Here is a 57671-nt window from a genome sequence, read left to right on the forward strand (position 1 = left end):
GTGGCCTCGCCGCCGGCGGCAAGCCGCGCTGCTACAGGGATGTGCCGAATGCGTGTGACTCAACGCGCCTTGCGAAATGTGAAATTGATCCGCTGCTCCCCCAGCTGCGGGTGCTCGGCCTGTTTGATCGGCATCACGCCGTGATAACGCAGTCGGTCCTCGCCACCCCAGACCACCACATCGCCATGAAACAACGGCACTCGCCGGGTCGCGTCGCTACGGGCGTGGCCGCCGAAGAGAAACATCGCCGGGATGCCCAGCGACACTGAAACCACCGGCCACTGGTAGCCGCGCTCATCCTTGTCCTGATGCAGCGACATTTTCGCGCCAGGGATATAGCGGTTGATGAGACAGGCATCGGGAATGAAGTCCGCAAAGCCTGCCGCTTCGGCCGCTGCTCGCGCAAGCGCCAGAAACACTTCAGGCATCTCTGGCCATGACTGTCCGGTCTGTGGATCGGTGCGCGTATATTTGTAGCCCTGGCTGTCGGTGGTCCAGCCAAATTCGCCGCAGCTGCTCAATGCAACCGACATGGTGTAACCGCCAGGGGTCACCATGTTGCGGAAAGGGGCCTGGGTGAGAATGGCTTCCAGAGCGGGCAGCAGTTGTTCAACGAAAGGCAGCGCAAAGCCGCGAAAGACGAATGACTGAGGGCCGATCTGCTCGTCGATCGCCGGTTGAGGCGTTTCGTCGGCAAACAGGTCCAGAGTAACGGGGGTCGTGCCCTTGCGTTGCATCATCGCGGCATTTCCGGTTAGAGCGCTTTGCTGACCTTCACATCGCTGATCACATCATCGCTGCCGCTGTGCATTTTCTGCAGGGCGGCCAGCGCTTCTTCAGCGGAAGGGGATTGCAGCAGGGCAAACTCGAAGCGGCGTTCGCCGTTGAGTTTGTAGCTGATGGCGTATTTGACCACTGGAGCGGACGTACTCACGATTGATTCCTTAAAAAAGGGCGGGGTGCCTGCGTAAATATACAAAGCTTTCACGCGGCCCATGATTGACTGAACCGATCAGCTCAGGCGCGATGAGGTGCGTCGCACGATCTTGATCGAGTGGGTGAACGCAGTCTTGCGGCCACCATGGGTGTCCATCTTGCGTCCGGCGGTATCGATGGTGATGTTCCAGAAACCGGTGCTGGGCACGGCGATCTTGGCCGGGAACCGATCGAATGCGCCGCCATGGTAAGTGTGGCGTCCGCCATTCTTGAAGCTGCGGAAATTCGCATCGCTCATCAGGCGTATGTTGCAGAGCTGGGAGCACTCGATGACGACCAGGTCGTCTTCGTTGAGGTGCTCGCGCTGGTGTACGAATTTCATGGATGTCTCCGGAAACAGGGTATTCTCGAAAACCCGAAACGATAGCACGGCGTGCCCCTGCGTTGATTGCCGTTCACGTTTTTATTGCCGCGAATGCGACGAAAAAGTCCGATAGCCTGGGATTTAATCAGAGCCTGGCTTGTCGTAGAGCCTTTACTGGAGGGATTGTATGAAACTGGCTGTTGTAGTTTTGGCTCTGGCGATGACGGGGTGCGCCAGCGTCACTGACATCGAGCACACGCCCGCCACCATGAGTGTGATGTCAGGGAAGAACCCGCAGGAGTATGCCGAATGCTTCGTAGCCAAGATCAGTGACAGTCGCAAGCCGCCGCAGATCGAACCTCACAAGGAGGGTTTGCGGGTGATCGTCCCGCAGAAATTTTCCAGCGGTACGCCTACTGCCATCGTCGATATTGAACGCCGCTCCGGCGGCAGTTCGATCAAACTCTTCGAGGACGGCGGCAACAACCCATTGCGACCCAAGGACATCCAACACGCCGTTAACGCCTGTATTTCGGGTGAGTAGTCCAACGGCGGCCTGCGTTTATTTGCACATCACCAGTACGTTGCGGGTCTTGTAGTTGCCGACATCGACGCCCAGGGTTTTGTCGGCTTCCTTGGGTTGTGGCGTGCCGTCAGTGCTGACGATGTTGTAGCCGGTGCCTGCGCAGGAGGCGTCGGCTTTCTCGTAACAGGCTGCCCATGACATGGCTTCGCCCGAGCAGTCGATGCTCAGCGCCTGCCCGCCATTTTTCAGATAAGTATTTTGCGCGGTCGCGCAACCGGTCAGGCCCAGTACAGCAATGACGGTCAGAATTTTGATCATTTTCGAATGCTTCACGATGAGGGCCGGGTTGAATAATCAGCCTTTCTGAGACTGATCGGCCGTGCCATCGTTCCGGCATCATGGAAAGATTTTTTCGCGCCAGCGCATGCCTGCTGGAACGGTTCAGGCCTCGCCTGGGCGGGCCTGAACCGTTAAGGGGAATCAGGACTTCTTGTCAGCGCGGCGGCGCGGGGCGGGGGTGTCCTGAAACACCGCGGCGACTTCAATGGCGCTGCTTTCGCTGGCGAACGGGCCGGCTACCGCTTCTTCATCGTGACCTATCAGCCACCACTGGCCATCTTGCAGCTTTTTGATCTGGTAACCGTTTACGCTTTTGACTTCCGACATCGATCCGTCTCGATAAGTGATTCAGGCGGCCATGATAAGGCGTATTGTCATTATTTTCCTACGCAAACGAGTGAATCCGGCTACGCTTGTCTCTGTCATTCCACGGTCGTTTCGCGGGATTGGATGCCCTCTTACGGATGATGCGACGTACATCGAGCCTGCAGCGTTCGAGTGAATGTCCGCGTGGCGTCTGCAATCGCCCACAGGTGTTCGGTGGTCGCAATATCGGATAATGTGCAGAGCTATCTGCGGAATTTTCTGCGGAACTATCTGCGCGACAGTTCCTCTACCAAGACATCGAATCGGCCAGTGGCGGGGCATTGTAAGGTGATCGCCTCCTCATTAGACTGCGCCGCAACACCTCTAGCCCTATCAAGGACTTATATGATCAAGAAATGCTTGTTCCCTGCAGCCGGTTACGGCACTCGCTTCTTGCCAGCGACCAAAGCCATGCCCAAAGAGATGCTGGCAGTTGTCAACAAGCCGTTGATCCAGTACGGCGTGGAAGAAGCACTTGCTGCGGGCTTGAAGGAGATCTCCATCGTCACCGGCCGTGGCAAGCGCGCGCTGGAAGACCACTTCGATATCAGCTACGAGCTGGAACACCAGATCAAGGGCACTGATAAAGAGAAGTACCTGGTCGGTATCCGTAAGCTGATCGACGAGTGCAGCTTCTCCTACACCCGTCAGACCGAAATGAAAGGCCTGGGTCATGCGATCCTCAGCGGTCGTCCGCTGATCGGCAACGAAGCGTTTGCCGTAGTACTGGCGGACGACCTTTGTGTGAACACGGAAGGCGACGGCGTGCTGGCGCAAATGGTCAAACTGCACCAGCAATACAAGTGCTCGATCGTGGCGATCCAGGAAGTCGATCCGAACGAAACCAACAAGTATGGCGTGATCGCGGGCGAAGAGATCAAGACAGGGCTGTTCCGTGTCACTGACATGGTCGAGAAGCCGAAGCCGGAAGATGCGCCATCGAATCTGGCGATCATAGGCCGATACATCTTGACTCCGGACATCTTCGATAAGATCGAACAGACCGAGCCAGGCAAGGGCGGCGAAATCCAGATCACCGACGCGCTGATGAAGCAGGCAGAGGAAGGCAACGTGCTGGCCTACAAATTCCAAGGCCAGCGGTTTGACTGCGGTGGTGCCGAAGGCTACATCGAGGCGACCAACTTCTGCTTTGAGCACTTCTACAAAACGGGTAAGTCCACCCAGTGACAGGGTGTGTGCCGGTAACTCACCGGTAACTGTGTTGCAGCACAAAGCCACCTTCGGGTGGCTTTGTCGTTTCTGTCTCCGGGGCCTTGCCGAGCGCGCTGGAGCGGTTATGCTAGCCACCCTGCCAGGAGAAAAAAATGATCTACGACTTCGACCTTTTCGTCATCGGCGCCGGATCCGGTGGTGTTCGCGCCGCGCGGTTTTCAGCCGGTTTCGGCGCGCGCGTGGCGGTTGCCGAAAGCCGCTATCTGGGGGGCACGTGCGTCAACGTCGGCTGCGTACCAAAAAAGCTCATGGTGTATGGGGCGCATTTTTCTGAAGACTTCGAACAGGCCAAAAGCTTCGGCTGGAGCAGCGGCGAGCCGAGCTTCGATTGGCCGACCCTGATCGCCAACAAGAACCGCGAGATCAGTCGCCTCAACGGTGTCTATCGCAATCTGCTGGTCAACAGTGGTGTGACCTTGATGGAAGGCCATGCTCGCCTGTGCGGCCCGCATGAGGTAGAAATCAACGGCAAGGTGTACACCGCCGAGCACATCATGATCGCCACCGGCGGGTGGCCACTGATCCCGGCAATACCCGGGCGTGAACACGCTATTACTTCCAACGAGGTGTTTTTCCTCGAACAGATGCCCAAGCGCGTGGTGATCGTTGGTGGCGGCTACATTGCTGTCGAGTTCGCCTCGATCTTCGATGGTCTGGGCGCAGACGTGACCTTGATGTATCGCGGCGAGCTGTTCCTGCGCGGTTTCGATTTGGGTGTGCGTGAACACCTGCATGAAGAGCTGAACAAACGCGGCATGGACATCCGTTTCAAGACCGAAATCGAAAGCATCGAGAAGCTTGCCGACGGCACGCTTGAACTCAAGCTCAACGATGGCAGTACCTTCAATACCGACTGCGTGTTCTACGCCACAGGACGCCGTCCAATGCTGGATGAGCTGGGGATGGAAACGGTCAATGTCGCTTTGGACGATAAAGGCTTCATCAAGGTCGATGAGCATTACCAGTCCAGTGAGCCTTCGATCATCGCGGTGGGCGACGTCATCGGTCGCATACAACTGACGCCTGTGGCACTGGCCGAAGGCATGGCCGTCGCCCGGCGTTTATTCAAACCCGAGCAATACCGCGCGGTGGACTACAATCACATTCCGACGGCCGTCTTCAGCTTGCCTAACATCGGGACCGTGGGTCTGACCGAAGAGCAAGCGAAGAAAGCTGGGCACCAGGTGCAGATTTTCGAAAGCCGCTTCCGGCCGATGAAACTGTCCCTGACCGACAACCAGGAGCGCACCCTGATGAAGCTGGTGGTGGATGCCAAGACCGACCGCGTGCTGGGCTGCCACATGGTGGGTCCCGAAGCCGGCGAGATCATCCAGAGCCTGGCCATTGCGGTGAAGGCAGGAGCCACGAAGCAGATTTTCGATGACACCATCGGCGTGCACCCGACGGCCGCGGAAGAGTTCGTCACCATGCGTACCGCAACGCGTTGATGTCTGAATCCCGGCCTCATGGATGAGTGCCGGGCCTGCAATCGTTAAAGGATGGAACCGCTTTTGACCAGCACGAGTTTTCCGGCATCCATGCCCTTGAATCCCATTGCACCTGAAGAACGGGAACCTGACGATCAGGGGGCTGCCCAAGCCGACGCCCTGCACGAAAGCGAGCGTCAGTTTCGCACCTTGGCCGACAACATGAGCCAACTGGCCTGGATCGCCGATCCGGCCGGGAAAATCTATTGGTACAACGCACGCTGGTACAGCTACACCGGCACTTCCCATGAAGCGATGATGGCTTTGGGCTGGCGCTCGCTGCACCATCCCGATCATCTGGAGCGCGTGGATTCACGCATGCGGCGCTGTTTCGCCACCGGTTCGATCTGGGAAGATACCTTCCCGCTGCGCGGCAAGGATGGGCTTTACCGCTGGTTTCTCTGTCGCGCGCTGCCCATTCGCGACGACCAGGGCAACATCACCTATTGGCTCGGCACCAGTACCGATATCACCGCGCAGGTCAGCGCTGAAGATGCCCTGCGTGAACTGAACGAAAGCCTTGAGCGGCGGGTAGCCGAGCGTACCCGTGAACTGGCCGAGATCAACGAACGCCTGCAAGTGGAAATCAGCGAGCGCGCCCAGGCCGAAGAGGCGCTGCGGCACGCGCAGAAAATGGATGCCATTGGCCAGTTGACCGGAGGCATCGCACATGACTTCAACAACATGCTGACCGGGGTGCTAGGTGCTCTGGATTTGATCCAGCGGCGAGTGGCGGCGGGTCGGGTGTCCGAGATCGATCGTTACATCGAAGCGGCCATGACTTCGGCCAACCGGGCTGCGGCTTTGACCCACCGGCTGCTGGCTTTCGCGCGACGTCAGTCGCTTGATCCGCGGCCGGTGGACGTCAACCAGATGGTGACGTCCATGGAAGAGTTGGTGCGCCGGACCATTGGCGAGAGCATCGAGCTGGAAATCGATCTGAACAGCGCGTTGAGTCTGACCAATACCGATGAGCATCAACTGGAAAATGCCCTGCTGAATCTGGTGATCAATGCCCGTGACGCCATGGCGGACGGCGGGCGGTTGCTGATTCAGACCGAGGTCATTCACATCGCGGTGCTGCATGACGCGTTGTCGCCGGGTGACTACGTACGGCTCAGTGTGCAGGACACCGGTACCGGCATGTCCACAGAAGTGATCGCCCGGGCCTTCGATCCGTTCTTCACCACCAAGCCAATCGGACAGGGCACGGGTCTGGGGCTGTCGATGGTTTATGGTTTCATCAACCAGACTGGCGGGCAGGTGCAGATCGACAGTGTTGAAGGGCGTGGTACGCGCATAGATCTGTATCTGCCATGCCACTTCGAATCCAGCCACCGCCCTCAAGCGACCGACGAAGACGGCACGACCCCAAGGGCCGGGCAGGGCGAGCGCGTGTTGGTGGTCGAGGACGAGCCGGACGTGAGGATGCTGGTGGTCGATGTGTTGCGCGAGTTGGGGTACTCGGTGGAGGTGGCTGCCGATGGCGCGTCTGCCTTGCCGTTCTTGCACGACACTGCGCGAATCGATCTGCTGGTCACCGATGTCGGCCTGCCGGGCATGAACGGACGGCAACTGGCGGAGATTGCCCGTCAGCAGCGCCCGGATTTGCGCGTGTTGTTCATGACCGGATATGCCCGTAATGCGCAGGTGCGCGGTGACTTTCTGGAGAAGGGCATGGACATGCTGACCAAACCATTCAGCATCGACGACCTGGCCCAGCGCGTTCGCGGCTTGATCGAGGCGCCATAGCACACTGGTCCTTATAGCAGCCGGCGATAACGATTTCAGGCGCGCTGCCGGTAAGCCGTGCTGCCAAAGATCATCTTGTGTCCGTATCGGGTCGCCCCGCCCGCAGGTTCTCCAGCGCCACTTCAGTCTTGATCAGGATCAGCTCCAGTACGCGATTCTGCTGGTCGCGCTCAGTCAGGCGCGCCTGCAGTTTCTCAGTTTCAGTCTGGGCATTGTGCAAGCGTTCCTGCAGCAGCGCGCACTGGGTGTGCGACTGCAGATGCTGCTCTTTGAGTGAGCGGATTTGCTCGTCCTTGTCCTCCAACCGCGACGCGGTGTCCTGTGCGGCCTGCGTCAGTCGTGCATTGTTTTTCTGCTCGACCTGCAAGGCCTCTTGAGTGCTGAGCAAGGTAGCGGTCTGGGTCCCCAATTTGGTGGTTTGGCGGGCGTGGCGCTCGATAAGGTCGGCGAGTCGACGTTCGACGCCATTCAACGTGTCTTGTATTTCTTTCTTTTCGACGTCCAGCCTGGCTTGAGCCTCGTCGAAGCGTTCTTGCGCCTGCTCCCTCAAGCGATCCGCCAACCGTGCAACGAGACGTGTCAGTTCGGCGTCGATCTGCGGTGCAGTCGTATTGTCTTCTGTCGCATCGAGCTCCCGCATGAGCCGGTGAATGGTGCTTTTTGATCCGGTATTTCCCAATTCGATACGTACCGCATCGATGCTGGGATTTTCGCCTCGAGCCACCAGCGCAAGGCGCGCAGCCTGCACGTTAGACCTGTTTACGCCGCTACGGGCCATCTCGACTCCTGAATACTGTGCGAGATACGTATCGATATTACGTACCGTCAAAGACGCATATCTTGCTGCATTTTTGAGGCGATGTCTGCTGTGGGTTGAACTTGGACGAATGAAGTAGGTAGGCTGTCCGGCGTGGTGTCTGCGCTATCGATTTTAAGTTGTCGGCACGGTCGTCAAAACCCAGTGCCTTAATTCTTCTATATATAGAGCTGCTACATAGCGAAAACCAATCGCCAGCATCAGGTTTGCCAATGAGCCGTAGCTGTCGATTATGCGTAAGATCCTCTCCATCGCTTTCACAACGCACTTTTCTACAAACCCTAAGGAGATCCACCCGATGCCTATCATTAACAGCCAAGTAAAACCGTTCAAAGCTACCGCTTTCAAAAACGGCGCTTTCGTTGAAGTTTCGGATGCTGACCTCAAAGGCAAATGGTCCGTGGTGTTCTTTTACCCGGCCGACTTCACCTTCGTCTGCCCAACCGAGCTGGAAGACCTGGCTGATAACTATGAAGCGTTCCAGAAACTGGGCGTTGAAATCTACTCCGTGTCGACCGACACCCACTTTGCTCACGCTGCCTGGCACAACACTTCGCCAGCCATCGGCAAAATCCAGTACACCATGATCGGTGACCCAACCCTGACCATCTCCCGCAACTTCGACGTTCTGATTGAAGAAGCCGGTCTGGCTGACCGCGGTACTTTCGTGATCAACCCGGAAGGCGAAATCAAAATCGTCGAGCTGAACGACGGCGGTGTAGGGCGTGACGCTTCCGAGTTGCTGCGCAAGATCAAGGCTGCCCAGTATGTTGCTGCTCACCCGGGCGAAGTTTGCCCAGCCAAGTGGCAAGAAGGCGAAGCGACCCTCGCGCCTTCCCTGGATCTGGTCGGCAAGATCTAAGTCCTCATGACAGGACCGGGGGCGTTCAGCCCATAAGTCAGTAAGCCGCATCGCCCCCAAAAACGCCCGGGCGGTTATCGCCTGGGCGTTTTTATTTCAAAAAAAGCTGCATTTCCAGACCCTGAAATTGAAGAAAAGGAAAGCCCATCATGTTGGACGCCAATCTTAAAGCTCAACTGAAATCGTACCTGGAGCGGATCACTCGCCCGATCGAGATCGTCGCGTCCCTTGATGACGGCGCAAAATCCCAGGAAATGCTGGCTTTGCTCAACGACATCGTCAGCAGCTCCAATCAGATCACCCTGGACACTAGCGGCACCGATGCACGCACGCCATCCTTTGCCCTGAACAGCCCGGGCCAGGACATCAAGCTGCGATTCGCCGGTCTGCCGATGGGTCATGAATTCACCTCTCTGGTGCTGGCGCTGCTGCAAGTCGGCGGCTATCCCTCCAAAGCCACTGAGGAAACCATCGAGCAGGCGCGTTCCCTGACCGGTGAGTTCAAGTTTGAAACCTACTTTTCCCTGACCTGCCAGAACTGTCCTGACGTGGTTCAGGCGCTGAACCTGCTGGCCGTGCTCAACCCGAATGTGCAGCACGTCGCCATTGAAGGCGGCCTGTTCCAGCAGGAAGTGAGCGACCGCCAGATCATGTCGGTGCCGAGCATCTACCTCAACGGCGAATTGTTCGCCCAGGGCCGGATGAACCTGGAAGAGATTCTGGCCAAGATCGACACCAGTGCCGGCGATCGTCAGGCAGAGAAGCTCAATGCGAAAGAAGCGTTCGACGTGCTTGTGGTCGGCGGTGGCCCCGCCGGTTCCGCTGCGGCGATTTATGCAGCGCGCAAAGGTATTCGCACTGGCGTCGCGGCTGAGCGCTTCGGCGGTCAGGTGCTGGACACCATGGCCATCGAAAACTTCATCTCGGTGCAACACACCGAAGGTCCGAAACTGGCCGTGGCCCTTGAAGAGCATGTAAAAGAATATGAAGTCGACATCATGAACCTGCAGCGCGGCGATCAGCTGATTGCAGGCAAGGATGGCGAGCTGCATCAGGTCAAATTCGCCAGCGGCGGCGTACTGAAATCCAAGACCGTGATTCTGGCGACCGGCGCCCGCTGGCGCGAAATGAACGTGCCGGGTGAGCAGCAATACCGAAACAAGGGCGTAGCGTACTGCCCGCACTGTGACGGACCGCTGTTCAAGGGCAAGCGCGTGGCGGTGATCGGTGGTGGCAACTCTGGTGTGGAAGCGGCCATCGACCTGGCCGGTATCGTGTCTCACGTGACCCTGCTCGAATTCGACAGCGCACTGCGTGCTGACGCGGTTCTGCAGCGCAAGCTGCACAGCCTGCCCAACGTCACCGTTCTGACCAGTGCTCTGACCAGTGAAGTGACCGGCGACGGCCAAAAGGTCAATGGCCTGCGCTACAAGAACCGTATCACCGGCGAAGAGATCAATGTCGAGCTGGAAGGGATTTTCGTGCAGATCGGTCTTCTGCCTAACACCGAGTGGCTCAAAGGCACCATCGAGCTGTCGCCGCGTGGCGAGATCGTTGTCGACAACCGTGGCGAGACCTCGATCCCTGGCATCTTCGCCGCTGGCGACGTGACCACCGTGCCGTACAAGCAGATCGTAATTGCCGTGGGCGAGGGGGCCAAGGCTTCTCTCAGCGCTTTCGATCACCTGATCCGCACCAGCGCTCCGGCCTGATACTTGGCGCAGCTGGCGTAAAAACAAAAACCTCATGAGCGATCGTGAGGTTTTTTTATGTGTAGTCCTTTGTAGGAGCCGGGCTTGCTGGCGAATACTGCGCGTCAGTTAAGACTTAGTCGCCTGCCCCCCGCGTTCACCAGCAAGCCGGCACCTACAGCTCCGGCTCGTATGACGATTCCATCCAATGCAGCGGACCAGGCTGCGTGTTACTCAACAACAGGCGTCGGCTGAATGATCTCCACCCAATACCCGTCCGGGTCCTTGATGAAGGCCAGGCTCTTCATGCGGCCGTCGGTCAGGCGTTTCTGGAAGTCCACGCCCAACTCTTCAAAACGTGCGCAGGCGACGTGTACGTCCGGCACCGACACACAGATGTGGCCAAAGCCGCGCGGATCGCTGTTGCCGTTGTGGTAGGCGAATGCCGGGTCTTTTTCGGTGCCGTGGTTGTGGGTCAGTTCGAGGATGCCGGGAATGCCTTTCATCCAGACCGTACGTGCTGCGTCGTCAGCCGGGATTTGCGACTTGTCGACCAGCGCCAGGAAGTACAGGCTGAATTCGGCTTCCGGGAAATCACGCTTTTCTACCAGGCTGAAACCGAGTACGCGGGTGTAGAAATCCAGCGAAGCCGTGATGTCCTTGACCCGCAGCATGGTGTGGTTGAACACGAATTGGGTAGTGGCGGCATCAGGCTGGGCAGTGACGCCGGGGAGGGTGTTGAGTTCATGCAAGCTCATGGTGACTCCGGGTAATCCTGTAAATGTTGCGCAATGATACGGGACACCGCGCCCGAGCCAAACTCGAAAGTGCAGAACCTGCGAGGCGGGCCTTGTGGGCGGGGGCCGGGTAACTCACACTTTGCGGCCCGACGTTCAGGTATCGGACATGCTTTTTACGTTACGTACTTTTTCTGCAGCAACCCTCGGCCTGGCGCTTGGCTTGAACCAGGGTCTGGCTGCGGACGCAATGATCGTCTGGCCCAGTGACTGGGAAGTCGAGGCGTTGCCGCAGTCTCAATCGCAGGCTGGTGCTGACCGCCCTTCGGTGCAGATCCGCCAACGGGCGGTTAAAAAAGATGACAATGGCGACCCGGCCATGGTCGTGGAGCTGACCCAGACACGCTTGCAGCCCGGACACGAAGTCAATGTGCAGAGCGTCCTGCTGGAAATGCGCAAGGCGGTGCAGGTAAATTTCGTACACAGCGGATTTCAGAGCGTCTGCACGAAAATGAAGGAGAGTACGCTGAGCGAGGTTCCGGCAATGGAGACCACCTGTACGATCACGCAGAATGGAGCGCATGTGATGACCCAGACGCTGGTCGCGGCGGCGAACAAGGAGATGGCCTGGGCGCTGTCTTATGCAGGGTCGGCCGACGGATATGCAGCCAACAAAGATGAAGTCCTGCGCATCAGAGACAGCCTGCGTCTGAATGTAACGCCTTGAGCATTAGACGACAGGCATAAAGAAGCCCGCCGAAGCGGGCATGGGGCGCTAATCCTTTAGCAGCCTTCATCCTGTAGAAGTGCATGTGAAAAAAATGTGAAGAACTTCCCGTCGGGCCGATATTCCACATCCTTTTATCGGCTGCCACTCAGTTCAATGAGCCAGACGCGGTTAGTTCGGTGTGCTTTCAATACGACCAAATAACATGAACTCATTATCGCTTTGTATTGAGCTGCAAGCGCTTTTGACGGCTAGTTGCAGGGCGCGAGTATTCAGGATGTCGGTGGTTGCGCACTGACACGAACTTGAGTCCTTCGGTATTCATCAGGCAACGACGACATCAATTTTTCGCTCAGCTCAGCGAGCTTAACCATCGCGCTGATTATGCTTATAAAAAAAGCCCCTCAAGAAGGGGCTTTTTTATAAGACTCCGGTATTGCGATGCGAGCGATCAGCCGCGCAGCCAGGAATCAACGGTTTCGGCACCGTATTGCTCTTTCCACGATTTCAGGCCGCGATGATTGCCGCCCTTGGTCTCGATCAATTCGCCGGTGTGCGGGTTGTGATAAACCTTGACCACCCGCGCCCGACGGCGTTTGGGGCCTGCAGGGGCCGCGGTTGCGGCTGAAGTGTTCGGGTCGAGGATGGCGATGATGTCACGCAGACTCTTGTCGTAGGTACTCATCAGGGCCTGGAGCTTCTGTTCGAATTCGATCTCCTTTTTCAGTCCGGCATCATTCTTCAGATTCTCCAGCTGGGCCAGCTGTTCCTGAAGGGCTTTTTCTGCTGCGCGAAATTCGGCAAGTCTGGACAAATATTGTACTCCGGCGGTGAATGGCTGTTGTCAGCCCAACGCAAGCAACATAGGCGAAAATAAGGGCCTTGTGCTCATTTTGTCACTACCCCTCTGCGCCTTGACATTGACGACGTATGAAGAACTAACGTTGAGCTGTCAGCTTCACGTCGATGGCGAGGTAGTTGTGATTCGCTACGGGCAAATGATGCACGTTTTTTGCGAGTTGGAAAATAGGGTAAGGGCATTTGTTATATGAAACATGCAGCGGGAGATAAACATGTCTGACAAAAAAATCGGTATCAGGTGCAAACCCTTGTAAGTAATTTCTCGAACTATGCTGCATACGGAAACTATCGATCTTTGCTGCACGCCGCTGTTTCCGGTGTCTACAGCCCTTGTTGCAATGCAGGGTCATCCGGGTTCAACTGCTCCAGCTCCGCAAGCAATACCTGCACTTTCTGCAGTTGTCCTGCTTCCTTCCAGTAATTGATGAGCAGGATACGCGCACGGCGATCGGCGGGCTGTCTTTGCAGGATATCTTCCAGTTGCCGCTGCGCCGGCTCCAGTTGCTGAAGGTCGTGCAGGGCGACGGCCAGATCATAACGGTACGCAGTATTCTCGGGCTCCAGCTCCACGGCCTTGGCCAGCGCCAACAAGGCATATTCATTCTGCTGGTGATGCAGCAACCACATACCCAATGCGTGTTGCAGCAATGAAGACTGGGGGTGTTTATTCAGCAACTGGGCCAATTGTTGCCGGGAACGATCAGTCTGCCCTTGCTGATCCAACAGTTGCACCTGGGCGAGGCCGGCCTCGATATTATTGGGTTCCAGTTTCAGCGCCAGATCCAGGGCATCGGAAGCCTTGCGGTTGTCGGCGCGATTGACGAAGAGCTTGGCCAACTGCAGTTGGCTTTGGCCACTGGGGGGCTGAGATGACAGCGTGCTTTCGTATTGTGCAGCGGCTTCCTGCAGAGGGCCGTAATACAGCCCGACATCATCCGGCGTCAGGCCCAACAATGCGCGGACAGCCGTGAAGCGCACGCCTTGATCGGGATCGTCGAGCAGAGGCCCGATCAGCACGCTGCGCTGCGCATCCGGGACCATGGCGGCTACGGTGTCGATTGCGGCTTGTTGAACCAGGGGAGCAGGGCGCTTGAGGTCGCCGTCGAGGATTTTCAGCGCCTGGGCGCTCGGGTAGTTGATCAGCTCCGCAAGCAGACCGGCGCGACGGATATCCGAAAGGTCGGTGCGACTGAATTGTTGGTAAAGCACGCGCGCGGCACCAGGCTTGCCGTTATGGGCCTGCTCCAGTGCCTCGGCGTAGCTGTGATTGACCACTGGCGCCGCGGGCGGGGCATGCCAGGCGCGCACGAGTAATCCCAGCGCGAGCAATGCCAGCATCGCAACTGCTGCAATCGCGATTTTCCAGCGACGACGAGCCTTCAGTTGCTCTGTGGAGTCCTGCGAAGGCGCTTTTGACATACTGATTTCCATTTCTGCGTGGGCAGCAGCTTCGGGGAGTGATGGCCGAGTGTCAAACGGCAATCACCGCCGGTCGGCGCTGCAGTTGCCAATAAAAAGCCCCGAACCTTGTGAGTCCGGGGCTTGGAGAGGGCGTCAGGTAAACCGCCCGGCAGCAGATCGCCAGGGATCAGGCGTTAGGTTGCCAGCCGCCGCCGAGCGCTTTGTAGATCGCCACGATTCCGCGATACAGCTCGATTTCAGCCTGCGCCTGAGTGTCTTCAGCGGCCAGACGCTCACGCTCGGCATCCAGCAACACCAAAAAGTCAGCTGTGCCTTCCTTGTACTGAATGCTTGCCAGATTGGCGGCCGAGCGGCTCGCTTCACTTTGGCGTACCAGCGAGACCAGCCGTTGCTGCCGTTTGTCGTAGTCGCTAAACGCGTTTTCGGTCTCTTCCAGTGCCAGCAAGACCTGCTGCTCGTAGTTGGCCAGCGCGCCCTCGGCGTCGGCGTTGGCGCCACGGATCCGCGCCCTCACACTGCCCAGGTCGAACGCCGCCCAAGTGATGCTGGGCCCAAGGCCCCAGGCTTGCGCCGCCCCGGAGCCAATCTGCGATCCACGGCTGGCGGTGAAGCCCAGGAAGCCGCTGAGGCTGACCCGGGGGAACAAGTCGGCGGTCTGCACACCGATGCGAGCGGTCTGCGCCGCCAATTGTCGCTCGGCACTGCGCACATCAGGACGGTTTTCCAGCAGCTTGGTCGGGTCGCCGATAGGCAGCGCCTTGGAGATGGCCGGCAGCCGGGCAGGCGCCAGACTCACCGTCATGGCATCCGGGCGTTCGCCCAGCAGGGTCGCGATGCGATTGCGCTCACGCGTCTGCTCGGCTTGCAACTGCGGTATGGTTGCCTCAACGGCAGCCAGACGTGCATCGGCGCGCACCACGTCGATCTCGTTGCCGACACCTTCATCGCGCAGTTGCACGGTGACGTCGCGCGAGTTCTGCTGGTTTTTCAGGTTGTCGCGGGCAATGTTTTCGCGCAATTGCGCACCGCGCAGTTGCCCGTAGGCATCCACCAGTTCGGCGATCATGGTCACTTGAAGCTGATACAGATTGGCCTCGGCCACCTGCTGATCGGCTTCGCTGGCTTCCAGTTCGCGTTGAATGCGACCGAACAGGTCGATCTCCCAGGCCATGTCCAGCCCCAGGTCGTAGCGTTCCTGGTTGACCCGGTGGTCGGTTTCACCCGGCACCTGTGCACGGCCTATTTCGCTGCTGGCGCGGCTGGTGACCACTGGCATGGCATCGTTGCTGATGTCGTCGCGAATGGCGCGAGCAGCTTTCAGGCGGGCGAAAGCCACGCGCAATTCGCGGTTGCCTTGCAGCGACTGGGCCACCAACTGATTCAGGGTCGGGTCATCGAACTGCTGCCACCAGATGGTCTCCGTGCAACTGCGATCGTAAGCACCTTGAGCGGTGGCCTGGATATTGGCCGCCGCGGTGTCCGGCGTCTTGTAGTCGGGGCCGACGGCGCAGGCCGCCAACGCCAGCACCAACAGGCTCGGCAGGAAGAGTTTTGCAGCCTTCATCAATGAGCCTCCGGAGCGATGGTCTGAACGCGTTGAGCCTTGGCCGCCTTGCGAGCCTCGTTGCGTTCCACGAAGTTACGAATCAGCACATAGAACACGGGGGTCAGCAGCAGACCGAAGAAGGTCACGCCGAGCATCCCGGAGAACACCGCCACACCCATGGCGTGACGCATCTCGGCACCGGCACCGCTGGACAGCACCAGTGGCACGACCCCCATGATGAACGCGAACGAGGTCATCAGGATCGGACGCAGACGCAGGCGGCAGGCTTCCAGAACAGCCTCCAGCGGGGTCTTGCCTTTTTCCTGTTCGTCCTTGGCGAATTCAACGATGAGAATCGCGTTCTTGCACGCCAGACCCACCAATACGATCAGGCCGATCTGGGTGAAGATGTTGTTGTCGCTGCCGGCGATGATCACACCGGCAATAGCCGACAGCAGGGTCATCGGCACGATCAGGATGACCGCCAGCGGCAGGCTCCAGCTTTCGTACAACGCTGCCAGCACCAGGAACGCCAACAGTACGCATAGCGGGAAGACCAGCAGGGCGGTGTTACCCGACAGGATCTGTTGGTAGGTCAGGTCAGTCCACTCGTAGGTCATGCCATTGGGCAGTTCCTGTTGGAGCAGTTTTTCCATCGCCGCCTGGGCCTGGCCCGAGCTGTAGCCTGGGTCTGCGGCACCGTTGATCTCAGCGGTGATGAAACCGTTGTAGTGCATCACGCGGTCCGGCCCCGAGGTGTTGGTGACTTTAAGCAGCGTCGCCAGCGGAATCATTTCGCCCAGGTTGTTGCGCACCTTCAATTGACCGATCTGCTCGGCATCCTGGCGGAACTGCTGTTCAGCCTGGACGTTGACCTGATAGGTACGACCGAAGCGGTTGAAGTCGTTGGCGTACAGCGAGCCCAGGTACACCTGCAGGGTGTCGAAAATGTCGCTGATGGCCACGCCGTGGGTCTTGGCTTTTTCACGGTCGATCGCGGCGTCGACCTGTGGAACGTTCACGGTGTAGCTGGTGAACAGTGCAGCCAGTTCCGGCACGCTTCGGCTCTTGCCGATGATATTCATCGTCTCTTTGTAGAGTTCGTCGTAACCCAGGTTGCCGCGGTCCTCGATCTGCAGGCGGAAGCCGCCAATCGTTCCCAGGCCCTGTACCGGCGGTGGTGGGAAGATCGCCATGTAGGCTTCCTGAATCGACGCGTACTTGCCGTTCAGCGCACCGGCGATGGCGCCTGCGGATTCGCTGGCCAGCTTGCGCTCATCGAATGGCTTGAGCGTGACGAACACGATGCCGGAGTTGGGGCTGTTGGTGAACCCGTTGATCGACAGACCCGGGAACGCCACCGCACTCTCGACGCCCGGCTGCTGCAGCGCGATATCGGACATGCGCTTGATCACGTCTTCGGTACGGTCCAGGCTGGCGGCATCCGGCAGTTGCGCGAAGGCGACCAGATACTGCTTGTCCTGCTGTGGCACAAAACCGGTCGGCGTGGTCGAGAAGCCCAGCCAGGTCATGACGATCAGGCCCGCATAGACCACCAGTGCCACGCCGCTGACGCGTATCACACGGCCCACTGCACCGACATAGCCATTGCTGGCCTTGACGAAGAAGCGGTTGAACGGGCGAAACAGCCAGCCACCGAGCAGCCTGTCCAGAAAGCGCGAGAAACCGTCTTTCGGGGCATCGTGGGCGCGCAGCAGTACCGCCGCCAAGGCCGGCGACAGGGTCAGGGAGTTGAAGGCCGAGATCACCGTCGAAATGGCGATGGTCAAGGCGAACTGCTTATAGAACTGTCCCGTCAGACCGGAGATGAACGCCGCCGGTACGAACACCGCACACAGCACCAGCGCGGTCGCGATGATCGGACCGGTCACTTCGCGCATGGCGATCTGGGTAGCTTCCATTGGCGGGTGGCCGAGCTCAATGTTTCGCTCGACGTTTTCCACCACCACAATGGCGTCGTCCACCACGATACCGATGGCCAGTACCAGGCCGAACAGCGACAGCGCGTTGAGCGAGAAACCGAACAGGTGCATGACCGCGAACGTACCGATCAGCGACACCGGCACGGCGGCCAGCGGGATGATCGACGCGCGCCAGGTCTGCAGGAACAGGATCACCACCAGCACGACGAGAATCAGCGCTTCGAACAGGGTGTGAACCACTGCCTCGATGGAGCCGCGCACGAAGATCGTCGGGTCGTAGACGATGCTGTAGTCCATGCCTTCCGGGAAGCTCTTTTTCAGCAGTTCCATCTCGGCACGCACTTCGTTGGAGATGTCGATGGCGTTGGATCCGGGACGCTGGAAGATCGGCATCGCCGCCGCTGGCTGATTATTCAGCAACGAGCGCAAAGCGTACTGATTGGAGCCCAACTCGACTCGTGCCACGTCTTTGACCCGGGTGATTTCGCCGTCCGGGCCTGAGCGAATGATGATGTTTTCGAACTCTTCCTCGGAGACCAGACGGCCTTGGGTGTTGATCGACATCTGGAAGCTGGTGGCGCTCGGGGAGGGCGGCGCGCCCAGTTGACCGGCAGCGACCTGACGGTTCTGTTCGCGAACGGCGTTGACCACGTCGGTGGCGGTGATATTGCGCGAAGCGGTCTTGTTCGGGTCCAGCCAGATACGCAGCGAGTAGTCACCCATACCAAACAGTTGCACGTCACCGACACCGTTCAGACGCGCCAGCTCATCCTTGATGTTGAGCACCGCATAGTTGGACAGGTACAGCATGTCGTAGCGTTTGTCCGGCGAGGTCAGGTGGACCACCATGGTCAGGTCGGGAGAGGCCTTGTCCACGGTGATACCGATGCGGGTCACTTCTTCCGGCAGTTTTGGCTCGGTCCGGGTGACCCGGTTCTGCACCTGTACCTGCGCGGTGTCCAGATTGGTGCCCAGAGCGAAGGTGATGGTCAGGGTCAGCTTACCGTCGGCGGTTGCCTGGGAGGACATATACAGCATGTTCTCGACACCGGTGATCGCCTGCTCCAGTGGCGCGGCCACGGTTTCGCCGATGACCTTCGGGTTGGCGCCGGGGAAGTTGGCGCGCACGACGACGGTCGGTGGTACCACTTCCGGGTATTCACTGATCGGTAGCTGGAACAGCGAGATGGCGCCGGCAATCAGGATCAACAGCGAGAGAACCGCTGCGAAGATCGGGCGCGTGATAAAGAATTTTGAAAAATTCATCGAGTGGGTCCCTTAACCGCGTGGCGTAGCGACAGCGGCAACCTTGGCGTCCAGCTTGGACTGCGCCTTGGGTTGATTGCTGGCTTCAAGTGCTTGGCGTTGTTGTTGCAGTGCGGCGAGGGTGTCGGCGCTGGCCATCTCGGAGTCTTGCGGGTCGACCGGCGAGCCTGGTCGAACACGCTGCAGACCGCTGACGACAATGCGATCGTCCTTGGCCAGACCGCTGCGCACGATGCGCAGGCCTTCGAGTTTCGGCCCCAGATCGACGCTGCGGTAAACGGCCTTGTTGTCCTTGTCGACAACCAGTACGAATTTCTTGCCAAGGTCGGTCCCGACCGCTTCATCCTTGATCAGCATGGCCGAGTAGGTGCCACTGCCGACCAGCTTCAGACGCGCGTACAGACCCGGTGTGTATTCTCCCTTGCTGTTGTCGAACACGGCGCGGCCCCGGATGGTGCCGGTGCGCGGATTGACCTGGTTGTCGACGAAGTTCATCTGGCCCTGGTGCGAATTATCCGCCTCGTTGGACAGACCCATGTACACCGGGCTGGTGCTACCGCGCTTGCCATCGCGGGCCAGTTGGTTGTACTTGAGGAAGACACGCTCGTCGGCGTCGAAGTAGGCGTAGACCTTGTCGGTGGATACCACGCTGGTGAGGATGCTCTGATCAGCGGTGACGATGTTGCCCGAGGTGATTTCCGCCCGGCTGACACGGCCGGTGATCGGCGCGGTCACGCGGGTAAAACTCAGGTTCAGTCGGGCCAGATCCAGTTGCGCCTGAATGGCGGCGACCGCGGCTTTGGATTCCTGCGCGGTGGTGGTCCGTGAGTCGGCCAGTTCCGCGGAAATCGCATTATTGGTGCGCAGACGCTCGCCGCGTTGGGCTTCATTGTTGCTACGTACCCATGCAGCCCTGGCCTGTTGCAATTGGGCATCCAGACGATGCACTTCAGCTTCGAACGGGCGCGGGTCGATCTGGAACAACAGGTCGCCTTTCTTCACCAGCTCGCCATCGGTGAATGCCACCGAATCGATCTGACCGGAAACGCGAGGACGAACCTGCACGGTTTCCGGAGCCTCCAGACGCGCCGTGACCTCATCCCACTCATTGACCGGCTGCTCGAGCACCTTGGCCACGTTGACCTTTGCCGCCGCTGGAGCTTGAGCGGCCGTTTCCGGGCCTTTCCCGCAAGCACTGATCACCACCAGTGCCAACGCGGCAAGGGGATAGCGAAGAGGAGTAAGTGACTGAACCATGGGAAAATCCGCCGATGTTATTGAGATGGGCGGATTCTGTTCTCGGGGGTTTTATTGCACGAATCGAATAACACGAAGGTAAATATCAGCGGGAATGATGTTTACCTTAGCGAGGGCTCTGGGACGGGGGTTACGCCAGACTGTCCGGATCGCCAAAACAATCTGGCCCATAGACTGCATTCGACGGCGACTCGAATCGACAAAAATCTGAGGTTAATCCATATCCGCCTGGCGCGCGGAAGGTGGCAAGCGCCCTCTACCGGAACTCTTCTTTGAGTCCCAGCAAGACGCAAGCAAGTGCCAGAAACATTACCCCTCAAGGCGCCCGTGAAAGGACCTGGGACCCTATGTCTTCGGCGCTACGTTATATCCCTGATCCTCGTTTCGCAGGCGGCGGGGGCGGGTAGTTGTTATCAACCCACACTCTGCCGCTCGCCCAACCGTTTGTTGTCGGTTGACCGATCCCAGTTTTTGTCTGGCGTTGAGTAAATGGAAGTCCACGGTACGTTCGCCGCAGTCTAAGATACGGCTGATTTCCCAGGTTGTTTTACCAATGCCAGCCCAATGAAGACATTCCATTTCTTTCGGGGTGAGCGCGCATGATGGCTGTTCTTGCCTACAAACTTGATGTCGTAACCCGGCGACTATGAAGGGCGCCAGCACGAAAAGTCGGCTCACATTTTCGCTGCAAAATGTCATGTGCTTTTCGTGTTTTTGAGTATCGAAGGCGACGCTCAGCGTGCCCCTCAAAAACTCATGACGCAACGGAATACTGATTCCATTACCCAAACCGTGTGCGGCACGCTGCTGCCAGAATCTTTGTGACCGGCCACGGGCGCGGCGGCGCTCTTGGTCCCAAAGCATTGGCACTAGTTCGCGGCGACAGTGCTTCAGTATTGGATCAATTTCAATCAATCCCTCGCAGCGATAGCGGTCCAACCATTCTTTTGGGAAGTTGGTGATCAAGCCAGTCAGCGGATTTCTGTCAACCGGCGCTGCCCCCAGGCGAACCATGTAACTGTGAAATCCTAATTGCCGCAGCAACTTCGCCAATTGACGCGCCCAGTCCGTGGGATGGGCTTCCTTGCTGAGGTTCATAAGGGCGCTCAGGAGCGCGCTTTGATCAAGCGGTTGAGAGGAGGCGTATTTGTCCATGATAATTGCCCTTGCTGCGATGGCCACGTGCAGGCCGAACTAAAGAAGGGGCAAGGCCCCTCTATCGGCGTCCTAGCGCACATGGCGCGTTATGAAACTGCGGAAAAACTCAATCCCGTCTTCAGTAAGAATACTTTCGGGATGGAATTGAACGCCTTCAATGGCAAATTCCCGGTGTCTGAGCCCCATCACATAGCCGTCGTCGATTGATCTGGACGTGATGTATAAGCATGGGGGCATGTCTTGGTCGCTCACAATAAGTGAGTGATAACGGGTCGCTTTGATGGAATTTCCGTCGGTATGTGCATAGACCCCAGCTCCGTCGTTTTCAACTTCGCTGACCTTTCCGTGCATGACATTTGGCGCGCGGCATACCTGAGCGCCAAATGCCAGGCCAATGGCTTGATGCCCTAGACATACACCGAGCAGGGGGAGTTGCCCTCGGAAATGCTGAATCACCTCCACATAGCCAACGTCTCGCGGATGGCCGGGGCCGGGGCCCAATACACAGAAGTCGGGCGCGTAGGATTCAATGCGCTGAATAAGGTCAGGTGTATCGTTGCGTGCAATGCAAGTCTCCAGTCCCATCTGCTCCAGATATTGACTGATAATAAATACGAAGCTGTCATAGGCATCGATAAGGAAGACTTTCATTGTGTGATCTCTTTTCCAGTGATCGCGTAATAAACCGAGCCCATTTTATAAAAGGTCTCCAACCATTCAGCTTCTGGAATCGAGTCTGCCACCACGCCTGCGGACGCACGCATCTGGTATGTCCCCTGATCATGTACCGTGGAGCGTATGCAAAGCGCGGTATTTACATTTCCGTCAAAACCGATAAGTCCCAACGCGCCTGCGTAAATCCCACGCCTATTACTCTCCAACTCCTCTATCAACTCCATGGCTCTAACCTTAGGGGCGCCGGACATCGTGCCTGCCGGGAACGACGCTTTTATAGCGTCATAAGCGTCCAATCCAGGCCTCAACAACCCGCGGACGTTCGACACCATGTGGAACAGATGGGAGTATTCCTCAACCAACATGAACTCATCCACGTCCAAGGACCCCGGTTGGCAAACTCGGCCAATGTCATTGCGGCAAAGATCGATAAGCATCAGATGTTCGGCCCGCTCTTTTTCAGAGCGTGTGAGCTCTAGTACAAGTGAGGTTGAGTCAGTGCCGGCCTTTTTGCCAATTGTACCTGCTATCGGGCGCATTTCGATCAGGTTGTCTTTGATACGCACAAATAGCTCGGGGCTGGCTCCGATCAGGTCAATGCCGCCTACATGAGCGAGATACATGTAAGGCGAAGGATTACGCTGTCGCAGGGTTTGATAAACTTCAAAAGGCGTTACTGTGGAACGAACGCGAATTTCGTGGCCTAATTGTATCTGATAGACATCACCGCTGCGGATATGCTCCATAGCAGTGGCGACACGGTGAAGGAATTGCTCTTTCGACACCATACGTGACTCTTCGACAGCTTCCGGATAATGGGGTGCTTTGAACGTTTGTTTGTTCATTAAGAAGTTCAAGTCGTCCCGAGCGCGCCGTTGCCATAGTGCGTTATTGTTGATTAATATTTCAGTTGTTCCATTGTTATGGAAGTAAATAAGCGTTTGGTACATCGAAAGTGAAATGATCGGATACTCATAGCTTTGCGGCGCTAATGTTGGAATGTTCTCAATCATTCTCACGCAGTCGTATGAAAAATAACCGAAAAAAGCCAAGCTGGTCGGCGCATTGGGCGATAGCTTGAAAGCGGATTGTATCGTGCGCAGCATTCTCCACGCGGCTTCAGAGTTCGCGATTTTAACCAGATGATTATCGTCTACAGAATATCCGGCAAGCTTAAGCACATCTGAAATATGAACGCATAGCTGTCCCGCACCAGTAAATTTTGCGTGATCTTCGTTCATGCTGATTTCGAAAATAGGCTCTAAGCCGACGATGGTGGCTTTTCGATCTCTACTCGGGCCAGAGAGCGACTCGAGAATAAAAACTTGCTCTGGGCCAAATCGCTTAGCGGCATTCCAATACACCGATAATGGATCGGGTGTGTCGCGTCTTTCAATACGAAAAACATCTACGTCAATTAGTTGATCCTTCATGTTGCGTCTGTCCTTTTCTATTGTTTTGATTTGAGAGGTTTCAATGGTAGTGATTACGCTCCCAGTGGGTTGGAGGGTCGAGAGGTCTAAACTTTGTAGGATGGTTCTGACGAAATTTTCAGAAGCGTCGACTGACGTCTGGTCCATGGCTCGACAAATATCGAGCAACTATTGGTCAGAATTCGCAGAACATAAAGGTAGCCGATCAGTGTGAATGTCGGGAGCGAACGCTGGATTTGAAGTGTCCACGCAATCAATGCGCCAGATCGACGTAAGACTGTATATTCAGGGAAACGATTGTGCATAAGACATGCTGGTCCTGTCAGATCCTCGAAGTTAAAAATAATAGCTGAAGAATGGATCTTATCACGGAGATTCCTTCTGTCAAACTTAGGGTGTACACCAGGTGTGGGTAGCAGAAGATGCACAAAATGTTTATGCGAAATCGAGTATGAACGTGCGCGTATAACAAAAAAATATTCCGCGCACAACTGTGGAGCAACGCAGCTAGGGCTGATAGCTGATAATGGATAAATTAGGTACGCGGAAGAATCAGTGGGAAATCAGGATCTATATCAATGAATAAGAATTTCGAAGTGTTCAAAGGCTGCTATGACGAGGTGCATAGCGCTTATTGGTCCGACACGCTAAGTGATGCGGAGCTATCTGCGTGGCACCAAAGTCAACTGCGAAAGGTCGTGAGGTATGTAAAGGAGTTGTCGCCTTTTTACCGCAAGCGATTGGCGAGTGTCGATGAACGCACGCTTCGACTTGAAGACTTGAGCAGCTTACCCTTCACGACGAAGGACGACCTGCGCAATGCCGGTATGGATATTCTGTCGGGGCCACTTGAAGACAGTATGTTTTATTACGAAACGACCGGTACAACAGGGCCTGCAACTCCCTGCCCGCGAGATCGAGGAGAAAGTTATGCCTCCAACCGGCAGCTCGCTATGGCCTACCAAGCAGTCTTGGACAGGCACTTCGCTACCGAAAAGACGGTGGTTGGCATCATGGGCCCGACTGAGGTTCACTCGTTTGGCGATACTTTGGGTGAAGTGTGTGCTCAGTTGGGCGTATGCAACGCCAAGCTGTGGCCACACTCACCGGTGATCGGATATCCGAAAGCGCTCCAACTATTGAAAGATCTACGTATCGGAGTGTTGGCTTCGGCGCCAGGGCTGTTACTGGCTCTGGCTAAAGAGGCTGAGCGTAATGGTTTGAATCCCAGAGAAGATTTCGCAGTACGTACGTTCATGATGAGCGGAGAGCTTTGCACACCGGCGCTGAAGAACAATCTTTACAGCCTGTGGGGAGCCCAACCTTACGATAGTCTGTACGGGTCGCAAGAAACGATGATCATTGCCGCATGCAATGCAGACGATCAGCTGGTGCCGCATCGGATGAACTACATTCTGGAGGTGCTTGACCCAAGCACGGGCGAGAGCTTGGGGGATTCAGGTGACGGAGAACTATGCGTAACTATGTTGATACCTGGAAGTAAGCCCCTAATTCGTTACCGAACTGGAGATATGGTATCCATTCAGTCAAGACTTGGTCATCCCCAGGCCATGCGTCAGATCATTAAAGTCGTCGGCCGCGTGAAAGATTCGACATGCCTCAACGGACGCTCGTTTTCTGCGGCACAGATGGAGCAGGCACTCCTTGAGGGTGTAGAGCAATGCCTAGGTTATCAACTTATTATAAACAATAGTAACCAGTCTGATACTGTCATCGCAAAACTCGAAATGTCGAAATTCTACGCTGGCAATGTTGGGCGTATGGTATTGCTGATCAAAGAGCGTCTGAAGGAGCGGCTAGGGGTCGAGTCGACTGTTATGGTAGTGGACGACTTAGCAGAACACGTTAATCTTGGAAGTTGGTTTAGTTGGAAAGAAGCGCGAATAGTTGACCAGCGCCAATCGTGATTCGAGGTCACAGAATGAACATGTCCATTCGGGTTATCAATCCCCATGATCCTCTGTTTGCAGAGGTCAGGTGTTTGAGGTCGCGGTACTTGGGAACCAATCCTGCTCAAGAGACAGATTTTGAACTTCGGGAGCCTGTAAGAGACGCTCTATCCTATCATTTGATTTATTTAGATGGGGCTCAAGTCGTGGGGGCATTACGGATAACTCCGGTTGGTCACGGTTTGAGTTTCGTGGAGCGGGCTATCGACATTCACAAACATTTCAAACAGCCGATGGACACCTTTGATGCCAATCGACTGGTTTTGAACGAGCGATACCGGGGAGGCAGACACTTACGTAACTTTCTGCTCGGGGCCTCCGTGTGGCTCAAGGCTAACACGCATCTGCGGTTTATCTCAGCACTGTGTAGCGATACGTTGCAGGCATTGTACGTTGGGATAGGGGGGCGCGTGGTAGCAGAAAATATAACATGGCAAGGGCAGGTGGATCAGCGGCTATACAGCTTGATCTGTCTTGAGCTCGATAACGTTTATCGCAACATAAAAGGAATTAATTGATATGGGAAAGGAAGTCTTCTTCAAGGAGCTAGATGAGGTTGTTGAGGCAGGTTGGGCTCAAATAAAGCTAGGGAAATATTGGCAGTTTAGCCTGCAGAATCCCACTCCGCCTGAGCTTTATCAGCAAGTCATGCTGCAGGTTTACCACTATACCCGATACAACTCGATCAACCAGGCCGCCTGCGCGGCAAGCGCCGATCCGGAACAGACCTCTCTGCTGAGGTTTGTATATAAGCACGCGCTGGAGGAATTAGGCCACGAGCGTATGGTGCTGCGCGACCTTGGGTCAGTCGGTCTGCTGCCTGAGGCTCTGCCAGCGCCTTTGCCTCCCACCCAGGCATTGATTGCGTATCTCAACGATGTAGCCGTTCGCAAAGGCCCGGTCGCCCGCCTGGGCTACAGCTACTGGGCGGAGGATGTTTATGAGCATATTCAGCCTTTGCTGGGCAGATTTCGGGCCGACCTTAGGCTCAGCGACGAGCAAATGACTTTTTTTGTAGCCCATTCAACGATCGATGAAAAGCACGCAGACGAAGTACGTAGTGCCATGCGGCGGGCGGTAACCACGAACGAGCAACGTCGGCAGATCATAGAAGTTGCCCGGGTAACGCTCTGGCTAACGGGGCAGCTGCTTGAGGAGGCTTGGCGCACCTATCGGGCTTCGGATATTCACCAATCATTGCGAGCATCTTAAGTCGTGAAACTGACTATTGTTGTTGGGTCTAGCCGACCCTGCGGCGTCAGTGCGCGTGTGGTGGCGTTAGCAAACCACCACTTACGCGGCAAAGCTGAAGTTGACGTCCTTTGGCTCAAGGATTACCGAATCGACTATTGCGACGCCGATAATGCCTGTACCAATCGGGATTGTATGCTTCAGGATGATGTCCCATACCTCGTGACTAAATTAACCGACTCAGATGCCGTTCTCTACTTGCCAGTGATGCACGCTTACGGAGCCAATAGCCGATTTCAAGCGTTTATGGAGCGTGCAGGTTACGGTTTTCTTCGTCCCCGTGGCCGACCGTTACGCGACAAACTTGCTGCAATCGCCGTTGTCGGGCGACGCTACGGACATACCGCTGTTTTTTCCCAAATTGTATTGAACGTTCTTCTTAACAAGATGATCTTGGTGGGTTCAGGCTTTCCCGCTTGTTTTCAAACTCAACTTGCTCACGACCCCGAGGCTGAACAGGCGTTACGCGAAACCCTTGACCGTTTGCTTGAACATTATTCGCGACTCAGTGATTTAAGGGAATCTAAAAACCAAGGCGATGCTCTGCTACCGGTTTATTACAAAAGAGGCTAATCATGAATGCACGAGATACATTTCTTGCGCTAATAGTCGCAATGCTTTGGGGTGCCCAAGTGACCGCCGTTAAAATAGGTGGTTCCGAATTCCCTCCGATTCTGATGGTCGCGATACGCTTCGCGATCATGTCTATATTTCTCTTTCCATTTATTTTTCGTTTGAGACGACACCAGTTCCGATCTGTATTTTTAATCGCGTCAGTCACGGGGACCGTGCATTTTGGGCTGCTGTATTGCGGGATTTCGTTAGTCGATGCTTCGACTGCAGCGATCATTTACCAGTTGGCGACTCCATTTACATTGCTTTTAGCTGTAGTCGTCTTGCGAGAGGCAATCAACGCGCAAGTGATTTCAGGGATTCTTTTGGCTCTCACTGGTGTAATTATCTTGTTCTTCAACCCAGCCGCGAGTGGCAGTGTTCTGGGTATGGCGCTGGTCGCAATGGCCGCGCTCATGTTCGCCAGCGGTTCTGTGCTTACTAAATACTTCGGGCCGTTGGATCCACTGGCACTAAGCGCATGGACTGCGATCGTCTCGGCACCTGAGCTATTGATATGGTCGCTGATCCAGGAAAGCGGTCAGTGGTCGGGGATGATCGCCGCAAGCTATCGCGCTTGGGCAGCGGTGCTCTATACGGCGGTCAGCGGAGGGTTGGTTGGGTTTGGATTATGGTTTTGGTTGCTAAGTCGCTACTCCGTACAAACATTAAGCCCCTTCCTGTTGCTGGTACCTTTGTTCGCTGTCGTCGTCAGTCAGGTAATGCTTTCCGAAGGATTAAGCGCGCGGTTGTTGTTAGGCACTGTCATGACAATGCTCGGTGTGGCGCTCTGCCAATTACGCTGGCCACTTCGTAGAAAGCAATGCGGGAGCCTTGAAGGGAGGACTGGTGATGCGAATAATTGACCGACTGCTGCTAGCCGGCCTCCGCACGGCCAACCGGTGGCGATTTGGGTTGACGTTACGGCGCTATAGAGATCAACAAGGCTCAATTGCTTTTCTTGAAATCGGTCGCGATCATCCGGGCCCTACGCTGGTATTCCTTCACGGGCTGGGCGCTAGCAAAGATCAGTGGGGTCGACATATCTATGCTCTAGGGCTTCGCCATCATTGTCTGTTTGTTGACCTTCCTGGTCACGGACAGTCTTCCTATGAACCTCTGAATGGTTTCGGTCCAACGAGCTTGCTCGGATGCCTCGGCGGTTTGCTGGACGAAAACTGCCATGCCCAGTTTGTACTGGTAGGCAGTTCACTAGGCGGTTGTGCAGCTGTGCTTTATACGGCTGCCTGTCCGGACCGGGTCAAATATCTCGTCGCGTTAGCTCCCGCAGGTCTGGGGGAGGAAACCTTTGCGTCCGCGGTCAAGCTGAGAATTGAGAGTGGCGTACCGGTATTTGGGTACCGCACCGTTGAAGAAATGTTTAATTTCTGGCGGCTGCTATTCAAGACACCTCCAAAAACTGGAAGGCTTCTGACTAGAGCCCTTGCCGCTAACGGCCGAGCACGATTTAGCATGGTACAGAAGGTGATGAATGACTTCAAAAGGGAAGGCCTAGGCCAACTGATTGGCTATTTACCGATGATTACAGCTCCGTCTCTTTTCATTTGGGGCGAGGACGATCAGGTTTTCAATGTTGAGACATCACAACTGCTGATGAGCCAAGTGCCTGTCTACTCCAGCATTCTCATCTCTGATACCGGACACATCCCCTACTTGGAGCGCGGGCGGGAAGTCGCCGATGCGATAGAGAATTTCATTTCCCAACCCTTGGGTGAGGGCGCTTCGTAGCCCTGGCACCGCATTACGAGCGGACTACCACGACCCTGAAAATGCAACAGACATACGCTTCGACGGCTATGAGGATTATAGTCATGCCAGACTGTCCGGATCGCCGAAAAACATCTGGATCCGCGAACGCAGCCAGCGCTCGCCGGGATCGTTATCCTGGGAGCCGCGCCAGGCCATGTGCAACTCGAACGTGCGCGATTCCACCGGCAGCTCTTCTGCCCGAACGCCGCCTGCTGCGGTAAGCACCGCGGCTGCATAATCGGGCACGGTAGCGACGATGTCGGTTCCGGCGATCAGGGTCGCCAGGCCATTGAACTGCGGTACGGCCAGGACCACATGGCGCTTGCGGCCGATCTTCTCCAGATACTCATCAATGAAACCACCCAGGTCGCCAGCGAACGACACCAGCGCGTGGGGGCGGGCGCAGAAATCGTCCAGGCTGATCGGCCCCGGCATCGAGTCGGCGCGCAGCAATTTGGGTTTGCTGCGACGAAGGACCTTACGCTTGGCGTTGGCGGGCAGGTCGTCGGTGTAGCTCACGCCGATGGAAATCTCGCCGGACGACAGCAGAGCGGGCATCAGGATGTAGTTGGTACGGCGCACCACCAGCACAATGCCGGGGGCCTCGGAGCGCAGACGTTTGAGCAGCGATGGCAGCAGGGCGAATTCGGCGTCATCGGACAGACCGATGCGGAACACTGCGGTGCTGGTCGCCGGGTCGAACTCGGCGGCGCGGCTGACCGCGGTGGAAATGGAATCCAGCGCCGGAGAGAGCAGGCCGAAGATTTCCACGGCCCGAGCGGTCGGCTCCATGCTGCGACCGGTGCGCACGAACAGCGGGTCGTCGAACAGCCCGCGCAGTCGGGAAAGCGCGGCACTGATGGCTGGCTGGCCAAGAAACAGCTTTTCTGCGGCACGGGTGACGCTGCGTTCGTGCATGAGGGTTTCGAACACGATGAGCAGATTCAGGTCGACGCGACGCAGGTCGTTGCGATTCATGACGGAGGTCTCGGAGACATTGGTCGACACGTTGGCTGCCGGAGAGGCGCGCCAGCATGCAGCTCGGGAACGGGATATTAAGGGCAAATGCGGATTTTGCGCATCGTTAGGTTCACGCGCAAGTATACAAACGTGTGATCCATCACGGCCCGTCGATACTCTGCCCTGAACCTTGGGCGCGGAATCGTGACCAATCCGTATGCGCTCACGAAATGGATACGACCCTCCTGGTGGGCAGTTTTCGCGCCAGACGGGCGTACGTTTATCCGGAAAATGGCCTTCGGGTTGCAAAGTGCGGGTGAGGAAAGAACAATGACCGCCTTGAATACGTGAGCATTCGATGGTTATCTAATGGCCGCCGCTCAACAACAGAATCGATGACAGGCATGTCGACTATTAATCGCCACTGATAGTGTTACCGGCATCGCCCGGATAGAGTTCATGGCATCAAGGTTCATAAGGCGAGGTTCGAAATGTCCCGCACGATCCGTTTTCATCAGTTTGGCCCGGCCGAGGTGCTCAAGGTAGAAGAGCTGCCCGTCGCGTTGCCCGCCCCCGGCGAGGTGCAGGTGCGCGTCCAGGCAATTGGCGTTACCTGGTACGACGTGCTGTGGCGGCAAAATCTTGCTTCTTCCCAAGCGCGGTTGCCTGCCGGCCTGGGTTCCGAAATGGCCGGCGTGATTACCGCCGTCGGCGATGGCGTGACTGATCTCAAAGTCGGCGACAAGGTTGCCAGCTTTCCTTCAGCCGACCCTAACGTACATCCGGTATATGGCGAGTTCATTACATTGCCAGCCACCTCCGTGACTCGTTATCCCGATGTGCTCACCCCTAATGAGGCGGCGGTGCACTACACCCCGATGCTGGTGGCGTATTTCGCGTTCGTCGACCTGGCTCGCTGCAAACCCGGGCAGACCGCCCTGGTCACCGATGCCAGTCACTGTGCCGGCCCTGCGTTCCTGCAATTGGGCAAGGCGCTTGGCCTGAAGGTAATCGCCGCGACCAAGACTGACTCGTGCCGTGAATACCTGCTGAAGATGGGCGCGGACAAGGTGGTGGTCACCGAAGAGCAGGACTTGCTCATGGCGATCAACAAATACACCGATAACCGTGGCGTCGATATTGTGCTGGACGGCCTGGGCGGTCCGCAGATGTCCATGCTCGGTGATGTGCTGGCGCCCCGTGGCAGCCTGATCCTTTACGGACTGCAAGGCGGTAACCAGACGCCATTCCCGGCGTGTGCGGCATTTCAGAAAAACATTCAATTCTTCGTTCACTGTGTAGGTAATTTCACTGGCAAGCCCGAGCTGGGCATCAACCAGGATGAAGAAGCCGTTAAACGCGCACTGCGTGATATCAACCAACTGACTGCTGACAGGGTTCTGGTGCCACAGATCACCAAGGTGTTCCCGTTCGATCAGCTCGTTGAAGCTCACCGCTTGATGGATGGCTGCCCGGTCGGTGGTCGTGTGGTAGTAGAAGTCGAGCCTGCCTGAGCGCAATTCACCGCGCTCGTTGATTGATCGACGCCATGGCCAGGTGTCGAGCTAGAGGATTCGGTCACCGGTTCAAGGTGTCCGCCCCGTTTTTCATCGGCCACGTTGCACCCGACAAAGCCTTCCCGAACCATCAGGAAGGCTTTTTTGTTTATTCGTTGAAAATAATTGAACGTGGACGTTTTCGATATAAGCGCCCTATATCGGCTTATTGTCTTCGGTTAGTGAAGTCATCAATAAACACTCATGTTTAACATGGCAATGTTAGTTTAAAACTGGCAGGTAATCCGCTGCAGATCTGTACCTTGTAAATGTTGTCGAGACGCCGATAATACTTGGGTCAATACAACTCAGGGAATGAGTCATGTCGCACTTTTCGTTGCAACCCGGTCATGGGCAATACTGGACGGGCTCGGCTTTCTTCGAGGCATCCGGTTTCCACGGGGCAGAGCTTTCCAGCTCTCGCCGTGCGGCGACAGAGTTAGCCTCCGGCTATTGAGTTCAGTCCGTACGAACGTGCAGTCTGCTGACCGCACCGGTGGGCCATCGACTCTTTGTCCCGACTCCGCAGTAGGAGATTCGATGTTATCGCTTGATCGAGCAATTCAGGTGTAGAAGTTATGAGTTCCATTCACGAACAGGCCATGAAGTATGTCTATCAACAAGTGCTGCAGCGTCTGTTGAGTTATTTCAACCGCGCCGAAAGAACCGCACTGCAGTTATTGATTCAACGTTTGATTGTGGCCGCCGGAGGGATCGAGCGGATTGGCGACTATCGCGTATTGGTGGCGTTCAGTGGGGGTAAGGACAGCGCCTATACCGTGGCGTTATTGCGGGCGGCGCAGTTGAGTATTGCCGGTCGCGCGCCCGCCACATTCAACCTGCGGGTCGCCAACATGCGCCATGCGGGAATGACATCGGCGGTGATGGACAATATCCACCGATGCTATTCGGCGTTATTTCTGCACGATGACCCAAGAGTCCAGTTGCTGGTCGTCGATCACCAGTACGTTCAGACGTTTGAACAGGATCTGCCGTTTTCCAGTCCCGGGCGCGAGCAGAACCGTTCCGACATGCTGCTCGGAGGGCACCTGACTGCGGGTGATGCCCGGACCACTTTTTGCAACGCCTGCTACTTGAGCATGGCCGAATTTCTTGGTCGAGCCGCCAGTTGGGGAGAAGGTGTCGACGCAGTGGTCAGTGGCGATTCACTCAAGGAGCAGAAACAGTACGCCGCCTGGATCACGCGTCTAGCGCGGCATAACGGCCAGACCGTGTCGCAATGGCACAAGCTCGGTTTCCGTACTGCGCTTAATACCATCGACAGTATCGGTCAGATTTATTACCGCGAGCTGTACGGCGAAGAATCCATGCCGGCCGATTTCATGCTGCGGCCGTTAGGATATCCCGGCAAGCCGACGGCTCCGGCCTTCCTGCCGGTTGCCGATCTGATTGGTTTCAGAACCGACGAACACTGGGCATTGCTCACGGACTTTCTCGGGTTCCGCTTCGACGATCTGGCGTTCAGCTTCAGCGAATCGGATTGCGCCAATCCATTGCTCATGGCCCATATGCGCGGGCTCAGGGCGCAATTCGTCCAGGGCCGGGAATACGCAGACGGCATCGCCGAATACCTGGAGCTGGCTGCCGCCATGATGCGTCGCAAACGCATGCCCACGCGGCTTATTCATCAGGCCCTGGCTGCCTACGATCAGGCCGACAAACTCGAAGAACGCCGGGCTCTGGCGGCGGGCTATGCACAGGAAGCGTTCGGGCTCAACGAAACGCAACTGGTCTGCCTGCTGTTCGCGCCTTTCGTCGATGCAGGGGCGCAACTGGAGGCATTCCTGCGCTGCTGCCATCCCGGCATGTTGGTCGCGTCGGCAGATCTGCACAGAGCCCTTTCAGGGCAGCCGGCGCCCGATCAAGTGGTGCAGTGGCTGGTGGATGTCAGCGGACTGAGCCTCAAGGGGCTGCAAAATCTCTACGTCAGGCCGCGGGTGGATTTCAACGACGACAGCTCGATCATCGCCCGCGTACGTGCCAGCGACCCGGACAAGGGGCGCGTGATGACCGTCGATCAACGTACCGGAGAGGCGGTGGCGGAGTTGATTTCCGGTCGCTGAATGTTTCATGGCGCGGCGGATGCAGAGCACGACGGCACCGCTTCCTCGCGCTTTTCCTTTCATTGACCCTGCGCCTTGCGCATGGATGGGGTGTGTCCGATGAATAACAACAAGACCGATTTTGCTTACCAGATGGTGTACCGCTATCTGTCGAGGCTGACCAATGAGCTGCCCGACGGTCCCGCCGTCAAGCTGCCGTCCCTGCGTCTGCTCGCCCGACGCCTGCGGGTGTCCATCTCGACGGTGCAGAACGCCTATTCATTGCTGGAAAAGGAAGGGCGTATCTGCTCGGTGCCCAAATCGGGCTATTACGCGTTGCCGCAGCCTTGCAACGACATTCGCTGTGAGGGTGAAGATCTGCTGGAGCGCTACCAGAGCAGCGCGCGACGTGCCGATATGTTCGTGTTTGGCGCCGATGAACCGACGCTCTTGCAGTCGCTGGACGCCACGCTGTTGAGTCTGGAACGCGACCTCATGCGGCATTATCCCTGTCAGTCGGATCCGCGCTTTCAACCCTTTGGCGACATCGAACTGCGCGCTGCATTGGCGGCGTATTACACCTCTTGCGCCCAACATTGCTGGCATCCGGATAACGTCTTCATCGGTCCGGACAAGACGGGCGTGTTGAAAACCGTGCTCAAGGCCCTGCAGCTGCGTGACTGTGCGGTGCTGGTCGAGTCGCCTTGCGGGTGGAATATTCTGCGCACCCTGCAATCTTTCGGCATTCGTGTGATCGAGCTGTGCACGGATGTCGAGGGGGCGATCGATGCTGATGATCTGGAGGGGCTGTTGCGCCACGGGGATGTGAAAATGGCAATTCTTTCCTCGCGGATGGATACCGTCCGTGGCCGGATCATGGCACCCGATCAGCGCCTGCGCCTGGCGGATGTGCTCAATCGCCATGGGCTGTGGGTGTTGGAAAACGACAGTCAGGGCGAGCTGTGTTTCGACGAGCAATTCACCCCATTGCGCGATCTGATCGACCCCCAACGACTGCTGATTGTCGGCGCATTCGACAAGACCATCGGCCTTGAAGCGCCTTTCGGTTATCTGCTGACGCGACACTCCCGAACCCTTTGGCACCGGCAGCTGCTGTTGCGATCGTTTCGTTTGCCGCCCATTCGGCAGAAAGCCATCGCGCGCCTGTACAGTTCCGGCCAACTGCAGCGGCACCTGCATGGACTGCGCCTCAACCTTCAGCAGCGGGTGGATAATCTGGCGCTGATGATCGATGACTTTCTCGGTGAGGACGTGGCCTTCGAGCGTCCTCAGGGTGGCGCGACAATCTGGCTGAACAGCCGACACCGGGTCGACATGGGGCGTGTGTTCGAGCGGCTGTTGGAGCAGCGCATCGTCATCGCGCCGGGGGAGCTGTTCAGCGTGCGCGGCCTGCATCAGCAAAGCCTGTGCCTCAGCGGCGCGGCCGACTGGAGTCAGAACATCGAGTCGATGCTGGTGATCATCAGGAATGCGTTGCTACAGGAGCGGTTGGTATAGCGTCGGAGCGCACTACGTCGCCACAGCAGCCCACAGGCGATGCAATCGGGCGTCTGTCCGGGGGACAGAAGCCGATTTCATCGCCGCAAAATTGTCATCGCTGGCTAATGGGACTGCTACTGGATATCCGCCGTCGATCCATTTCCGTTTGCCACACACGCTACGCAGCTGTTATCTGTATGCCTGTCCAGTACCCTGACTCAGCGCTTCTTGCCTCCAGTGACTTCACTTTCCTCGATAAAATGCCCCTCCGACACTGCCGAGTTGCCGTGCGCGCCAGCCGCTGCGGCGGTCGAGCCGCAGGTGGGGTATTCGGTCGCTGTGCGGGCGTTGTGCGAATTCACCGCCAAGGTCGGCGATCTCGATCTGCGATTCACGCCGTCTCCCACGGCGCAGGAAGGCATCGTCGGGCACCGCACAGTCGCGTCACGTCGGGGACCGCAGTATCAGTCGGAAGTCTCGCTTTCCGGCACTTACCACGAGTTGAACGTGCGGGGCAGGGCGGACGGTTACGACGTCACCCTCAATCAACTGGAAGAAGTGAAGACCTACCGTGGCGATCTGGACAAGATGCCCGCCAACCATCGGCAACTGCACTGGGCGCAGGCCAAGGTCTACGGCTGGCTGATCAGCCAGCAATTGCGGTTGCCGGAAGTGAACATCGCTCTGGTCTATTTCAACATCGTCAACGAGCAGGAAACCCTGATTCGCGAGCGCTTTTCGGCGTCGCAACTGCAAGCGTTCTTCGAAGCCCAATGCGGCATCTTTCTGCACTGGGCACGTCAGGAACTGGCCCATGTCCAGTCGCGCAATCTGGGACTGACCGATCTCAAGTTTCCCCATGCGCAATTTCGCAGTGGTCAGCGAGTATTGGCAGAATCCGTATACAAGGCCGTTAGCACCGGACGTTGCCTGATGGCCCAGGCGCCTACCGGTATCGGCAAGACCATCGGCACCGTGTTCCCGATGCTAAAAGCCACCCCGAGCCAGAAACTGGACAAGGTGTTCTTTCTGACCGCCAAGACCCCGGGCCGCAAATTGGCGTTGGATGCCTTGAGCGTGATCGGTCGCAGCGCGCCGCGACTAAAGCTGCGGGTGCTGGAAATGGTGGCCCGTGACAAAGCGTGCGAATACCCGACCAATGCCTGCAACGGCGATTCCTGCCCCTTGGCGAAAGGGTTTTACGACAGGCTGCCTGCGGCACGCAGCGAGGCGGTCGACAACCCCTGGCTGGATCAGGCGGGGCTGCGCGAAGTCGCGTTGCGTCATCAGGTATGCCCCTATTACCTGAGCCAGGAAATGGCGCGTTGGTCGGACGTGGTGATCGCGGACTACAACTATTACTTCGACCTCAGCGCGTTGCTGTTCGGGCTGTGTCAGTTCAACCAGTGGCGCGTCGCGGTGTTGGTGGACGAGGCGCACAACATGGTCGAGCGCGCGCGGCAGATGTACAGCGCAAGCCTCGATCAGTACACGCTGAATCAGGTCCGGCAGATCGCGCCGGAGCCGCTGAAGAAGTCACTGCAGCGGCTGAACCGCGAATGGAATGCGCTGCACAAAGAGCAAGTGGCCGCCTATCAGGCGTATGCCGGTACGCCGTCGAAGTTGCTCGCCAGCCTCAACCTGTGCATCGCGGCGTTCGGCGATTACTTCAATGATCATCCCCATGCCGCCAACGGTGAGTTGCAGAGCTTCTATTTCGAAGCGATTCAGTTCGGCCGCATCGCCGAACTGTTTGACGAGCATTACTTGTTCGACATCAGCAAGCGTGAACTGGGCAGCTCAAAAGCGCTGTCCAGGCTAACGCTGCGTAATGTGGTGCCAGCCGGTTTCATCCGCCCACGGTTGACGGCGGCGCGCAGTACCACGCTGTTTTCCGCGACGCTCAACCCTCGGCATTTTTACCGCGATCTGCTGGGTCTGCCCGACAACACGGCCTGGGTCGACGTCGAATCGCCTTTTCAGCGCGAGCAACTGCAGGTGCACATCGTCAGCCGCATCTCCACCCGCTATACCCACCGTCAGGCGTCACTTGCGCCGATCGTCGAACTGATGGCCGAGCAGTTTCGCGCGCGGCCGGGCAATTACCTGGCCTTCTTCAGCAGCTTCGATTACCTGCAACAGGTCGCCGAACTGATGAGCGCGACTCACCCGGATATCCCAATGTGGCGGCAGTCCCGGGGCATGGCCGAGATGGATCGCCAGGCATTCCTCGAGCGCTTTACGTTCCAGAGTCAGGGCATCGGTTTCGCGGTGTTGGGCGGTGCATTCGGCGAGGGCATCGATTTGCCAGGTGCGCGTTTGATCGGAGCCTTCATCGCGACCCTGGGCCTTGCGCAGATCAATCCGGTCAATGAGCAGCTTAAACAGCGCATGAGCCTGTTGTTCGGCGCAGGTTACGACTACACCTATCTGTACCCCGGCATGCAGAAAGTGGTGCAGGCGGCGGGCAGGGTAATCCGTGGCCAGGATGATCGCGGCGTGGTAATGCTGATCGACGATCGTTTTGCCGAACGCAAGATTCAGCAGCTGTTGCCGAGCTGGTGGCAGTTGTAGGATCCGTCCTGCAATTGTCTCAAGGGTTTACGGATCGATAGCCGAGCAAGGCTGTCCAACTGCCAGTAAACTGCCGCGCTACAGGCATTTTTTCTGTTTCGCCGAGCTCATTTTTTCTATTCCAGGTTTTCTATCCACGGAGGTTTCGCATGAGTATCAGTCCATTCGCAGGCAAACAGGCGCCTGCAGAATTGCTGGTCGATCTACCTCGTCTGGTGACGGCGTACTACACCGGTCAGCCGGACGCCTCGGTCGCCACGCAGCGGGTTTCCTTTGGTACTTCCGGCCACCGTGGCAGCTCGTTCGACCTGAGCTTCAACGAATGGCACGTGCTGGCAATCAGTCAGGCCATCTGCCTGTATCGTCAGGCCAACGGCATCGATGGTCCGCTGTTCCTCGGCGCCGACACTCACGCGCTGTCCACACCCGCTGCCGCCTCGGCGCTGGAAGTGCTGGCCGCCAATGGCGTCAACGTGATGATCTCCGAAGGCGACGAGTACACCCCGACACCGGCCGTTTCCCACGCCATCATTTGCTACAACCGGGGCCGCACATCGGGCCTGGCCGACGGTATCGTCATCACCCCGTCGCACAACCCGCCGGAAAGCGGGGGCTTCAAATACAACCCCACCAACGGCGGGCCAGCCGACTCGCACATCACCAAGTGGATCGAGACCAAGGCCAACGAACTGCTCGCCGAGAAAATCATCGGTGTGACCCGCATGAGCCACGAGAAGGCCCTGCGCGCTGACACGACTCATCGCCATGACTACCTCAACACCTACGTCGCCGACTTGAAAAACGTCATTGATATGGACGCGATCCGTGGCGCGAACCTGCGTCTGGGCGTCGATCCGCTGGGTGGTGCTGGCGTGCGTTACTGGTCGGCGATCGGTGAGCACTATGGCCTGAACCTTGAAGTGGTGAACAAATTCGTCGACCCGACCTTTCGCTTCATGAGCGTCGACTGGGACGGCAAGATTCGTATGGACCCGTCATCGAATTTCGCCATGCAGAGCCTGATCGGCCTAAAGGATCGCTTCCAGGTGGCGTTCGCCTGCGACCCGGACCACGACCGCCACGGCATCGTGACGCCAACCGGTGGTCTGCTGGCGCCGAACAACTACCTGGCGGTGTCCATCGATTACCTGTTCCAGAATCGCCCTGAGTGGCGCGCCGATGCGGCAGTGGGCAAGACCGTGGTCAGCAGCGGCATGATCGATCGCGTGGCTCAGCGTCTTGGCCGTCGTCTGTATGAAGTGCCGGTGGGCTTCAAGTTCTTCGCTGAAGGCTTGTATGAAGGCACGTTGGGCTTCGGTGGCGAGGAAAGCGCGGGTGCTTCGTTTTTGCGTCGTGATGGCACGGTATGGACCACCGATAAGGACGGTCTGATTCCAGCGCTGCTGGCTGCGGAAATTCGTGCTCGCAAGGGGCGTGATCCCAGCGAGATGTACAAGGCGCTGACTGATGAGCTGGGCGAGCCGGTATCCACCCGTGTCGAGGCCAAGGCCAATTTCGAGCAGAAGGCGCTGTTGAGCAAGCTGTCGCCGGATCAGGTGACGTCGACCGAGCTGGCCGGCGAGAAGATTGAAAGCATCCTGAGCAAGGCGCCGGGGAACGATCAGGCGATTGGCGGTTTGAAGGTCATTACTGAGAATGGCTGGTTCGCTGCGCGGCCGTCCGGGACTGAGGATATCTACAAGATCTACGCCGAGAGCTTCAAGGGCGAGGATCACCTCAAGCGTCTGGTGGCTGAGGCGCAGGTGTTGGTGGATGGGGCGATCGCGCCTGAGTAAGGCTGGCGGTGTCTGGACCGTCGGGAAAAAGCGTGTAGCAGACCGTTTGCTGGCGTTGACGTACTTCAGATCGCTGCCGCCAGCAAGCCGGACTGCTATAGAGGACGCGGGTGCACGCGCGAATCCCGCTACGCCGACGAACTGCAGGAGAGTCGGAGGTTACGTCGGTATGGCCGCAATCGGACGAACGCGGTGGGTCAGTCACAGATGCGCTGTCGGACATTCCGCGTTCGCCAGCAAGCCGGCTCCTACAATAGATCGAGTTGTAGCGAAGAATTGTCTCAGGCGTTAGAACGCGAAGAAGTTAGCTCCAGCCACTGAGCGTCGCCGGAGAGAGGGAACCCGACAAGTCGGGCCAAACCAGGAGCGAGCGATTATGGTTACTTTTGTCTGGGCCGGCATCCCGGCTTTGCAAAAGTAACTCCCCGAATGCGAAACGCTTCTGCCACCAGGCAGAACCAAGCAAGCGCCACCCAATAACGGGTCTGTACGCAATCGCAAACCAATAAAAAAACCCCGGCTTCTCACGAAACCGGGGGTTTTTAGCGCCTGTATCAAGGGGCAATCAAGCCACGTCCACCAACACGATTTCGCTGTCCTCGATGGCAGTCACGCGCAACACCCGCTCATCCTCCACAGCAACACCATCACGCGCCTCGGCACGCAGGCCGTTGACTTCGATGATCCCCGTCGCCGGCACCAGGTACGCCCGACGCCCTGGTTCCAACGTGTACTCGGCCGTTTCACCGGCCTTGATGTTGGCCGCCACCAGACGCGCGTTCGCCCGGATACGCAGCTCGATATCATCGTCCGCTTTACCGCTGGCCAGAGTTACGAAGCCTTCGCGGTTGCCTTTCGGGAAAGGCTTGGCGCCCCAGGAAGGGGGAGCCCCGACCTCATCCGGCATGATCCAGATCTGGAAAATGCGCGTCTCTTTCGACTCCAGGTTGTACTCGCTGTGGGCCACGCCAGTGCCCGCACTCATCACCTGCACATCACCGGCTTCGGTACGGCCACGATTACCCAGGCTGTCCTCGTGAGTGATCGCGCCCTCGCGAACATAAGTGATGATTTCCATGTCTCGGTGCGGATGACGGGGGAAGCCGGTGCCAGCCTCGATCACGTCATCGTTCCACACTCGCAACTGGCCCCAGCTCATCCGGCTCGGGTCGTAGTAGTCGGCGAACGAAAAATGATGATGGGCGTTCAGCCAACCGTGGTCTGCACCGCCAAGGGATTTGAAAGGACGAAGTTGCAGCATGATCTGTTCCTCCATTAGCGGGGCTGGCCTGAGCAATAGCGCCGCTGGTGATGACTCTTCAGTCGATGGAGCAATGATCTACCCATTTTATATCGATAAAAAGCGTAAGTTTTGCGTTATTTAAATCGAAATATCGAATCTATAGCGAGAAGCTTAGCTACGTATTTACCTGCACTTGATCGGCTAACCCCATGACCGCCAAGCATTTCGCTGGAGCTTGAGAGCGAATGGGGCGACCATAGGCTCTTCTCGTTCAACGCTGATAGACGGAGCCTGCGTGTCGCACGATTTTCCCGCCGAGTCACCTCACGATCCAGCCATTGATCTGCCTCCCGACCTGACTGCTCCCGAGCGTCTGCCATTGTTCAAACGCCTGCTGGCGCGGATCATCGGGCGTGGCCTGTCGCGCATGCAGGCCCAGCACGTGCCATCGTGGAGACAGGGACATGCCGACGGTTTCCTCAACGGTCACGCCGAAGGCATGAACGAGGGCTATGCCGAAGGGCATCTGGATGGCATCGAAGAAGGCCGTCGCGTGCTGGTGATTCGCGATACCCGCCCGCTGGAGCATCGCGGGCCGCGAGTTGACGATCACCTGTTCGATGACTGGCGACTGCCACTCACCAACGAGCTGAAGAAACGCATCAAGGCTGACGTTGCGGAAAAATTGCCCGCCCACGCGCAGCCGACCACCGCGCAATGGAAGATGATTTTCAGCGACACGCCATCGACCTACGTCATCGCCGGCGCCGGGGCAGGGAAGTCGACCTCACTGGTGCTGCGGGTGCTGCTGCTCAACCACTACCTGGGTTTCGAGCTGGATTCCATGACCGTGGTGACCTTCACCCGCGAGTCGCGCAAGGACTTCATCAGCAAGCTGATCGAGATCATGGCGCTGTGGGGGCGCAATTTGTCGCTGCGCGAGGCCCGTGACGTCGTGCGCACCTTCCACTCACGCATCCTGCCGCTGGTTCGCAGCCTGCCGGGTTTCGAGCAGTTGCAGGCGTTCGAGAACCTCAGCAGCCAACATGGCCATCCCAACGGCGGCAGCCTGCTCGATGATGACGCCGACAGCAACCCGTTCGATCTGCGCATCAACGACGCCCAGCGTCAGCAGATGAACCTGTGTTACCGCGATCTCTACGCTGCAAACCCGCGTTTTCGCGAGGTGATGGCGCCGCTGTATCGGCATTCGTTGCAGCTCAAGGAACTGGACCGCGATCATCCGGACGTGCAGAAGCGCATTACCGTGATGGGCCTGTCGTCCAGGCGCGACGAAGAACTGTGCGACGTCATCGAGGATTTGTGGATTCGTGCAGGCGCCTGGCCGATTCAGGGTGTCGAGCCGATGCGGCAGACTATGGAAGTCAGCGGTCTGGCTTTCCACGTGCACGGTTACGCCGCTGAGCTGGATGCGTGGATCATGCTGGGCTTCGACCCCGGTGAGGATCAGCACCTGCGACGTCCGGAGGCCAAGCTGCCGGTCTGGGCCGAATGGGTGATCAAGCGCACGTTGTTCCAGGCGTTCTGCCGCAAGCCGGTGATCTGGTTGGAGAACTACGAAGCGTCGCGGGGCATGATGCAATCGCTGTCCGGGGCCGCCGTGGCCGGGCCGGGTTTCGATTACAAGGTCAAGGGCGAACTGAGCGCGGCGCCGCTATTGGACTGCTTCGTCGCCGCGGCCGGGTTCATCGAAAACCTCGGGCTCGATGTGCCTGCGGCCGTGTCCCGGATGAGCTTCTCCGATCAGGATCCGGACCGGTTCTTCTTCGAAGCCCTGAGCCTGTTCTGGGAAGCTTTCGAGGATCACCTGTTGGAGCAGACGCCGCCGGTGATGACCTACAACCGCATGTTCTCGCTGTTCGGTGAGAAGTCGCCGGAGAACCTCAAGCTGGTCAGCGACGAGGGATTGCGCCCGCTGTCGCACCTGATGATCGATGAATTTCAGGACGTATCGCCGCAGATCGTTTCGTGGATTCGCGCCAGCCTGCGCGAGGTGCGCAGCCGTGGCTCGGCCTTGCATGTGGGACGTGGCGCGCAGCGTTCGTCGCTGCTGTGCGTAGGCGATGACTGGCAATCGATCTATGGCTGGCGTGGCAGCTCGCCGAAGTTCTTCATGGAATTCCCCAAGGAGTTCTCCTCGCCGTCGACCACCAAGGTGATGCTCAGCGAAAACTTCCGCAGCCATCAGCACATCATCGACGCCGCCGAGCACATCGTCCGTGCCGCGCCTGCGATCAGTGGCAAGAAGGCTCGTGCCAGTGGCGCCGAGCAGGAATTGCTGCCCGTCACGGTATTGGATCGTGATGATGATCGACTGGTAACGACGCTGATCGAGCACTACAACGCTGGTGATTCGGTGTTACTGCTCTACCGCAAGGGCAGCGAACGCAGCAAGCTGCCCGCAGCGCTGCAAACGGTGATGCACGCTGACTACGCCTTGCCACCCCAGGAGCGTCGGCTCAAGCAACTGACTTACCACAGCGCCAAGGGCCTGCAAGCCGATGCGGTGTTCTTGCTTGGGGATTGCCAGCATCTGACGCAATCGCCTTACAAAAATCAGGTTTATCAGCTGGCCGGGTTGGGCCGGGAGGGCGATCTGGAAGCGTTCGACACCGCACAGAAGGATGAGGTGCTGCGCCTGGCCTATGTGGCGATCACTCGGGCGGTGCGGCACTGTTACTGGTTCATCGATGCGGTGGGAAATGATGATGCGGCGGTGCCGAAAGCATCGGCGAGGATTGCCGGTGACAAGGCTTTTTTCGAGGATCGACGCGGCGCCGTACTGGAGCAGTGACGAAACCTGTAGCAGCACGGCTTGCCAGCAGCGATCCCGAGGGCATCACTGCCGGCAAGTCATGTTGCTACAGATAGGTGTTTGATTCAGCGCCTAGTATCAAGCCTGATTCAGATACAGCGTCTGCTGCGGAACGAAGGTCTCAAGCTCCAGCTCGATCGCTTCGATGATGCGCTCCACGTCCATGGCGTTCATCACGGTCGAACAGGGAATCCCGGCAATCGCGATCACCGTCTCGCCACTGGCACGGTCGAACAGACGCGCGACCATACTGCTGGGTGCATCCATGTTGGCTTCGAAGCCCACGGGATGGAAATGCCAGCGCATCAGCTGACAGGCGTTTGGGAACGTGACTTTATTCATGGGACCCACCTCGTTCAATCGAGCAATTCCAGAGCTCCGCAGGGCAGGGAAAACGGTGTCTGTCAACCAGCTTCGAGGAACGGCGCAACACGTGTGCCAGAGCACAGCGCAGCTTTGTTCTCGTCCGCGTTGGTCGAAGCATGGGTCCACAGATCACGAGTCAGATAAAGGTAGCACCGACTTCTTACAAAAAAGAGAAAAAAATCCGACGCCAAGAAAAATTTACGCTTTCATGATCCACGTCATATTTCGTTATAACTGAAAAACATCCTGAGCATTTGCTGAATCGATATTTGTTGCTAAGGCAAACAGCCAGCTTTCGGCAAGCTCCTTTGGGCGCTCAGGAAGTCACCAGGGCCTGAATAGCCGACGTCAATACGAACTGAGCAGATTTGGGCGTATCACCAAACTCACATGCAACCGTTTCACCGGTTTATTTAGCGGCCAGGAAAATTCGGAAAAAAATTTTTAAAGTTCATTGAATAAAAACTCCCGTGCTGCCGATAGCCAATCAAGTGCAAGTGAAATGCACTAAGTTGCCTGTCAGGTTGCGGTCGTCATTGTCCCGAGAGACGACGTGAAGTTCAGGCGTTTGATCTTCGCATGGATGCCTTCAGCCCGATCTATCAAGAGAAAAGTGCCATGTCGATAAGAAACATGAAGATCGCGCCCCGCGCGTTTTTGGGATTCGCCTTTATTGCCATTCTGGTGATCGGGCTGGGCTTTTTCTCTCTGAACCGCATGGCCGTCATTCGCCAGGCCACTACTGACATGGAGGCCAACCAACTGCCTAGCGTGGGTTACCTGGGCAACATGCTGGAAAATACCTTACGCCTGCGCATCACCTCTTTCCGCACGCTGGTCAACCGCGAGCCGGAGGCGTTGCGCGAAACCGACGGGCGTATCGCCGAGCTGATCGGCAAGCTGCAGGAGGCGAAGAAGAACTACGCAGCGCTGCCCTGCGAAGGTGAAGAGTTGGCGGTCTTCCAGCAGTTCGAAGCGACGCTGGCGACTTTCCTCGACGTCCAGGCGCAAGTTCTGGATCTGTCGCGTCAGGAAAAAACCGGGGAGATGCGCACCCTGATCAATACGCGCATGAAGAATGCTACCGACCTCATGGGCGTGCAGATCAATCAACTGATCACCATCAATAAAAACGCTGCCACAGCGGCGGCCGTCGTCTCCAAACAACAGTACGACGGTGCCAACATCGGCGTTATTGCCGTGTCGGTCGCCGCGGCGCTGCTGACTATCTTACTGGCCTGGTTACTGACCAAAAGTATCCTGAACCCTCTATCCAGAGCGGTGCGCGCAGCCGAAGAAATTGCCGCTGGCGATCTGACCCGTCCTATCGAAGTTGATGGTAATGACGAAGCGGCGCAGTTGTTGAAAGCCCTGCACACCATGCAACAGAACTTGCGTAAAACCATTGAGTTGATTTCCGGTTCCGCCACGCAGCTGGCGTCTGCTGCCGAAGAGCTGAGCGCGGTGACCGAAGAATCGTCCCGTGGCCTGCAACAGCAAAACAACGAAATCGAGCAGGCGGCGACCGCTGTCAACGAGATGACCGCTGCCGTGGAAGAAGTGGCGCGCAACGCGGTATCGACCTCCGAGGCCTCTCAGCAGTCCAATCAAACCGCTCGGCGGGGTCGTGATCGGGTGGTCGAGACGGTCAAGTCGATTCAGGACATGACCCAGCAGATCCAGGCCACCACCGGTTTGGTGGAGGGGCTGGCTGAGCAGGGCCGCGATATCGGCAAAGTGCTGGACGTGATCCGATCGATCGCTGAGCAGACCAACCTGTTGGCGCTCAACGCCGCGATTGAAGCGGCCCGTGCTGGTGAAGCGGGGCGTGGGTTTGCGGTGGTGGCGGACGAAGTGCGGGCATTGGCTCATCGCACTGCGCAATCGACCACGGAAATCGAGCAGATGGTGGCCGGGATTCAGACCCGTACCGGTGATGCCGTGCAGTCGATGTCGCGCAATACCGACAGCACGCGCAGCAGCTTGAGTCTGGCCAGTTCGGCGGGAGACGCGCTGGAACTCATTACAGAAGCCATCGCCCAGATCAACGAGCGCAACCTGGTGATCGCCAGCGCCTCGGAAGAACAGGCGCAGGTTTCCCGGGAGGTCGATCGTAATCTGGTGAATATCCGGGACCTGGCGGCTCAAACGGCAGCAGGGGCGAACCAGACCAGCGCGGCCAGTCATGAACTGTCACGCCTGGCGGTGGATTTGAAGGCAATGGTGACGCGGTTTGTGGTGTGATGCGGATTACGCGGGAACACCGATTGAAGCTGTAGGAGCCGGCCTGCTGGCGAACGCAGCGGGTCAGTCACATGAATATCGACTGACCCGCCACGTTCACCAGCAAGCCTGCGCCTACAGTAATACGCTGCGTAGTCGAATGTCGGCGTCGTCAGATTGTTGGGGCGCCAGAGCGACCGTTTGCTTTCCAGGCAGCTTTATTCACCAGATCCTTCGGCCGCTCGCCAGCCAGCGCACTGATCATATTCTCTACCGCACAGCGGGCCATGGCCTCGCGGGTTTCGAATGTGGCCGAACCCATATGCGGGGTCGCCACCACGTTATCCAATTGCAGCAGCGGTGAGTCGGTCGCCAACGGCTCGCGCTCGAACACATCCAGCCCGGCCGCGCGAATCTGCCCGTTGCGCAAGGCCGTGATCAGCGCTGGTTCGTCCACCACCTTGCCCCGCGCGATGTTGATGAAGATGGTCTCGGGACGCATCAGCGCGAACTGTTCGGCTCCGATCAGACCTTCTGTTTCAGCGGTTAGCGGTAACGTCAGGCAGACAAAGTCGGCTTCCTGCAACAGCGCGTCCAGGCTGCGATACTGCGCGTCGAAACGGGCTTCCACAGCTGGCTTGGGTGAATGGCTGTGATAGATCACCGGCATGCCAAAACCGAAATGTCCACGTTGCGCCAGCGCCTCGCCAATCCGTCCCATACCGATGATGCCCAGGGTTTTGCCATGGACATCGGTACCGAAGTGCCTGGGTCCGATATTTTCTTTCCATTGCCCGTCGCGAACCATGCGGGCCAGCTCCACCACTCGCCGCGCCGTGGCCATGATCAGCGCAAAGCCGGTATCGGCGGTGGTTTCAGTCAGCACGTCCGGGGTGTTGGTCAGCAGAATGCCGCGTTGGGTCAGGTAGTCGATGTCGTAGTTATCGACCCCCACCGAGACGCTGGATACAGCCTTGAGCTTCGGTGCGAGATCCAGCAACTTCGCGTCCAGTTTGATGCTCGCTCCGAGCAGGCCGTCAGCCTCGGGCAGGGCGTCGCGCAGACGGGCCAGGCCGTCCGCGCTTTTCGGGTCGTCGATCAGCGTCACCTGAGCGGCGCCTTCGAGGCGCTCCATCAGCGGCGCCGAGAGTTTCTTGTATAGAACGACATGCTTTGTCATCAGACGTTTTCCAGATCAGGGGTGCGCGGGAGTGCGACGAACGTTCGGTTCATCGCGCACGGGCTTTACTGTGTTGTCAGGCTTGAGCAGCAGCGTGAGCACCACCGACACCAGCAACGCGCCGCTCATGAACAGGTACGAAGCGCTCAGTGTCCCGGTGATACCGTTCAGGTAACCGACCAGATACGATCCGGCGAACGAACCCAGCGCGCCGAGGCTGTTGATCAGGGCCATGGCACCGCCCGCGACGTTGGACGGGAGGATTTCCGGAACGATGGCGAAGAACGGCCCGTAAGGCGCGTACATGCAGGCCCCGGCGATCACCAGCAGCGAGTAGGACCACCAGAAATGCTCGGTGCCCAGCGCGTAGGAGCCGTAAAACGCGACGGCGGCCAGCAACAGTGGCGGCCAGACGAACAGTTTGCGCTTTTGAGTCTTGTCCGACGCCCAGGACACCACGACCATGGCGATCACCGCGGCCAGATAAGGCAACGCGGACAGCCAGCCGGCTTCGACCATGTCCATCTGCATGCCTTTCTTGATGATGGTTGGCAGCCACAGCACAAAGCCGTAGACGCCAATGCTCCAGCAGAAATATTGAGCGGACAGCAGCAGGACTTTGGGCGAGCGGAAGGCCTCGGCGTAGTTTTTCACCGGCTTGATGCCGACCTGCTCCGCGTCCAGGCGGGTTTGCAGTTCGGTCTTCTCTTCGGTGGTCAGCCACTTGGCCTGAGCGGGGCGCTCGTCTACCAGGCGCCACCAGATAAAGGCCCAGATGATGGCCGGCGCGCCTTCGACGATGAACATCCAGCGCCAGCTGAAATGCGCCACCAGGTAACCGGACACCACCGACATCCAGAGCATGGTCACCGGGTTACCCAGGATCAGCACGGTATTGGCCCGCGAGCGCTCGGCCTTGGTAAACCAGTAGCAGAGGTATACCAGCATGGCCGGCATCACCGCCGCTTCGACCACACCGAGCATGAAGCGAATGCCGATCAGCATGTAGGCGTTGGACACAATCCCGGTCAGGGTCGCCAAAGCGCCCCAGAGAATCAGGCTGACGAAGATCAGCTTCTTCACGCTTTTCTTCTGCGCGTAAATCGCACCCGGCACCTGAAAGAAGAAGTAGCCGAGGAAGAATAGCGCCCCCAGCAATGACGACATGCCGGGGGTGATGTGCAGGTCTTCGGCCATGCCCGATGCAGCGGCGAAGCCATAGTTGGCGCGGTCCAGATAGGCCAGGCTGTAAGTGATGAACACGATCGGCATGATCAGCAGCCAGCGGCGCTTGAGGCCTGCGTGTTTCACGGTTGCGAGTAGCTTTTCCATGTCGGGCTCCCTGAGGATGTTGTTTTTGTCGCAGCAGGTGATGGGAACGGTGTGTGCAGGTTGATAACGGGTCTTGGTTAAAAAGCTCAGGCGGTCTGTCGTTCTGCGCTGGGTTCGGATTCGGCGGCACGCAGGGCGGCGAGAGTCGGCAAGCCCTCCATGTCGCCCCGGCTCTGCACCGCCTGACTGCCGATCCAGTTGCCGCGAGCGGTAGCCTGGGCAAAGCCGAGGTTTTCCAACAGCGCACTGATCACGCCGACCGCGAAGCCATCGCCCGCGCCGACCGTATCGACGACCTTGGCCACCGGCACGCCGGGCACGAAGGCTTCATTCATTTGGGTGCGGTAATACGCGCCTTTCGCGCCGAGCTTGATCACCACGGCTTCAACCCCCAGGTCCAGATAGAACTTTGCGATGTCGGCCGGGGTGTCAAAACCGGTCAGTAATTCGCCTTCGGCCATGCCCGGCATTACCCAGTGGGCGAGGCTGGCGAGGTGGTTGATCTCACGAATCATCGTCGCCTGGCTCGACCACAGCGAAGGCCGCAGGTTGGGGTCGAACGACACGCTGCGACCGGCGTCGCGCATCTGCGTCATCAGCACGTGGGACAACTCGCGACAGGTTTCGGACAGCGCCGCCGGAATGCCCGTGGCGTGCAAGTGTCGTGCTTTCAGCAAATCGGGAACGAGGTCGTTGACCGACAGATGACTGGCCGCCGAACCCCGGCGGAAATACTCGACCACCGGGTCCGCGCCTTCGAGTTCCAGCGATTTGAACTGAAAGCCCGTGGGATGCGCAGGATCGACGGTTACATGGCTGCAATCGACGCCTTCACGTTGCAGACTGTCGGCGACGAAACGGCCCATGGAGTCGTTGCCGACGCGGCTCAGCCAGGCGACCTTGAAGCCCAGGCGCGACAGGCCGATGGCGACGTTGCTGTCGGCCCCCGCAATGCGTTTTTCAAAGTGCCGGACTGCGGCCAGATCGCCGGTCTGTTCGGCGACCAGCATGGTCATGGTCTCGCCGAAGGAGAGGATATCGATCTTAGACATGGCTCAGGGCCTCCGGCGATGTTGCGCTGTGTTCGGGTTGGTCAATGCGCTGTCCGAGACGGGCGAGGGTGTCGACGTGAAACCGGGTTACCTCCAGCAGATCGTCACCTTGCAAGGGGTATTCGACGGCGCGCGGCAGGCCGATCGGCATGTGCTTGAGCAGTTGCTCCCACAGGTGCAGGTCGGTCTGGCGCGGTGGCATGGCAACCAGTTTGCCAGCGGCGTTGCGCGAGACCGCCTTGCAATGCAGGTACTCGACGTAGCGGCCCAGTTGTTGCGCGGCGGCGCTGGCCGACTGTTCCTGCCACATCCAGTTGCCGATATCGAAGGTCATGCCGATAGGCATCTGCAGCGCGTCGATCTGAGCGAAGAAGCGGGTGAAGGGTTCGATGCGTCCGCCCTGTGGCGTCTGGTCGTTTTCCACCAACAGATGCACGTCGTAGCGGGCCAGGCGGTCGGCCAGCGCGGCCACATCGCTGTCTTCGGTCAGATGCCCCAGCGAGACCTTCAACCATGCGGCGCCGCAGGCGCTGGCCCGTTGCAGGGTCGGTTCAAGTTCCGGGTTGGGCAGCTTCTGGTCTTCTAGCCAGAGTTCCAGAGGCGCCGAGTACAGGCATTCCAGGCCTTTAGCGCGGATAGCTTCGGCCAGGGCCGGAAAATCCTGGCGCGCGAGGTCGCCAGTGAACAGTTCTTCACGCAGTTCGATGCGCGTCACGCCAGCGTCAGCCAGCAGCGGAATGAAGCTGGCCTGGCCGCGCTCACGCACGAGGTCGGCACCGAAGGCGCCCAGGCTGATGGCAACGGGGAATCGGTTCATTGTTCTTGTCCTCTGAAACCGGTTTCATTTTTGTTCGAACTGACGAACTCGGGAAAAGTTCGCCGGAAAAATAGAGCTATGGACCAGCGCTGCCGGTCACTGAGTACAGCGGAGCTATCAAGGAATCTTCAGGACCTGTCTCGCGTAGAGCCGCGCACGATCAACCGAGCAGGGAAGTCATACAGCCGCACCGGCTCCTGATCGCCACGCAGGCGGTTGAGCAGGCACTCAAAGGCCGTGACGCCGATGTCGTGGGTAGGTTGGGCGAGGGAGGTGATGCCGCTGCCGACCAGCGGGTACCAGTCCAGTTCGTCGAGAGCGATCAGGCCGATGTCGTCGAACAGCTGACAGCCCAGGTCGTGCAAAAGACGCGTGGTGCTCAAGGTCGCGACACCATTGCCGGTGAACAGGGCTTTGGGGCCATGCCCGCGCTGGTCGAGAAAGGTACGCAACTCATCGCGCAGCGTGGCGCCGGTTTCACACACCTGACCGCGCATGCCGGAGCGTTGGGCGATACCTTTGGCGAACGCTTCGACACGCTCGATCCGCGAACTGGTGCCGTCTTGAGGTTCGGTAACCATGAGGATGTCGCGATAGCCGGCGTCTTGCAGATGGTCCAGCGCCTGCCTGACGGTGGCGACGTTATCCAGTCCGACCAGATCGCTTTCCAGTTGATCGACCTTGCGGTCCACCAGCACCATCGGCAATTCGCTGTGCAACTGGCGCAGCTCGTCAAGGTGACGGTCGAGAGTGTTCACGATCAGGCCTTCGATGTTGTACGAACGCAGCGCCGCCAGATGCAGGCGTTCCTGCTCGTCATCGCAATCGGTGTTGCACACCACCAGGCTGTAACCGTGCTTGCGGCAAGCGGTTTCGACGCCGTGCATGACGGCAATGGAGTAGGGGTTGCGGATGTCGGCCACCAGCATGCCGATCAGGCGGGTACGGCCGCGTTTCAGGCCGCGGGCCATCTGGTTGGGGCGATAATCGAGGGTTTCGATGGCGTGTTCGATGCGTCGGGCTATGGCCTCGGACAGCAATTGACGGTCTTCGCCAATAAAGCGCGAGACGCTGGCTTTCGATACGCCGGCCATATCGGCGACGTCATTCATGGTGACGCGGGCACGCGTCGATGTCGGAATACTGTTCACGGCCTGACCCTTATTGGACTTATCAGCAGGCTTTTTTCGCAGAGCGTGTGTTGCTCTGAAACCGGTTTCAGGAAACACCAAAGCGCGAGCGACGTCAACTCGGGATCGGATAAAAGGCGAGGAGGGGGGAGAGGTTGAGCCTGCGTCGGACACAATCGCTGTGTGAATGAGCTTGCTCACGAAGGGGGTCAGGACAGCCACAGCGAATGCAGGGTCTTAACGGCAGCATTTCGTGAGCAAAGTCACTCCCACAGGTCTTGGGTCGCTCTTGGGGTCACTGATTACCCTTGAACGTATCCCGCCATGCCAGAAACCGTTTCTCCAGCATCGCCAGCACGCCGTCGCTGAGTTTGCCCAGCAGTGCGAGAACGATAATGGCGGCGAGGACGATATCCGGGCGTGACGTCTCGCGGCCATCGCTGAGCAGGTAGCCCAGGCCCTTGGTAGCGGCGATCAGCTCGGCTGCCACCAGAAACATCCACGCCAGGCTCAACCCCGACCGCAGCCCGGTGAACAGGCCGGGCAGGGCCGCCGGCAGGAACAGATGCACAATCATCTGCCGCTGGCTGAAGCGATACATCTTGCCGACTTCCACCAGCTTGCGGTCGATGCCGCGAATGGCCGCGACGCCATTGAGGTAAACCGGGAAGAACGCACCGATGGCGATCAACACGATTTTCGATGTCTCGCCTATGCCCAGCCACAGCAGCAACAACGGCACCCAGGCCAGGCTCGGAATCGAACGCAGGCCCGCGAAGGTCGGTTCCAGATAGGCTTCGGCCTCGCGACTCAGGCCCACCCAGGCGGCGAACAGCAGCGCCAGGCTCGCCCCAATGGCAAAGCCGCTCAGCACCCGTAACAGACTGGCGCTGATGTGTTTCCACAACGCGCCATTGGCAAGGTCTGTCAGCGTTGAAAAAATCTCGCTGGGAGCGGGCATCTGGTAGGACTGCACCCAGCCGATGCGTACGACGACTTCCAGCAACAGCAGCACCGCCACCGGCACCGCCAGACCCTTGAGCCGTACCCGCCAGCGCGCAGGCGACGCAGGCGGAGCGGGCGTTGCGGCCTCTTCGGACTTCAGCGTCTGGGCTCTGGAAATGCTCATGGTTTGCCGATGACGGCTTTGCCGAAGGCCGGATCGATCAACTGGTCGATGACCTGATCGACATTCGTGCCCTTACGCACCAGTTCTTCGGACACCAGAATCGGCGCCGCCGCCTTGGACGCGGTCACATCCTTGTCGGTCAGCTGTGGGTTGCTCAGGTCGGTACGGGTCAGCTGCAATTTGGCGACATCCAGCGGCAGGCCGGATTCAGTGGCCAGCAGTTGGGCGAACTCTTCGGGGTTTTTCAGTGCCCAGTCGCGGGCTTTTTCATAGGCGCCGATCACGGTCTTGATCGCTTCCGGATGCTCCTTGGCATAACGCTCGGTCACGCTGACCACGCCATAGCTGTTGAAGTCCTTGTTGCGATACAGCAGGCGCGAACCGGCCTGGATTTCGCTGGCAGCCATGTGAGGATCGAGTCCCGCCCAGGCGTCGACATCGCCTTTCTCCAGGGCGATGCGGCCGTCCGGGTGCTGCAGATGCAACAGCTCGACATCGTCCTTGGTCAGCTTGGCCTCTTGCAGCGCGCGCAGGGTGAACAGGTAGGGATCGGTGCCTTTGGTGGCGGCGATCTTCTTGCCTTTCAGATCGGCAACGGTTTTCAGTGTCGAATCCTTGCGCACCACCAGAGCGGTCCATTCGGCGCGGCTGTAGACATAGACCGACTTGATCGGACTGCCGTTGGCGCGGGCCAATACCGCAGACAGGCTGGCAGAGGAGGCGAAATCAACGCCGCCGCTGTTGAGGTATTCCAGCGAACGGTTGCTGCCCTGACTGAAGACCCAACTGACTTTCGTGTCGGGCAGGGCTTTTTCCAGCCAGCCGAAATGCTTGAGCACCAGGCTGACCGGCGAGTAATAGGCGTAATCGAGATGGACTTCGGCAGGCGGTGCTTCAGCAGCCTGAGCGAAAGGTTGCAGTGTCAGGGCCAGTGCTCCGGCCAGGAGCTTCAGAACGGTGGGTAGGCGAGGGAACGCGGTCATGATCAATTCCAGTCTAGGGGCGGAAGCTGCGCAAGGCTGCTTATGTCGAAATCAGCAGTCAGCGCGAGTCAGCCTGCGTAAATGGAATAATGCAGGCTCTGTGCCATGCACGGTTTCAAGGGACTGGACGGCAAGTTCCATAGGTAGGGGCAGCATTTCAACAGTTGCCTGCGCAGCACTTTGCTGAGTCGCTGTTGCTGCAGGAACAGCAAGTCGTCTGGCGCAACGATCCAGCCCCATGACGACCGTTTAAATACCCATCAAAACAGTTGTCAGCAGCATCTGCGGTCTTCATGCTGCATTTTTCATTTTTGTTACAGGACTTTTCTGCGAATGTCTGCCTCTGCCCGAGATGCCGATTCAGCCTCCCGCCGTTCGGCGACCGTTCTCAGCCTATGCCTGCCCAGCGATGTCCTGTTGTACCTGCTGTTGCCGATGAACGCCGATGCGTTCGGCATCAGTCTGGCCGAGGCCGGAGTGTTGCTGGCGGCCAACCGTCTTGTGCGAATCTTCGGATACAGCTACGTGGTGCGGTTCTATGCGGATAGAGGCGACCGGGCTGCGGTAATGCTGGCGGCGACTGTCTCGATGCTGTGCGCGCTGGGCAACTCATTCATCTCCGGCTTCTGGTTGTTGCTCATCCTGCGTCTGGGCTGGGGCCTGAGCTACGCCGCGTTGAATCTTTCGACCCAGGCGCTGGCGACCTCTGAGCCGGCAGGCGCTGCACGCAGAGCGGGCACTTCAAGGGCGATCATTGCGATCGGTCCGATGCTCGCGTTGCCGCTTGGGGCATTGGTCAGCATGTACTTTGGCCCGCGAGTCATCTTCCTGATCCTGGCATTCTTCTCCCTGACCGGGCTGATCGTCGCCAAAGGCTTGCCGGCAATCCCTCACGCCATGCCGAGCGCGACAGGACGCCGTTTCAAGGCTCCGGACAGTGTGGCCATGTGGTCCTTCATCGAGGGTGTCGCGCTGGACGGCTTGTTCATTTTCGGTCTGTCGTTGCAAGCGCAGTCGGTGCTCGGCGGCAATGCGGTGTTCATCGCAGGGGTGCTGCTGGCGTTGCGTTACGTCTCGGAAATGCTCCTGAGCCCATTGGGCGGACGTGCTGCCGCCAGTTACGGCGCGGTGCGCATGCTGGTGGTGTTTTCAGCGCTAACCACGCTGGCCCTCACCGCATTCGGCTTCCATTGGCTGATCATCGGCGCAGGCGGGGTATTGATCCTGCGCGCGCTGCAATTGCCGCTGGTAACCACCTTGGTGGCGGAGCGCAATCCGGGAGCGGGGCGGGTTCAGGCGCTGGCGGGGAACGCCGTCTGGCGAGACGTCGGCGCGGGAGTCGGGCCCTTGCTGGCCGGGGTTCTACTGCCCATCGCATCGCCATCCTGGGTCTATAGCCTGGCGGGTCTGGCGGTGGTCATCAGTGCGGTGGTGTGCAGTCGCTATAAAGTGCGCGAAGTCACTGCATAACGGCTCGTCCAGACATCCACTCATACCGTTGGGCGATTAATCTCGAAAATCAGGGGCTTGCGTGCAACCTCTGAGGCAATTTCACATCTGATGGTCATTCTTCATACGGACATAAAACGTCGTTAGCCTGCATCGGCTAGCGAAATGCCAGTTCACAGGGACGTTACAAAGGGCGCTCAGCCCCTCACGCATCACCATCAGAACCCAGGCCATCATGACCTTTTTCAAATCACCTGTTTCTTCTTCTGCGCTGCAGCGTGTCGCCTATTTCCTCCTGCCGTTTCTGCTGATCTGCTCAGCGGTATTCTGGTTCACCGTGGGCAGGGGCGTTCACGCGGAGGCGAAGAACGGCACGCAGACCCTGGTGTTCCTGCGCCATGCGGAAAAGCCTGACATGGGCCTGGGACAACTGAATTGTCAGGGCCTGAACCGCGCCATCGACTTGTCTACAGTGCTGCCCAACACGTTCGGCAAGGCCGATTTCATCTTCGCCGCCAACCCGAGCCGGCATGTGGAGGAGGGGGAAGGCGATCGCTCCTACAGTTATCTAAGGCCTTTGATGACCGTTGGCCCGAGCGCGATCAAGCTCGGGCTGCCGATCAACATCGACTTCGCGGCCAATGACACCAGTGATTTGGCCGATGAGCTGATGAGCGACAAATACCACGACGCGACCATTTACACAGCCTGGTCCCACGGTTACCTGCCAGAGCTGATCAACAAGGTCGCCGAAGAAGCCTCCGGCGAGGATCTCAAGCTGGTCAATGACTGGATGGGCGACGATTTCGACTCGGTGCTGGTCCTGACCCTGAAATGGAACGATGGCAAGGCAACTCTGCAGTACGAGAACTACAAGCAGAATCTGAATGATGGAGCGGTGGGTTGTCCGACGTGATGATGCGCGCGTAAACAGTCCCGCGGGTCTGCCGCAATACTTGTGGGAAACGTCGGAGGTTACGACAGCAGTGAACGCATAGGTCAGCCACCAAGCGTTTGCTGATCCAAGGCGCTCGCCAGCAAGCCGGCTCTTACAATGACGTGATTCTCCTTGAGCTTTGTATTCGGCCTACAACTGCGTTAGCGTTCAGCCGGTCCGAGTTCCTGCGGTTTTCTCTCATGCTCGAAACTTCCCACCTCCAGGCCACACGTCTCTTACCCTTCCAGCCTCCCTTCGACTGGCAGCGCATGCTCAACTTCTTTGCGGCACGCATGACCGTGGGCGTCGAAGCCGTGATCGATGGCGCCTACATGCGCCATATCGAGTTCAAGGGCAGCCTGGGGACGCTGTCGGTGGAGATGGCACCGCAAGGCGATCATCTGATTGCGACAGTGCATGGCGAGGTCAGTCGGTATGTTGATGAGCTGATCGAGCCGATCTCGCACATGTTCGATCTGTATGCGGTCCCTGAGGAAATCGATCGGCGCCTGTCCAGTGATCCGTGGCTGGCGTCGCTGGTGCACCGGCGTCCGGGTTTGCGGGTGCCGGGATCTTTTTCGGGGTTTGAGCTGGTAGTGCGGACCATTGTCGGCCAACAGGTGAGCGTCAAGGGCGCCACCACCATTGTCGGACGGCTGGTGCAGCGGGCGGGGGTTCCGGTTCCCGACAGCCCTTTCGAACAACTGGCCTGGCGCTTTCCAACGCCCGATGCGCTGGCGCGAGTCGATCTGGACAAGATCGGCATGCCCGGCAAGCGAGTAGAAACCCTGCAGCGAGTAGCAGCGGGCGTGGCCAGCGGCGAGATCTCGTTGAATGTCAGTCATGGCGACATCGCTGAGTTGCGTCGTCAATTGCTGGCGATGCCTGGCATCGGGCCCTGGACCGTCGAGTACATCGCCATGCGTGCCTGGCGCGACCCGGACGCCTGGCCGGCTTCGGATCTGGTGCTGATGAACCTGATGACGTTACAGGACCCAAGCCTGACTCGTCTGACCTTGCACAAGGCTCGCGCTGAAGCCTGGAAACCGTGGCGTGCCTACGCCGCCATGCATATCTGGAATTCTGCGGCGGATGTGGCAGGCAAGGCCAAGGGTGGATAAAGGCGAATTTGAGCGCAAGATATGGATGGGGCCTGGAAGTTGGGGCAGTTAGTATGGGCACATCGCGCAGACGAGGAATCCTCCCATGACCTTCACATATCGCTTCATCGACTCTCCGGTCGGCCAGTTGAAACTGATCGCCAAAGGTTCGGCCCTCGCGGCGATTCTCTGGGAAAACGATCGTCCCAATCGCGTGTTGCTCGGCGCCATGAGTGAAGATCAGGGCAGCGAAATCCTCGACCGAGCCGAGCAGCAACTGGCTGAATACTTCGCTGGAACGCGCAATCGTTTCGACCTGGAGCTGGACTTTCAGGGCACCGAGTTCCAGAAAAAAGTCTGGAAGGCATTGCTCTCGATTCCCTTTGGCCAGACCCGTAGCTACCTGGAGATTGCCATCCAGATCGGCCATCCCGCTGCTGTCCG

At 58.1% G+C, this 57671-nt stretch carries 48 protein-coding genes and 2 pseudogenes (1 of these 50 running past the window's edge); 25 read left to right on the plus strand and 25 right to left on the minus strand.

Annotated features, from left to right (window positions below):
• Window positions 1-59: 59 nt before the first annotated feature.
• The 3 genes from alkB to ACRER8_RS19310 form a co-directional block, all read right to left on the minus strand.
• Window positions 60-737, minus strand: coding sequence for a DNA oxidative demethylase AlkB (gene alkB, locus ACRER8_RS19300; RefSeq protein WP_431747855.1), 678 nt, complete (start codon window positions 735-737; stop codon window positions 60-62).
• 17 nt (window positions 738-754) lie between these two features.
• Window positions 755-934, minus strand: coding sequence for a hypothetical protein (locus ACRER8_RS19305; protein ID WP_166597720.1), 180 nt, complete (start codon window positions 932-934; stop codon window positions 755-757).
• A gap of 78 nt (window positions 935-1012) precedes the next feature.
• Window positions 1013-1318 carry a DUF1883 domain-containing protein gene (locus ACRER8_RS19310; RefSeq protein ID WP_431747807.1) on the minus strand — a complete coding sequence of 102 codons (306 nt, stop codon included), beginning with the start codon at window positions 1316-1318 and terminating at the stop codon, window positions 1013-1015.
• Window positions 1319-1487: 169 nt separating this feature from the next.
• On the opposite strand from ACRER8_RS19310, the gene ACRER8_RS19315 reads away from it, so the two are divergent.
• Window positions 1488-1844, plus strand: coding sequence for a hypothetical protein (locus ACRER8_RS19315; protein WP_431747808.1), 357 nt, complete (start codon window positions 1488-1490; stop codon window positions 1842-1844).
• Between the two features lie 18 nt (window positions 1845-1862).
• Here ACRER8_RS19315 and ACRER8_RS19320 read toward each other — a convergent pair whose 3' ends face one another.
• Both ACRER8_RS19320 and ACRER8_RS19325 read right to left on the minus strand, forming a co-directional pair.
• Window positions 1863-2144 carry a hypothetical protein gene (locus ACRER8_RS19320; protein ID WP_431747809.1) on the minus strand — a complete coding sequence of 94 codons (282 nt, stop codon included), beginning with the start codon at window positions 2142-2144 and terminating at the stop codon, window positions 1863-1865.
• A gap of 162 nt (window positions 2145-2306) precedes the next feature.
• A complete protein-coding gene (locus ACRER8_RS19325; protein ID WP_431747810.1) occupies window positions 2307-2492 on the minus strand; it encodes a hypothetical protein in 186 nt (61 codons plus the stop codon).
• Window positions 2493-2876: 384 nt separating this feature from the next.
• Between ACRER8_RS19325 and galU the strand changes: the two genes are divergently transcribed.
• The 3 genes and pseudogenes from galU to ACRER8_RS19340 all read left to right on the plus strand — a co-directional run.
• Window positions 2877-3719 carry a UTP--glucose-1-phosphate uridylyltransferase GalU gene (galU, locus tag ACRER8_RS19330; protein ID WP_431747811.1) on the plus strand — a complete coding sequence of 281 codons (843 nt, stop codon included), beginning with the start codon at window positions 2877-2879 and terminating at the stop codon, window positions 3717-3719.
• Between the two features lie 137 nt (window positions 3720-3856).
• Window positions 3857-5212, plus strand: a complete 1356-nt coding sequence (gene gorA, locus ACRER8_RS19335; RefSeq protein WP_431747812.1) for a glutathione-disulfide reductase — start codon at window positions 3857-3859, stop codon at window positions 5210-5212.
• A 156-nt stretch (window positions 5213-5368) separates the two neighbouring features.
• Window positions 5369-7003: pseudogene (locus ACRER8_RS19340) on the plus strand (response regulator); the annotation flags it as partial.
• A 70-nt stretch (window positions 7004-7073) separates the two neighbouring features.
• On the opposite strand, the gene ACRER8_RS19345 reads toward ACRER8_RS19340, so the two are convergent.
• Window positions 7074-7781: a DNA-binding protein gene (locus tag ACRER8_RS19345; RefSeq protein WP_431747813.1), complete on the minus strand. Its 708-nt coding sequence runs from the start codon at window positions 7779-7781 to the stop codon at window positions 7074-7076.
• A gap of 337 nt (window positions 7782-8118) precedes the next feature.
• Between ACRER8_RS19345 and ahpC the strand changes: the two genes are divergently transcribed.
• Together ahpC and ahpF are read left to right on the plus strand one after the other, a co-directional pair.
• Window positions 8119-8682, plus strand: coding sequence for an alkyl hydroperoxide reductase subunit C (gene ahpC / locus ACRER8_RS19350; RefSeq protein WP_431747814.1), 564 nt, complete (start codon window positions 8119-8121; stop codon window positions 8680-8682).
• A gap of 149 nt (window positions 8683-8831) precedes the next feature.
• Window positions 8832-10394: an alkyl hydroperoxide reductase subunit F gene (gene ahpF / locus ACRER8_RS19355; protein WP_431747815.1), complete on the plus strand. Its 1563-nt coding sequence runs from the start codon at window positions 8832-8834 to the stop codon at window positions 10392-10394.
• A 209-nt stretch (window positions 10395-10603) separates the two neighbouring features.
• On the opposite strand, the gene gloA is transcribed toward ahpF, so the two are convergent.
• Window positions 10604-11131, minus strand: coding sequence for a lactoylglutathione lyase (gloA, locus tag ACRER8_RS19360; RefSeq protein ID WP_431747816.1), 528 nt, complete (start codon window positions 11129-11131; stop codon window positions 10604-10606).
• Window positions 11132-11279: 148 nt separating this feature from the next.
• Here gloA and ACRER8_RS19365 point away from each other — a divergent pair, with 148 nt between their 5' ends.
• Window positions 11280-11837, plus strand: coding sequence for a DUF4946 domain-containing protein (locus ACRER8_RS19365; RefSeq protein ID WP_431747817.1), 558 nt, complete (start codon window positions 11280-11282; stop codon window positions 11835-11837).
• Window positions 11838-12288: 451 nt separating this feature from the next.
• Here the strand turns inward: ACRER8_RS19365 and ACRER8_RS19370 are convergent, their stop codons facing one another.
• From ACRER8_RS19370 to ACRER8_RS19405, 8 genes are all read right to left on the minus strand, one after another.
• Window positions 12289-12651 carry a histone-like nucleoid-structuring protein, MvaT/MvaU family gene (locus ACRER8_RS19370; protein ID WP_431747818.1) on the minus strand — a complete coding sequence of 121 codons (363 nt, stop codon included), beginning with the start codon at window positions 12649-12651 and terminating at the stop codon, window positions 12289-12291.
• Between the two features lie 368 nt (window positions 12652-13019).
• Window positions 13020-14117 carry a hypothetical protein gene (locus tag ACRER8_RS19375; protein ID WP_431747819.1) on the minus strand — a complete coding sequence of 366 codons (1098 nt, stop codon included), beginning with the start codon at window positions 14115-14117 and terminating at the stop codon, window positions 13020-13022.
• Window positions 14118-14286: 169 nt separating this feature from the next.
• Complete coding sequence (locus ACRER8_RS19380; protein ID WP_431747820.1) at window positions 14287-15684, minus strand: efflux transporter outer membrane subunit; 1398 nt, start codon at window positions 15682-15684, stop codon at window positions 14287-14289.
• On the minus strand, window positions 15684-18875 hold the full coding sequence (locus tag ACRER8_RS19385; protein WP_431747821.1) for an efflux RND transporter permease subunit: 3192 nt from the start codon (window positions 18873-18875) through the stop codon (window positions 15684-15686). Before ACRER8_RS19385 ends, ACRER8_RS19380 begins: the two co-directional genes overlap by 1 nt.
• Window positions 18876-18887: 12 nt before the next feature.
• A complete protein-coding gene (gene mexE / locus ACRER8_RS19390; RefSeq protein ID WP_431747822.1) occupies window positions 18888-20132 on the minus strand; it encodes a multidrug efflux RND transporter periplasmic adaptor subunit MexE in 1245 nt (414 codons plus the stop codon).
• Between the two features lie 345 nt (window positions 20133-20477).
• Window positions 20478-21287, minus strand: a complete 810-nt coding sequence (locus ACRER8_RS19395; RefSeq protein ID WP_431747823.1) for a LuxR family transcriptional regulator — start codon at window positions 21285-21287, stop codon at window positions 20478-20480.
• Window positions 21288-21359: 72 nt separating this feature from the next.
• Window positions 21360-21941 (minus strand): anthranilate synthase component II, encoded by a 582-nt coding sequence (locus tag ACRER8_RS19400; protein WP_431747824.1) that lies wholly within the window; start codon window positions 21939-21941, stop codon window positions 21360-21362.
• A complete protein-coding gene (locus tag ACRER8_RS19405) occupies window positions 21938-23398 on the minus strand; it encodes an anthranilate synthase component I family protein (RefSeq protein WP_431747825.1) in 1461 nt (486 codons plus the stop codon). The genes ACRER8_RS19400 and ACRER8_RS19405 overlap by 4 nt, the downstream gene beginning before the upstream one ends.
• A 578-nt stretch (window positions 23399-23976) precedes the next feature.
• On the opposite strand from ACRER8_RS19405, the gene ACRER8_RS19410 reads away from it, so the two are divergent.
• From ACRER8_RS19410 to ACRER8_RS19435, 6 genes are read left to right on the plus strand one after another with little or no spacing between them, the layout of a single operon-like run.
• Window positions 23977-25326 carry a phenylacetate--CoA ligase family protein gene (locus tag ACRER8_RS19410; protein WP_431747826.1) on the plus strand — a complete coding sequence of 450 codons (1350 nt, stop codon included), beginning with the start codon at window positions 23977-23979 and terminating at the stop codon, window positions 25324-25326.
• A 14-nt stretch (window positions 25327-25340) separates the two neighbouring features.
• A complete protein-coding gene (locus ACRER8_RS19415) occupies window positions 25341-25886 on the plus strand; it encodes an acetyltransferase (protein ID WP_431747827.1) in 546 nt (181 codons plus the stop codon).
• 1 nt (window position 25887) lies between these two features.
• The gene (locus tag ACRER8_RS19420; RefSeq protein WP_431747828.1) at window positions 25888-26580 is read left to right on the plus strand and encodes an iron-containing redox enzyme family protein; all 693 of its coding nucleotides are present in this window, start codon (window positions 25888-25890) and stop codon (window positions 26578-26580) included.
• Window positions 26581-26583: 3 nt separating this feature from the next.
• Window positions 26584-27192, plus strand: coding sequence for a flavodoxin family protein (locus ACRER8_RS19425; protein ID WP_431747829.1), 609 nt, complete (start codon window positions 26584-26586; stop codon window positions 27190-27192).
• A 2-nt stretch (window positions 27193-27194) separates the two neighbouring features.
• Window positions 27195-28097 (plus strand): DMT family transporter, encoded by a 903-nt coding sequence (locus ACRER8_RS19430; protein WP_431747830.1) that lies wholly within the window; start codon window positions 27195-27197, stop codon window positions 28095-28097.
• Window positions 28084-28980 carry an alpha/beta fold hydrolase gene (locus ACRER8_RS19435; protein ID WP_431747831.1) on the plus strand — a complete coding sequence of 299 codons (897 nt, stop codon included), beginning with the start codon at window positions 28084-28086 and terminating at the stop codon, window positions 28978-28980. Before ACRER8_RS19430 ends, ACRER8_RS19435 begins: the two co-directional genes overlap by 14 nt.
• Window positions 28981-29061: 81 nt before the next feature.
• Here the strand turns inward: ACRER8_RS19435 and ACRER8_RS19440 are convergent, their stop codons facing one another.
• Window positions 29062-29979 carry a LysR family transcriptional regulator gene (locus ACRER8_RS19440; RefSeq protein ID WP_431747832.1) on the minus strand — a complete coding sequence of 306 codons (918 nt, stop codon included), beginning with the start codon at window positions 29977-29979 and terminating at the stop codon, window positions 29062-29064.
• A 473-nt stretch (window positions 29980-30452) separates the two neighbouring features.
• Between ACRER8_RS19440 and ACRER8_RS19445 the strand changes: the two genes are divergently transcribed.
• From ACRER8_RS19445 to pgm, 5 genes are all read left to right on the plus strand, one after another.
• Window positions 30453-31475 carry a zinc-dependent alcohol dehydrogenase family protein gene (locus ACRER8_RS19445; protein WP_431747833.1) on the plus strand — a complete coding sequence of 341 codons (1023 nt, stop codon included), beginning with the start codon at window positions 30453-30455 and terminating at the stop codon, window positions 31473-31475.
• 620 nt (window positions 31476-32095) lie between these two features.
• Window positions 32096-33601 (plus strand): hypothetical protein, encoded by a 1506-nt coding sequence (locus ACRER8_RS19450; protein WP_431747834.1) that lies wholly within the window; start codon window positions 32096-32098, stop codon window positions 33599-33601.
• 99 nt (window positions 33602-33700) lie between these two features.
• Window positions 33701-35098 carry a PLP-dependent aminotransferase family protein gene (locus ACRER8_RS19455; RefSeq protein ID WP_431747835.1) on the plus strand — a complete coding sequence of 466 codons (1398 nt, stop codon included), beginning with the start codon at window positions 33701-33703 and terminating at the stop codon, window positions 35096-35098.
• A 303-nt stretch (window positions 35099-35401) separates the two neighbouring features.
• The gene (locus ACRER8_RS19460) at window positions 35402-37654 is read left to right on the plus strand and encodes an ATP-dependent DNA helicase (protein ID WP_431747836.1); all 2253 of its coding nucleotides are present in this window, start codon (window positions 35402-35404) and stop codon (window positions 37652-37654) included.
• Window positions 37655-37803: 149 nt separating this feature from the next.
• A complete protein-coding gene (gene pgm / locus ACRER8_RS19465; RefSeq protein WP_431747837.1) occupies window positions 37804-39450 on the plus strand; it encodes a phosphoglucomutase (alpha-D-glucose-1,6-bisphosphate-dependent) in 1647 nt (548 codons plus the stop codon).
• A 565-nt stretch (window positions 39451-40015) separates the two neighbouring features.
• Here the strand turns inward: pgm and ACRER8_RS19470 are convergent.
• A complete protein-coding gene (locus ACRER8_RS19470; RefSeq protein ID WP_431747838.1) occupies window positions 40016-40711 on the minus strand; it encodes a pirin family protein in 696 nt (231 codons plus the stop codon).
• Window positions 40712-41120: 409 nt separating this feature from the next.
• On the opposite strand from ACRER8_RS19470, the gene ACRER8_RS19475 reads away from it, so the two are divergent.
• Window positions 41121-43508 (plus strand): UvrD-helicase domain-containing protein, encoded by a 2388-nt coding sequence (locus tag ACRER8_RS19475; protein ID WP_431747856.1) that lies wholly within the window; start codon window positions 41121-41123, stop codon window positions 43506-43508.
• A gap of 99 nt (window positions 43509-43607) precedes the next feature.
• Here ACRER8_RS19475 and ACRER8_RS19480 read toward each other — a convergent pair whose 3' ends face one another.
• Complete coding sequence (locus ACRER8_RS19480; RefSeq protein WP_431747839.1) at window positions 43608-43889, minus strand: DUF1652 domain-containing protein; 282 nt, start codon at window positions 43887-43889, stop codon at window positions 43608-43610.
• A gap of 639 nt (window positions 43890-44528) precedes the next feature.
• Here ACRER8_RS19480 and ACRER8_RS19485 point away from each other — a divergent pair.
• Both ACRER8_RS19485 and ACRER8_RS19490 read left to right on the plus strand, forming a co-directional pair.
• Window positions 44529-45281 (plus strand): annotated as a pseudogene (locus tag ACRER8_RS19485) (MCP four helix bundle domain-containing protein); the annotation flags it as partial.
• Window positions 45276-46139 carry a methyl-accepting chemotaxis protein gene (locus ACRER8_RS19490; protein WP_431747857.1) on the plus strand — a complete coding sequence of 288 codons (864 nt, stop codon included), beginning with the start codon at window positions 45276-45278 and terminating at the stop codon, window positions 46137-46139. The pseudogene ACRER8_RS19485 and the gene ACRER8_RS19490, both read left to right, overlap by 6 nt.
• A 151-nt stretch (window positions 46140-46290) precedes the next feature.
• On the opposite strand, the gene ACRER8_RS19495 is transcribed toward ACRER8_RS19490, so the two are convergent.
• From ACRER8_RS19495 to ACRER8_RS19525, 7 genes are all read right to left on the minus strand, one after another.
• Entirely contained in the window at window positions 46291-47298 is a 1008-nt protein-coding gene (locus ACRER8_RS19495) for a 2-hydroxyacid dehydrogenase (RefSeq protein WP_431747840.1), read from the minus strand.
• Window positions 47299-47313: 15 nt separating this feature from the next.
• On the minus strand, window positions 47314-48630 hold the full coding sequence (locus tag ACRER8_RS19500; protein ID WP_431747841.1) for an MFS transporter: 1317 nt from the start codon (window positions 48628-48630) through the stop codon (window positions 47314-47316).
• A gap of 86 nt (window positions 48631-48716) precedes the next feature.
• A complete protein-coding gene (locus ACRER8_RS19505) occupies window positions 48717-49682 on the minus strand; it encodes a sugar kinase (RefSeq protein ID WP_431747842.1) in 966 nt (321 codons plus the stop codon).
• Window positions 49675-50499 (minus strand): sugar phosphate isomerase/epimerase family protein, encoded by an 825-nt coding sequence (locus ACRER8_RS19510; RefSeq protein ID WP_431747843.1) that lies wholly within the window; start codon window positions 50497-50499, stop codon window positions 49675-49677. The genes ACRER8_RS19505 and ACRER8_RS19510 overlap by 8 nt, the downstream gene beginning before the upstream one ends.
• A 128-nt stretch (window positions 50500-50627) precedes the next feature.
• The gene (locus ACRER8_RS19515) at window positions 50628-51650 is read right to left on the minus strand and encodes a LacI family DNA-binding transcriptional regulator (RefSeq protein ID WP_431747844.1); all 1023 of its coding nucleotides are present in this window, start codon (window positions 51648-51650) and stop codon (window positions 50628-50630) included.
• Window positions 51651-51924: 274 nt separating this feature from the next.
• Window positions 51925-52758 carry an ABC transporter permease gene (locus ACRER8_RS19520; protein ID WP_431747845.1) on the minus strand — a complete coding sequence of 278 codons (834 nt, stop codon included), beginning with the start codon at window positions 52756-52758 and terminating at the stop codon, window positions 51925-51927.
• Complete coding sequence (locus ACRER8_RS19525; RefSeq protein WP_431747846.1) at window positions 52755-53741, minus strand: aliphatic sulfonate ABC transporter substrate-binding protein; 987 nt, start codon at window positions 53739-53741, stop codon at window positions 52755-52757. Before ACRER8_RS19525 ends, ACRER8_RS19520 begins: the two co-directional genes overlap by 4 nt.
• 333 nt (window positions 53742-54074) lie before the next feature.
• Here ACRER8_RS19525 and ACRER8_RS19530 point away from each other — a divergent pair, with 333 nt between their 5' ends.
• The 4 genes from ACRER8_RS19530 to ACRER8_RS19545 form a co-directional block, all read left to right on the plus strand.
• On the plus strand, window positions 54075-55211 hold the full coding sequence (locus ACRER8_RS19530) for an MFS transporter (protein WP_431747847.1): 1137 nt from the start codon (window positions 54075-54077) through the stop codon (window positions 55209-55211).
• Window positions 55212-55425: 214 nt separating this feature from the next.
• On the plus strand, window positions 55426-56106 hold the full coding sequence (locus ACRER8_RS19535) for a hypothetical protein (protein ID WP_431747848.1): 681 nt from the start codon (window positions 55426-55428) through the stop codon (window positions 56104-56106).
• A 221-nt stretch (window positions 56107-56327) separates the two neighbouring features.
• Window positions 56328-57248 (plus strand): DNA-3-methyladenine glycosylase family protein, encoded by a 921-nt coding sequence (locus ACRER8_RS19540; RefSeq protein ID WP_431747849.1) that lies wholly within the window; start codon window positions 56328-56330, stop codon window positions 57246-57248.
• Between the two features lie 85 nt (window positions 57249-57333).
• Window positions 57334-57671 carry the 5' portion of a methylated-DNA--[protein]-cysteine S-methyltransferase gene (locus ACRER8_RS19545; RefSeq protein WP_431747850.1) on the plus strand. 202 nt of this gene lie beyond the right edge of the window, so 338 of the gene's 540 nt are visible here — the first part of the coding sequence; it begins with the start codon at window positions 57334-57336; its stop codon lies off the right edge, out of view.

This window comes from Pseudomonas sp. (assembly GCF_050739935.1).
GTDB lineage: Bacteria > Pseudomonadota > Gammaproteobacteria > Pseudomonadales > Pseudomonadaceae > Aquipseudomonas.

Excerpts from the sequence above, each read along its gene's own strand:
- alkB (WP_431747855.1), bottom strand. The coding sequence starts at position 737 with ATGCAACGCAAGGGCACGACCCCCGTTACTCTGGACCTGTTTGCCGAC.
- ACRER8_RS19310 (WP_431747807.1), bottom strand. The coding sequence starts at position 1,318 with ATGAAATTCGTACACCAGCGCGAGCACCTCAACGAAGACGACCTGGTC.
- ACRER8_RS19315 (WP_431747808.1), top strand. The coding sequence starts at position 1,488 with ATGAAACTGGCTGTTGTAGTTTTGGCTCTGGCGATGACGGGGTGCGCC.
- ACRER8_RS19320 (WP_431747809.1), bottom strand. The coding sequence starts at position 2,144 with ATGATCAAAATTCTGACCGTCATTGCTGTACTGGGCCTGACCGGTTGC.
- ACRER8_RS19325 (WP_431747810.1), bottom strand. The coding sequence starts at position 2,492 with ATGTCGGAAGTCAAAAGCGTAAACGGTTACCAGATCAAAAAGCTGCAA.
- galU (WP_431747811.1), top strand. The coding sequence starts at position 2,877 with ATGATCAAGAAATGCTTGTTCCCTGCAGCCGGTTACGGCACTCGCTTC.
- gorA (WP_431747812.1), top strand. The coding sequence starts at position 3,857 with ATGATCTACGACTTCGACCTTTTCGTCATCGGCGCCGGATCCGGTGGT.
- ACRER8_RS19345 (WP_431747813.1), bottom strand. The coding sequence starts at position 7,781 with ATGGCCCGTAGCGGCGTAAACAGGTCTAACGTGCAGGCTGCGCGCCTT.
- ahpC (WP_431747814.1), top strand. The coding sequence starts at position 8,119 with ATGCCTATCATTAACAGCCAAGTAAAACCGTTCAAAGCTACCGCTTTC.
- ahpF (WP_431747815.1), top strand. The coding sequence starts at position 8,832 with ATGTTGGACGCCAATCTTAAAGCTCAACTGAAATCGTACCTGGAGCGG.
- gloA (WP_431747816.1), bottom strand. The coding sequence starts at position 11,131 with ATGAGCTTGCATGAACTCAACACCCTCCCCGGCGTCACTGCCCAGCCT.
- ACRER8_RS19365 (WP_431747817.1), top strand. The coding sequence starts at position 11,280 with ATGCTTTTTACGTTACGTACTTTTTCTGCAGCAACCCTCGGCCTGGCG.
- ACRER8_RS19375 (WP_431747819.1), bottom strand. The coding sequence starts at position 14,117 with ATGTCAAAAGCGCCTTCGCAGGACTCCACAGAGCAACTGAAGGCTCGT.
- ACRER8_RS19380 (WP_431747820.1), bottom strand. The coding sequence starts at position 15,684 with ATGAAGGCTGCAAAACTCTTCCTGCCGAGCCTGTTGGTGCTGGCGTTG.
- ACRER8_RS19385 (WP_431747821.1), bottom strand. The coding sequence starts at position 18,875 with ATGAATTTTTCAAAATTCTTTATCACGCGCCCGATCTTCGCAGCGGTT.
- mexE (WP_431747822.1), bottom strand. The coding sequence starts at position 20,132 with ATGGTTCAGTCACTTACTCCTCTTCGCTATCCCCTTGCCGCGTTGGCA.
- ACRER8_RS19395 (WP_431747823.1), bottom strand. The coding sequence starts at position 21,287 with ATGGACAAATACGCCTCCTCTCAACCGCTTGATCAAAGCGCGCTCCTG.
- ACRER8_RS19400 (WP_431747824.1), bottom strand. The coding sequence starts at position 21,941 with ATGAAAGTCTTCCTTATCGATGCCTATGACAGCTTCGTATTTATTATC.
- ACRER8_RS19405 (WP_431747825.1), bottom strand. The coding sequence starts at position 23,398 with ATGAAGGATCAACTAATTGACGTAGATGTTTTTCGTATTGAAAGACGC.
- ACRER8_RS19410 (WP_431747826.1), top strand. The coding sequence starts at position 23,977 with ATGAATAAGAATTTCGAAGTGTTCAAAGGCTGCTATGACGAGGTGCAT.
- ACRER8_RS19415 (WP_431747827.1), top strand. The coding sequence starts at position 25,341 with ATGAACATGTCCATTCGGGTTATCAATCCCCATGATCCTCTGTTTGCA.
- ACRER8_RS19420 (WP_431747828.1), top strand. The coding sequence starts at position 25,888 with ATGGGAAAGGAAGTCTTCTTCAAGGAGCTAGATGAGGTTGTTGAGGCA.
- ACRER8_RS19430 (WP_431747830.1), top strand. The coding sequence starts at position 27,195 with ATGAATGCACGAGATACATTTCTTGCGCTAATAGTCGCAATGCTTTGG.
- ACRER8_RS19435 (WP_431747831.1), top strand. The coding sequence starts at position 28,084 with ATGCGAATAATTGACCGACTGCTGCTAGCCGGCCTCCGCACGGCCAAC.
- ACRER8_RS19440 (WP_431747832.1), bottom strand. The coding sequence starts at position 29,979 with ATGAATCGCAACGACCTGCGTCGCGTCGACCTGAATCTGCTCATCGTG.
- ACRER8_RS19445 (WP_431747833.1), top strand. The coding sequence starts at position 30,453 with ATGTCCCGCACGATCCGTTTTCATCAGTTTGGCCCGGCCGAGGTGCTC.
- ACRER8_RS19450 (WP_431747834.1), top strand. The coding sequence starts at position 32,096 with ATGAGTTCCATTCACGAACAGGCCATGAAGTATGTCTATCAACAAGTG.
- ACRER8_RS19455 (WP_431747835.1), top strand. The coding sequence starts at position 33,701 with ATGAATAACAACAAGACCGATTTTGCTTACCAGATGGTGTACCGCTAT.
- pgm (WP_431747837.1), top strand. The coding sequence starts at position 37,804 with ATGAGTATCAGTCCATTCGCAGGCAAACAGGCGCCTGCAGAATTGCTG.
- ACRER8_RS19470 (WP_431747838.1), bottom strand. The coding sequence starts at position 40,711 with ATGCTGCAACTTCGTCCTTTCAAATCCCTTGGCGGTGCAGACCACGGT.
- ACRER8_RS19475 (WP_431747856.1), top strand. The coding sequence starts at position 41,121 with ATGCAGGCCCAGCACGTGCCATCGTGGAGACAGGGACATGCCGACGGT.
- ACRER8_RS19490 (WP_431747857.1), top strand. The coding sequence starts at position 45,276 with ATGCAACAGAACTTGCGTAAAACCATTGAGTTGATTTCCGGTTCCGCC.
- ACRER8_RS19495 (WP_431747840.1), bottom strand. The coding sequence starts at position 47,298 with ATGACAAAGCATGTCGTTCTATACAAGAAACTCTCGGCGCCGCTGATG.
- ACRER8_RS19500 (WP_431747841.1), bottom strand. The coding sequence starts at position 48,630 with ATGGAAAAGCTACTCGCAACCGTGAAACACGCAGGCCTCAAGCGCCGC.
- ACRER8_RS19505 (WP_431747842.1), bottom strand. The coding sequence starts at position 49,682 with ATGTCTAAGATCGATATCCTCTCCTTCGGCGAGACCATGACCATGCTG.
- ACRER8_RS19510 (WP_431747843.1), bottom strand. The coding sequence starts at position 50,499 with ATGAACCGATTCCCCGTTGCCATCAGCCTGGGCGCCTTCGGTGCCGAC.
- ACRER8_RS19520 (WP_431747845.1), bottom strand. The coding sequence starts at position 52,758 with ATGAGCATTTCCAGAGCCCAGACGCTGAAGTCCGAAGAGGCCGCAACG.
- ACRER8_RS19525 (WP_431747846.1), bottom strand. The coding sequence starts at position 53,741 with ATGACCGCGTTCCCTCGCCTACCCACCGTTCTGAAGCTCCTGGCCGGA.
- ACRER8_RS19530 (WP_431747847.1), top strand. The coding sequence starts at position 54,075 with ATGTCTGCCTCTGCCCGAGATGCCGATTCAGCCTCCCGCCGTTCGGCG.
- ACRER8_RS19535 (WP_431747848.1), top strand. The coding sequence starts at position 55,426 with ATGACCTTTTTCAAATCACCTGTTTCTTCTTCTGCGCTGCAGCGTGTC.
- ACRER8_RS19540 (WP_431747849.1), top strand. The coding sequence starts at position 56,328 with ATGCTCGAAACTTCCCACCTCCAGGCCACACGTCTCTTACCCTTCCAG.